Raw genomic sequence first — 57,671 nt, 5'->3', positions numbered from 1 at the left:
TAATAACGCCTGCGCCGCAACGAACATCAAGTGAACGGCCATCCTGGATTATGGAGACGAGAATATCGGCTGGCGCTGCGATGGGATTTACCTCGGCATAAATCTGGATGACTTCGCCGTTGGGCAATACGAGATCTTGTTCGGTACCAAGAGAAAAGAATCTGTCGCCGTCATAGGGTGGTATGTCAATAACAACCCGGGTGAGATCCTCCCCGCCTTCGTTGTATGAAATCACCAGGCTGGTTAAATTGGTCATGGTTGCTCCTTATTCCAGTCAATTTCCATCACCCAAAACAAAACACCCGACTTGCGTCGGGTGTTTTAGCTTACAACTTAGTCTTCCAGCAACTCTTCTACAGTGCTGACGATGTTATCGACAGTGAAGCCGAAGTATTCGAGCAGCGCTGGGCCGGGAGCTGATTCGCCGAAGGTGGTCATACCTACTACGCGGCCATCGAAGCCAACGTACTTGTACCAGTAATCTGCTGCTGCAGTTTCAACGGCAACGCGTGCGCTTACATTGCTTGGCAATACAGATTCTTTGTAGGCAGCGTCTTGGCGGTCGTACACAGAGGTTGAAGGCATAGACACAACGCGAACGTTTTTGCCTTTGGCTTTCAGGGCTTCTGCTGCTTTAACCGTTACGCCAACTTCAGAACCTGTAGCGATCAGGATTGCATCTGGCTCGCCTACTGAGTCAACCAACACGTAACCGCCTTTAGCGATATTGGCTACTTGCTCTGGAGTACGGGCAAATGTATCCAGGTTTTGACGGCTGAATACCAAAGAGGTTGGGCCAGTGCGACGTTCGATAGCCGCTTTCCAGCTCACTGCAGTTTCAGCAGCGTCAGCGGTGCGCCATGTGTCCATATTTGGAGTCAAACGCAAAGTACCGAGCACTTCGATTGGTTGGTGAGTTGGGCCGTCTTCGCCTTGACCGATTGAGTCGTGGGTGTAAACGAAGATGTTTTGCAGTTTCATCAATGCCGACATACGCACAGCGTTGGCTGCGTATTGTTGGAACATCAGGAAGGTTGCGCCGTAAGCGATGAAACCGCCGTGGGCAGAAATACCGTTCATGATGGCGCTCATACCGAATTCACGTACACCATAATAAATGTAGTTACCGCTGGCATCAGCCGCTTCAACACCTTTAGAGGCTTTTACCAAGGTCAGGTTAGAGCCAGCGAGATCCGCAGAACCGCCCAACAATTCAGGCAAGAGTTGCGCGAACAGAGCGATAGAGTTTTGTGATGCTTTACGGCTGGCAATTTTCTCACCTTTCGCTTGGCTTTCTTGAATGAAGGCTTCTGCTTTGGCAGCGAAGTCAGCAGGCAATTCGCCTTTGATTACGCGGCGCTCGAATTCAGCAGCCAATTCTGGATGAGCAGCTTTATAGGCAGCGAATTTCTCGCCCCAAGATTTTTCTGCAGCAGCGCCTTTGGCTTTTGCATCCCAAGCAGCGTAAACATCAGCTGGAATAACAAAAGGCTCGTATTCCCAACCGAGGGTTTTACGGACCAATGCAACTTCTTCCAAGCCCAGTGGTGAGCCGTGGCAGTCGTGCGATGCTTGCTTGTTCGGTGAACCGAAACCGATGATGGTTTTGGTGATGATCAAAGTCGGCTTAGCAGTTTCAGCTTTAGCGGCTTCGATTGCAGTTTTGATTGCGGCAGCATCGTGACCGTCTACTGCGCGGATTACGTGCCAGCCGTAAGCTTCAAAGCGCTTGGCTGTATCATCGGTAAACCAGCCTTCTACATGGCCATCAATAGAAATGCCGTTGTCATCGTAAAACGCAATCAGTTTGCCCAAGCCCAAGGTACCGGCCAAAGAACAAGCTTCGTGACTAACGCCTTCCATCATGCAGCCATCGCCGAGGAAAACATAGGTATTGTGGTCAACTACAGTGTGGCCTTCGCGGTTGAATTGCGCTGCGAGAATTTTCTCAGCCAACGCCATACCTACACCGTTCGCGATACCTTGGCCCAATGGACCAGTAGTGGTTTCTACACCAACGGTGTAGCCGCGCTCTGGGTGACCTGGAGTTTTAGAGTGCAATTGACGGAATTGCTTGAGCTCATCCATTGGCAAATCGTAGCCAGAAAGATGCAGCAAGGAGTAAATCAACATAGAACCGTGGCCGTTAGACAATACGAAACGGTCGCGGTCAGCCCAGTTTGGGTTGGTTGGGTTGTGCTTTAAAAAGTCGTTCCACAGAACTTCGGCGATATCGGCCATGCCCATTGGGGCGCCAGGGTGACCAGAGTTAGCTTTTTGAACAGCATCCATTGAAAGGACGCGAATGGCATCAGCCAGGTGTTTACGGGAAGGCATCGAGAGAAGCTCCTATTTATTAGCAATTGGCCAATGCTTTTGGCATTTAGCAAAAAAGGTTGATTGCGATAGCGTTTAAGGCGACCTCTGGCGGATCTTTTCGTCACCGATGCCTGTAATAAAGGTGGCACAGTGCTGCTGATTTCGTTGGATGGTTCTACTTTTCAGAGCGCGTTGCCCTGTTTTTAGAGCGCTTTGCTCTGTTTTTAGAGCGCTTTGCCCCGCAGAACACTTTGCACTTGCTGCTCAATAAGATCGCCAGCTCTTTATGGGGAAACCGCGAGCTCTATGACCGAGGAACAGGAAGGACACCCCCGCCAAATCTTGTGTGTCCGGCAAACAGGGGGTGCACATTCTCGCTCAGCCGAGGCCATGGGTAAAGCAAAGTCTGACGAAAAGTCATCATCCAAACGGGGCGCATAATATAGTTATGTAGACTATAAGGTCAATTCCAAATGCTTTCCCGCACTTTTATTTTTGTCGCAATAAAAAGCTTTACAACTATATCAAAATATTTTGATATAGATTTTTTCGCCTGCTAGACTGCACACCATGACTGAACTCCTCGACCACGACCATCTCGACCTGCCGCTGCTCACCGAGCAAGTGCATGACGCCGAACTGCCAGAGCTTTCCGAGCCCAGGGTGATTGCTCCTGCATTTGAGCCTGTCGACATCCCGTCTTTGCACGAAGTTGTAGTGCTGCCAGCGACTGATGCGCCGCCGATTTTGACGGATATAGTTGAGCCAGCCTCGCTGCCGACGGTGGATGCCCAATCGCTCCCTAATTTGCTCAAGGCTGCGGGAGATGGTTTTCGTTTAGAGATTTTGCGCGTGCTCGCGCAGGATTCCTTTGGTGTATTGGAGCTGTGCCGGATTTTCAATGCCAAGCAATCGGGTATGAGTCATCACTTAAAAGTGCTGACCAGTGCTGGATTGCTCAGTACGCGTCGCGAAGGCAATAGCATTTTTTATCGTCGGTCTTATTTAGTACCCGATAGCCCACTCGCCAGTTTGCAGCAGGCGCTCTTCGCCAGTATCGACCAATTGCCAATTACCGAATCCGTGCAAACCCAATTGCGCGAATTGGAACAGGAACGCAGTTTGGCCTCGCAACAATTCTTTGCCGAGAACGCGCATAAATTTCGCGAGCAGCAAGATCTAATTGCCAGTTATCCCGTATATGCCGAACACATGACGCAATTGCTCAACAATACTCCGTTGAAAAATTGGACTCTCGCGCTAGAAGTCGGCCCCGGCGAAGGCGAATTTTTACCCGTACTCGCGCAAAAGTTTTCGCAAGTCGTAGCGCTCGATAGCTCGGCAGAAATGTTGCAGAAATCGAAAGAGTTTTCGCAGAAACAAAACTTGCGCAGCATGGAATTTATTCACGGCGATACTCACGTTCTCGCTGAGAAAAAAGTTCTGGCAGATTGCATAGTGGTAAACATGGTGCTGCACCACACCCACTCGCCTGCTGATATTTTCCAGGATTTAAGCAAAGCCCTCGCACCAGGCGGCGCATTGTTGATTTGTGATTTATGTCGCCACGAACAAGCTTGGGCAAAAGAAGCCTGCGGCGATTTATGGCAAGGTTTTGAGCCGCAAGATTTTTCGCGCTGGGCAACCGCTGCCAATTTAAATGAAGGCCAAAGCGTTTACTTTGCACTACGCAATGGATTCCAAATTCAGTTAAGGCAATTTTTTAAACCGGCGAACTTCTAAAGAATTTAATTGTGGCACCGAGAATTCCCATGTGAGTTCCCCGAGCATCGCAAGAGAATTGCCGTAAAACGCACAGGACGTGCGTTTTAGTGACTACGCGACAAGGATGTCGCGTCGGAACGACGGCAATTATCTGAGAAGCGCAGGAAACAGGAACGAGCTGGGTGTCTTTTCTTTTGGTTACTTTTGTTCATGAAAGCCATCCGTGGCTTTCACCCTTGCGGGCAGCTTCGCTGTGTAAAACTGCTTTCATGCAGTTTTGTGGACAAGCAACGAAAAGTGACTCGCCAGCAGGCGAAATGAAATTTTCAAATTGAGTTTATTTTTAATAGGAAAAACAAAATGTCCGAATATTCAGTCTTCACCTCCGAATCAGTTTCCGAAGGTCATCCCGACAAAATGGCAGATCAGATTTCTGATGCCGTGCTCGACGCCATTATTAAAGATGATCCCAACGCGCGCGTTGCCGTAGAAACTTTAGTAAAAACCGGTATGGCAATTGTTGCCGGTGAAGTGCGCACATCGACTTATGTTGATTTGGAAGATTTAATTCGTCAGGTAATTCTGGATATCGGCTACAACTCATCCGATGTTGGTTTTGATGGCGCGAGCTGCGCCGTATTAAACGCAATCGGCAAACAATCATCCGACATCGCCATGGGTGTTGACGAAGCAACCAATAAAGATATGGGTGCAGGTGACCAGGGTTTAATGTTTGGTTATGCAACAAATGAAACCTCGGTATTAATGCCAGCGCCAATTTTTTATTCGCACCGCTTGGTAGAAAAACAAGCGCAATTGCGTAAAAACGGCGTCTTGCCCTGGTTGCGTCCTGATGCAAAAAGCCAGGTGACTTTGCGTTACGAAAACGGCAAGCCTGTTGCTGTAGATGCTGTTGTGCTTTCTACGCAACACAGCCCGGATGTAAAACAATCTGAAATTCATGAGGCGGTACGTGAATTAATTATTAACCAAGTCTTGCCAGCAGAATGGTTGCACGCGGGTACGCAATATCACATCAACCCAACTGGTCAATTTATTATCGGCGGTCCAGTGGGCGATTGCGGTTTAACAGGCCGTAAAATTATTGTGGATTCTTACGGCGGCATGGCGCGTCACGGGGGGGGTGCATTCTCTGGTAAAGATCCATCAAAAGTTGACCGCTCAGCTGCTTACGCTGGTCGTTACGTTGCAAAAAATTTAGTAGCAGCGGGCATTGCTGATCGTTTGGAAATTCAAGTGAGCTACGCTATCGGTGTTGCTGAACCAACATCTATTTCTGTGAATGCTTTTGGCACTGGCAAATTACCAGATGCAGAAATCGTGAAATTAGTGCGCGAACACTTTGATTTGCGTCCACGTGGTTTGATTGAAATGCTGGATCTTAAGCGCCCTATTTATCGTCAAACAGCAGCATACGGCCACTTTGGCCGCGAGCTTCCTGATTTCACGTGGGAAAAAACTGACAAAGCGGATGCATTGAAGAAAGCGCTTTAATTTTCAAAATTTTTCGCACAACGCATTTATATATCCGTCGTCATCCTCGCGCAGCGGGGACCCAGCAGTTCACTTTATCTTTTAAGGGCTGGATTCCCGCTACGCGAGAATGACGGAAACAAAAATCAGCGAATCATTTCGTTGAACGACAGGAAATACATCATGAGCTTCACTGACTACAAAGTTGCCGACATGTCCCTCGCCACCTGGGGCCGTAAAGAAATTGAAATTGCTGAAGGCGAAATGCCAGCATTGATGGCGTTGCGTCGTAAATACAAAAGTTCAAAACCACTAGCTGATGCAAAAATTATTGGCTGTATTCACATGACAATTCAAACGGCAGTGTTGATCGAAACTTTGGTTGAACTCGGTGCAGAAGTGCGTTGGTCATCGTGCAATATTTTCTCTACGCAAGATCACGCTGCTGCCGCAATTGCCGCTGCAAACATTCCAGTGTTTGCATGGAAAGGTGAAACCGAAGAAGAATTCTGGTGGTGCATCGAACAAACTATTTTGAAAGATGGCAAGCCATGGGCTGCGAATATGATTCTCGATGACGGCGGCGACGTAACCCAAATCGTTCACGAAAAATATCCGCACATGCTCGACTCAATTCACGGTATTTCTGAAGAGACAACCACCGGCGTGCACCGCTTGTTGGAGATGTTGAAAAAAGGTACCTTGAAAGTTCCAGCCATCAACGTAAACGATGCAGTAACCAAAAGTAAAAACGACAACAAATACGGTTGTCGTCACAGCTTGAACGATGCGATTAAACGCGGCACCGATCATTTGCTCGCAGGTAAAAAAGCATTGGTAATTGGTTACGGCGATGTGGGTAAAGGTTCTGCTGCATCACTGCGTCAAGAGGGCATGATTGTAAAAGTTACCGAGATCGATCCTATTTGTGCAATGCAAGCATGCATGGACGGTTTCGAAGTTGTGTCTCCCTATAACGACGGTATTAACACCGGCAAATACGAAGATATCAATCACGTAGTTCTTGGCACAACCGATTTAGTTGTCACCACAACCGGTAACGTAAACGTTTGCGACTCCGCAATGTTGCGTGCATTAAAGCGTAGCGCCGTTGTGTGTAACATCGGTCACTTTGATAGCGAAATCGATACCGCTTACATGCGTAAAAATTGGGAGTGGGAAGAAGTTAAACCACAAGTACATAAAGTGTATCGCGATAAAGCCACTAACGACCATTTGATTATTTTGTCAGAAGGTCGTTTGGTAAACCTCGGTAACGCAACTGGTCACCCATCACGCATTATGGATGGTTCTTTTGCAAACCAAGTGTTAGCGCAAATGTATTTGTACGAGCGCAAATTTGCTGACCTTCCTGCGGAACAAAAAGCAGAACATTTGTATGTTCGCGTTTTGCCGAAAAAATTAGACGAAGAAGTTGCAAAAGATATGGTGGAAGGTTTTGGTGGTGTGATTACCAAATTGACTGCGCAACAAGCAGAATATATTGGCTTCGCTGTTGAAGGTCCGTTTAAGCCAGAATCTTACAAGTATTAATTATTTTCCGTAGGTTGGGCCGCGCCGCACAGACATGGCGGTCCAACAGGACAAGCAAGTGTTGGGTAGTCAAACCCAACCTACAGGAATGAAAAATGAACGATTCACAACCGCGTTTAAGTTTTGAATTTTTTCCGCCGAAGACATCGGAAGGAAAAGAAAAGCTAATTAAGGTACGCGACCAGCTCAATGAATTTGAGCCAGATTTCTTCTCGGTAACCTACGGTGCCGGTGGCTCAACGCGCGATAACACCAAAGGTGTAGTCACTCAATTTAAAAATGATGGCATTAGCATTGCGCCTCATTTATCGTTTGGTAGCGATGACGAAGCAACAATTTTAAAGCTGCTGAATGAATACAAATTTTTTGGCGTAGATCGCATAGTGGCTTTGCGTGGTGATGTTCCATCCGGTATGGGCGGCCAACAGCAACTCGTTTATGCTAACGAATTGGTAGCTTTTATTCGCCAGCATTTTGGCAACACTTTTCATTTGGAAGTAGCGGCCTATCCAGAAATTCATCCGCAAGCTAAAAGTTATAGTGATGATATTAGTTTTCTGAAAGGAAAATTTGATGCGGGTGCTGATAGCGCTATTACGCAATATTTTTTCAACCCGGATTCTTATTTTTATTTTATCGAACAAACGCGCAAAGCCGGTATTACCAAACCTATTTACCCCGGCATTATGCCCATTATTAACTATCGCAATTTAACGCGCTTCTCTGATACATGCGGCGCAGAAATTCCGCGTTGGCTGCGTAAGGCGCTGGAAAATTACGGCGATGACGATGCAAGCTTGCGTGCGTTTGGTGTGGATTTAGTAACAGAGCTGTGCGAAGTTCTCTTGGAAAACGAAGCACCCGGTTTGCATTTTTATACCATGAACCAAACTGAGCCTACGGCGCAGATCGTAAAAAACTTAGGTTTGGTGCCAGCAGAATAATATTTTGTGATTGAAAAAAGCCCTGCTCTTGCGGGGCTTTTTTATGGCGGAAAATTTATTTCTGGCAGTCCACACAGTAAACCGTTGTTCGATCATTCATGCGTACTTCTTTTAAGAATTTACCGCATTCAGTGCAGGCTTCGCCGCCGCGTCCGTAAACCAGTAGCTGCTGTTTGAAGTAACCGGGCTTTCCATCACCGCCCACAAAATCTCGCAAGGTAGTTCCGCCCTGCTCAATGGATCGCGCCAGTACAAATTTGATATTCCTGACCAGATCTTCGCAATTCTGACGTGTAAGCGTGCCAGCTTTGCGGATGGGTTTTATGCGCGACATAAACAGGGATTCGTTCGCGTAAATATTCCCTACCCCCACCACCAAATGGCTATCCATAATAAATTGCTTCACGGCTTGGGTTCTTTTACGGCTGCGCTTGTACAAGTAGTCGGCCGTGAACTCCTCGGTAAGAGGTTCAGGTCCAAGTGCGGCGAGGAGTTTGTGCTCCTGGGGCTCGCCTTCTAACCACAGCAGGCAACCGAAGCGGCGCGGATCATGGTAGCGCAGGGCGATATCACCAAAAACCCAATCGAAATGGTCGTGGGCATTGGCGGGTGTGTTGGCAGAAACTATGCGCAAGCTGCCGGACATTCCCAAGTGAATCAGTGCGTAGCCTTGCGCAAACTCGAATAAAAGGTATTTGCCGCGGCGGCTGATATTGAGTAATTGTTGGCCCTCAACAAGCCCTACCAGCTCGTCAGGAATAGGCCAGCGCAAGCGTGGTTGACGGATTACAACTTTGGATATTTTGCGCTTTTGGATATGAGGCATGATGCCGCGCAGGGTGGTTTCGACTTCGGGTAACTCGGGCATAGGTCGGCAAATCCAAGGCTAAAAGTACAAGGACAGCTTGCCAGAAATAACGGCTGGCTAGAACAAAATCACTACTTATGACAAAAAATGAATTTTCTGTCGCTTAAAATATCCAAATGTCGCTTAAAAATTGGACAATGATAATTTATGTGATACAGTTCTCATTGTAAATTTGATGTAATTAAAACTATCAAGACATTTAGTTCAAATTTCGCTCTACAAACTTTGTATAATTGTCGTCTAAATTAACTTAAATTGATCTATCGGAGCTTTTTACATGAACAGGATCTTTAAATCTGTTGCGCTGGTTGTCGCCAGCCTCGTGGTTTCAGCAAGTGCTAACGCTGTCGTTATCACTGCATCTGCTGCTAACCAACTGACCAGCACTGTTGCTGGTGTTACTACTGTGACTTTTGATAGCGGTACTTGTGCCGGTTATGCATCTTGCTCTGGCGATTTTGCTATTGTTTCTGGCTTTTCCAGCGGCAAATATGCAGCTCCTTTTACCGATGCTACCAACTACTTGAGCGTACCTAATCCAAGCGCTACCAGCCTCAGTGCTACCTTGAAATTGGGTACTACCGCTGACTACTTTGGTTTGTTTTGGGGTTCAATTGATACCTACAACATCATTACCTTCCTTTTGGGTAATACTCAGGTTGCCAGCTACACCGGTGCTCAATTGCCAACTTTGACTGCTGATGGCAACCAAACTGCATGGGCTTCAAACCGCTACATCAACTTTGATTTTGGTGCTGCGAAATTTGATACCGTAAAAATCACCAGCAACGGTTTTGCTTTTGAGAGCGATAACCACGCGTTCCGCAAGACTGCTGTACCTGAGCCAATGACTCTGGTATTGATGGGCTTGGGCGTGTTTGGTTTGGTAGCTACCCGTCGTTTCAAACGCGCTTAATTCGTTAGGCTCGTAAAAAAACCCGCTTCGGCGGGTTTTTTATTGCCTGTAATCTGCTGAGATACTATCAGTGGGCAGCCTGTGCGGCGTTAACCTTGAGGATAAGGTTAAGTTGGTTAGCAATGAGTTGAAAATCTTCAAATTGGCGAGCCAGCAGCTTGTGATCCGCCCCGTCGGCATAAAGAATGGCGACTAATCGTTTATCAATTTTCAGGGGCGCAAGCATTACATCACCTTTTGGGGACAGTGCGCTCAGGGCTCCCAAGGGTTTCACGCCTTGGGCAGGCTGATACCACACGGGTTGTTGAACCCGGAGGAACTCATGCAGCAATTCGCCCTTGTGCAACTTGTCCAGTTCGATTTTGACACTCTGCCGCCAGAGATTCGTGCCCTTGCCAGCTACATAGCGGATATCCAGGGATTTGGCTTTGTAATCCAGCATCGAAATGGTTACACGAGCTATGCCTGACCCCTCATAAAGCGCGGCGACAGAGAGCTGCATAATCTTGGAGATATCTCCACCTTCAAACATGATTTTATGGATCTGGTTGATATGTTGTTGAAACTCGTAACCCGTGCGTGGTGGCGGTGCTTCTTCAGCAAGCTCTTCTGCTACCTGGGTGTCTGGCAGCGCTTGTAAAAGCACCTCAACGCCGTAGCTTTTGGCGATCACTGCCGCTTCTTCCGCCATCTGTGCGACTTGGGTTTTCGCGGCGGCTTGGGTAATGCCGCATAGTTTCGCCATATGCTGGTAAATGCGTTCCATCTCAGGCGAATTGACGCCTTTGTGGATGTACTTGCTCAATTCATTGCCTAAATTAACGGCGCTGGCCATGGTAGTTGGCCGCGCATTTTCTTCGCTGGCTTCACGGGCAAGATCACCTAGCGACCACTCTTTAATCAAGCCGCGATTGATTTGATTGATATCCACCCCTAATAGCTCGCGGGAAATGGCTGCTTCATTTTCGGGGTGGAGATTGCGTTCAATGACAAATCGCTCAGCCGCCTCACGCCCTGTGGACAGCAGCGCAAGCTCGCCTATGTTGCGTAACAGCGCCGCGATAAATACCTGTTCTTTGTGCTCGCCGTTGAGGTATGGCACCAGTGCTCGCGCTTGCACCGCGGCATGGAAAGATTTGGCCAAGCTTTCGATCAGCAGCGCCTTGGGTTTACCGCGCAAAAAGCTGTCGATCAAGCTGCTCGCCAAAGTGATGTTTTTGAGATTGTCGAAGCCCAGTTGAACTATGCCGCGGGACACAGTTTTGATAGGCATAAATGATCGATTGTAGTGAATCGAATTGGCGATTTTCAGAACTTTGGACGTCAGGTTGGCATCGCGCAAGATAATCTTGGTTAAGTCATCGGTACGGCATTCGTCGTCATCGCTGAGCTCGCAAATATCCTTAACCACCGAGTTCAGGGTGGGCATGTCCTGATCAGAGAGGGCGCGCATCCACGCATCCAGACCACGTATTTCGCTCATAGGAAGTGTCTTAAATTTATTAGAGTCTTATGAGTCTAGATCAAGAAATGTAAATCTGTCGGCGAAATCGTGTCGATGTTTTTAACAAAAGGCTGTCGCTTTTAATGTGCAAAATTAATATCTATATGATTTTTATTTCTTTTATTTTGAAGGAATAGAAATTGCTGAAGCTATTTGGCTGTATGCATAGGCGAAATTAAATATTTTTTAATTGAGGAGATGCATGATGTCAAAAAAAATCGGTTTTATTGCAAGTGTTCTTTTCAGCTGTACCGCATTAACTGCAAATGCGGCTTCAATCCCCTACAACCTTGTTGGGACTGAGGCTCCCGCCAACTCATTTATAGCAACTGCTACCGGCCAACTTACGGCGTACTTTTATGCAACTGAAGCTGCTTATAACAGTGAAATAGGAGTGCGGGTAAACGGCGTCTCTACCGGTGTTTACGGGTTATGGAATCATGGCTCAGCATACGCTGACAGCATAGTGCTCGGTAATGTTAATGCTGGTGATCTACTCGAGTTTGAACTGCGAGTGCTTACCACTTCAACATCCTGGTATTCAACTGCAACCAATAACGCAGATGGTAAAAATCACACCTATACGGCCAGCTTTGCGGGAGATGCATGGATTCCGGCAGGTAGGTATATTGCGTTTGAAGATTTGCCAAGCTTGGGCGACTTTGACTATGACGATCACCAATTTGTTGTAACAAATGTCGCATTGCCGGAGCCAACGGGCTTGGGATTACTAGGCATAGGACTGATTACCTTGGGTTTGATGCGCAGGCGTAAGTCAAACACAGCTAATTAGGTGCCAGAAAAACCGCGGAAATCGCGGTTTTTTTATGGGCGGTAAATACAGGTGTAAAAAAACCCGACCAAGGCCGGGTTTTTTCGAAGCTATCAACAATTACTTGATTTTGCCTTCTTTGTAGACCACGTGCTTACGCACAACTGGATCGTACTTTTTGATTTCCATTTTTTCTGGCATGGTGCGCTTGTTCTTGTCAGTAGTGTAGAAGTGACCAGTACCGGCGCTAGAGTTAAGACGAATTTTATCGCGCATGACGAGAGCTCCTAATTAAACTTTTTCGCCGTTTGCACGGACTTCAGCCAAAACTGCATCGATACCGCGCTTGTCGATTACGCGCATACCTTTTGCAGAAACGCGCAAAGAAACAAAGCGCTTTTCAGCCTCAACCCAGAAACGGTGAGTGTGAAGGTTTGGCAAAAAACGACGCTTGGTGTGGTTTTTTGCGTGAGAAACATTGTTACCAGTAATTGGACGCTTGCCAGTAACTTGACATACTCTAGACATTCTATTGCCTCATTAAATAAATCAGCGCGCTAAGCCGGCCGTTAAGTTGGCGGCGCTGGGAGCCGTAACACAGACTAACAACCAGCTTAGAGCATTGTTGTAAGCAGCCTATTTTCAAATTCGCGGACTGAAATTTGAATCAGTCAGGCAAACTTCACAGGGAAATTTGTGCGGGGCGTTTTCACTTTGGCACCACTTTTCAGTAGCCAAAACAACCCTGCCGCAAAGAGCCGCGTTTTATACCAAAACAGCCTTCCAATAGCAATGACTAGCTGATTTTTTAGCCAAAAAAGATGCCGAAAAAGGCTATCTTTACAGTAGACCGCGCTCGGCGAAGGAAATGACCTCTTTATCGCCGACTACCATGTGGTCGATTACCCGAACGTCCACCAGTTGCAGTGCGTCTTGCAAACGGCGAGTAATGCGCTGATCAGCTTGGCTTGGTTCCGCGACTCCTGAAGGGTGATTATGGGCCAAAATAACGGCGGCGGAATTTTTCGCCAAGGCTTTTTTGACCACTTCGCGCGGATAAACCGACGCTCCATTGATAGTTCCGTAAAACATTTCTTCATAGGAAATCAGACGATTCTGATTATCCAAAAATAATACGGCAAAGATTTCATGAGGCTGATGGCGCAGTTGTGCGCTCAAATAGTTACGGACTAAATCCGGGCTGGTGAGCAAATCGCCTTCTTTCATGGTTGCCGACAAATGCCGTCGGCCCATTTCCAGCACGGCTTGCAATTGTGCGTACTTGGCGCTGCCCAAGCCCAAACCCTTACAAAAATCGTTTTGGCTGGCTTCTAATAACGGGCGCAATCCACCGTATTCCTGCAAAAGCTCGCGGGCGAGGTCGACAGCGGATTTGCCTACGCAGCCTACGCGCAGGAAGATGGCGAGCAATTCGGCGTCGGATAAGGCCTTAGGGCCGAGTTCGAGGAGTTTTTCACGGGGGCGTTCAGCGGCGGGCCAATCGGCGATAGACATAGACGTTCCTTGTTGGTGTTAGCTAAACCTCAAGACTATGAGGATGAAATTACGAAGAATTAGTGTTGGAAAGAATGCTAAATCTTTGCTTTTGCGTCAAGTAGTAATCAGTTGGGAGGGAGTGCATAACCGGACAAACTGCGCCGGTTATGCGGTCGAGCGAGGAAAGTATCGATTAAAAGCTTACTGAATTTGTGGCTCAATCCATTCAACCACGTCTTTACTTAAGTCCTTTAAGCATTTGCGTGTTGCAGCGCAAACCGTTACACCGTTACTACCCATGTCGAGTATGTTGCTGGAAGGTGTGAATTCGTTGAGAGTCATGATGGCGCAAGTATGTTTGGCGGTGACCATATTGTTTTTACCTTTCACCAGCGCCGCCGTGACTTGTACTTTAGGCAAGTTGGAGTCTTGTTTAGTGCCGAATTGACGCCCTTCGCCACCCAGCACCAACTGTTCAACATCTATGGCAAGAACAGGAACTACACCGTTACGGATTTTATCAGCCGTTGCAACGGGCTCCAGGCGGATGCCGTCGGCACGAGCTTGTTCAACCAGATTTTCCACCAACACTTTATCGATTCCGCAGGGGAATTCTGATTGCTTGTATTTAAAGCCTTTTACATTGAAGCCAAGGTTTTGGTTAACGTAGACCAGCGGTGCTTTAGCGCTGAGAGGTTGTTGTTCTTCGGCGGCCACAGCGAAGAGAGGAGTGAGAAGAGCCACAAGGAGTAGTGAGTATTTCATAGCCTTTACCTTTAATTGAGTTGTTGTTAACAGCACTCTTAGGTCCAGCTCACCTGTAAACTCCATCTCTACAGCAGAGTGCGTGTGAATTGAATATATTGCAATTGCCGAAAAAAACACTGACCATACAAAAACCTCGCGCTTACCTTTTACTTACCAAAAAATTCATCATAAAAATCAATGAGATAGAATTTATCAACGCATAAGCTAAACTTGTGTTTAGCGGGCTGGATCTTGCAAAATTGCACTCAGGTCAGGGTTTGTTCAGTTCTTCAAAACGGCGCCCTTTAAATAAGAAAAATTGACTGGTGATTGAATGACAAAGCTGTATTCCATTTACATGGATAGGGGTTGCAAGGGCTAATGGACGTTACTAAAGAAGCTGGCTTTATGCTTGGCGATGTCCAGGTATCGCCACCGCACAATACGTTGAATGCACATGGCCAAACCTTGAAGATTCAGCCCAAAGTGATGGCGGTGTTGCACTATCTCGCCCGCAATCATGGGCGCGTGATTAGTAATGAAGAGCTGATTAAGGAATTGTGGGAAGGACGCATAGTCACCCACGGTTCGGTGCAAAAAAGTATTAATGCATTGCGCAGTGCATTGGCAGAGCTAATGGGTGAGCAAGAAGTGATTGCCCATTATTCCAAGCGCGGCTACCAACTAAAAATTGAACCGCATTTCCCGGAGTCTGGCCCGACTGACTCGCCAGTAAAACCAGCAGATGCAAAACAAACAGTAAACATTCCCAACACCTGGCATTGGCCGAGTAGGGTTTTATGGGCGGGTCTGGCTGGGTTGATTGTTATCGCGGGCTTGCTGATTTACAGCGGCCGTCCAGACATTATCCCCATCACTAAAAACCATAAAACCGTTTTTCATTCTACCCAGGGCTACACCAACGAAACCGGTCATGAGCGCAATGCGGTTCCTCACCCCGATAATAACCACGTGGCTTATATTCGGGAAAAATTCAATGCCAACCGCAAAGGTGAAACTGAAAGTGAGATTGTGATTCGCGACAACTCAGGTAAGGATTGGCGCATTGCGACCAGCCATGGTTCCTGGTTCAAAATGGCTTGGTCCCCTACCGGCCAGCATTTGGTTGCCGTAGAAGTGAAGCGCAGTGAAGGCTTGCCTTTTAGTCCTAATTTCTACGAAAAACCTAACTACCTCTATTCATTCCACATTTTTTCACTCGACCTCGCCAACAATCGCTTGCTGGAAAAACAATTGCTCAGCCAGTGGCAGGGGCGTATTTCCAGCGTGACTTGGTGGGATGATACCGCCCTGGAGTTTGTTGCCAAGCAGGGTCCTAATTCGCGCAACGCGCGCTATCGCTATTCGATTCAGGATCAGCGTTTGAGTATGTTGGAAGAGCTGGAAGGTGTATCCAATCCCATCGCCAGCGCAGTGCTCAACAAAAAAACCGCACTGGCTAGCATGCGCAAAAATACAGTGCAGATTGATTTCTTAAACGAAAACCAGTCGCGCATCAGCCGTTGGCAACTGAACGTCGCCATGGCGGATATCAGCTGGATTCCCGATGGCAGCGGCATATTGATTTACGCTGAGGACGAACGAAAACTCTTCACGCTTTACCTGGACGGCGAGCAAACCCAAATTCCGTTAACAGATATTAAAGACCGCGTATTTTCCCGCCCGCGCTTTCGGCCTGACGGCGATGCTATTTTCTACACCGAAGAAAAACGCAGCTCCAATATTCTCTTGATGGCGTTAGATGCGAAGAAAACAAAATTGACCGACAACGCCGATTTCAATTACAGCGCAAGCTTCTCGCCTGACGGTGAGCGTGTGGTCTATGCCTCTGTGCGCAACAACCAGATTCATTTGTGGTTAGTTGAGGCCGGTCAGGAGCGGCAGCTAACCAGTCAGCCAATCCCCAAAAAAGTAGGCGTTATTGTCTGGTCGCAAAATGGCGAACATTTAATTTTTAGTGCGGGTTCAAGTCTTTATCAGTACAACTTCAAAACGGCAGAGACAGCGCAGCTATTGAATGAAACTGAGCGCATGGAGCCCATCGCCTATTACCCCGAAAGCCAACGCGCGCTGGTGCTTAAAACCAATGGCGAAATCCGAAATTTGTGGCGAATCAACACCCAGAACCAACAACAAAAACAACTCACCTTTGGTTCCGTGGGTTCGGCGATTGAACACGAGGGCGATATTTACTTCCAATATGTGGGTGAGCAAGGTTTGTGGGTCTTACGCCACAAGGACGACAGCCTGGAGCAATTGGCTCCGATGATTGAGGAAAACAGCCGTTTGCTCAGGGTGGATGATGGGGGTGCTTATTTTATTCGCGGCGGCCTTTGCCGGGAGTCAGATCTCTACTATTTCAATTTTGCGGAGGCGAAGGTAAGCACGCTGCTAACGCGCGATAGCAATATAGTCTCCACCACATCCTTCCATCCCAATAAAGGTTTATTGCAAACGGATTGTTATCTCGCCGAAGCTAATATTGTCCTGCTCAAATAAATGGCAGCTCTCCATTTGCCGCCAAATAATCCTGACATTTGGCGGTTTATTCCCATATTGGCTTTTTCTCAGGTTAGTAGTCAGTTACATTGCGCTACAATTGCATAGTGATCATTCACTACAACTAATTAAGATCTTCCTATGAGTTCGCTCGCTAATAAACGCATTCTATTGGGTGTGACCGGCGGTATTGCTGCCTATAAAAGTGCCGATCTGGTGCGCCGCTTACAAGATGCGGGGGCCGAGGTGCGGGTGGTAATGACTACCGCAGCGCAGGAATTTATTACGCCGCTCACCATGCAAGCGCTCTCGGGCAATCCGGTTCACACAACCTTGCTCGACCCGGAAGCTGAAGCGGGTATGGGGCATATCCAATTGGCGCGCTGGGCCGACCTGATTCTTGTCGCCCCCGCCAGTGCGGATTTTATGGCTCGCTTGGTACAAGGTCAGGGTGATGATTTGCTAACAACATTGTGTCTGGCAACTGCGGCGCCCATCGCCATAGCACCGGCGATGAATCAGGGCATGTGGCGCAATGCCAGTACGCAAGCTAATGTTGCAATACTTATTGAGCGCAAGATTCATATTTTTGGCCCCGCTGCGGGCGAGCAAGCCTGTGGCGACGTGGGCCCGGGGCGAATGCTCGAACCTTTAGCCTTGGTTGACGCAGCGGCCAGCTTGTTTGTTACAGGTGCACTTGCCGGTAAGAAAGTGGTCATCACGGCCGGCCCAACCCGGGAAGCCATTGACCCTGTGCGATACATCAGCAATCACAGTTCTGGCAAAATGGGATACGCACTGGCTCAGGCAGCGGTTGAAGCAGGTGCGCAGACGGTGCTTATTTCCGGGCCAACCCAATTAGCGGCGCCGGATCGGCTTGAATTTATTGCTGTAACCACTGCCGAAGAAATGCTGGCCGCGAGCCTGCAACAAGCGGCTGGGTGTGATGTATTTATAGCTGCCGCCGCCGTGGCAGACTATCGCCCCGTGCAGGTAGCTGCGCAAAAAATTAAAAAAACGGGTGATGCAAACCTCACCCTGGAATTCGTAAAAAATCCAGACATAGTGGCCACAATTGCCGCCTTGGCTGAGAAACCTTTTACCGTAGGTTTTGCAGCCGAAAGTGAAAACCTGATTGCATACGCGCAACAAAAACTAGCGCGTAAAAATCTGGATTTAATTATTGCCAATAATATTGCGGTCACTGGCATAGGGTTTAATGCCGACGACAATGCCGTCACGGTAATCGACAAAACCGGGCAACAGGAAATAAGTCAACGCAGCAAACAGCAATTAGCACGCGAGTTAATCGCGCTGTTTGCGCAGAAATTTAAAGACAGTTGAACGACTTAAAATCGAATTTTTACGTTTAAATCAAAACCACTTTAATCACTGCTATCAAATAGACCACTGTAATTAGACCACTTAGGGGACAATGTGGACGATCTCGATAACAAAATAAATAAACCGGGGCTGGCACCCATTCCGCACATCGCCATTCCTTCACCTTCAAGTGCAGGGTCACGGGCAGCCGCGCGCGCGCAGGAGCAAGCCAAACGCAAAGCGGCTGCGCAGCAGCGCTTATTATTTATTATGCTGGGCGTGGCGTTGTTGTTGAATTTGATTCTGGCGTATTTTTTATATGGAGTCATGGTAGAAGATGTCACTCATGCCAACCAACAAAAATATATCCAACAGGAATTAGATTCAGGTGCAAAGGTCGTTAGCAAATATCTCAACGACAATCAAAACGCCTTAAATGAACTTACGAAAAATACTTCGCTTATCCAAGCCTTGAATGAAAAAAATAAAGAATCGTTCACTATATTATCTAAATCTTTTTCTGAGCCCATCGCAAACGCGCTGGATTTAAAAATTTTAATAGCGGGTGAGTTGGAGGTTGATCCCAACGGCGTTGTTCCCATTCGCTATGCCGAGCTGGATTTATTGCGCCGCGCTGAACGCGGAGGAAAAGCTTACGCAGAGGCCGCTTTAATTAATGAGAAATGGCAAATTCATTTTGTTGCGCCAGTAACAGCGGGCAAAGATTTACCCTTAATTGGCACATTAATGCTAACGCTGGATGGCGACCAACTTAAGAAAGTATTGCAAGGTACAGATAATGGTTATGGCGAAAAAATCCTGCAGCAAAAATTTGCCAATTCCCCCGCGCTTTCCGTATTTAAATTCGGCACAGGCGGCGCACTTCCGAGTCAGTCATTAGTCATACCCGATAGCAACTGGGAAATAAAATTTACCGCTTCTGAAGCCTTGGTTGCTAATGCAGAAGAAGCTCCAACATTATGGCTGTTGGCAATGGGTTGCTGCGTTGCCTTAAGTTTATTCCTGGCGCTAATTTTAAGTCGATTCCTCGCCAAAGTTGAGCAAGAAGCCGAACAGCAATTAGCGCCGACTGTTGCAGATGTAAATAAAACGACTACAGCTCCCTTGGTCGAGCATGCACCAAACCCCTTGTTCCAAAAGCAGGATATTTTGGATATTGCCGTTATTGACGAAGACGAAAATATTTTGGGCCTGCACGATACCAGCAACAAAAAACAAGCGATTGAAACGGCAACCAAATCTGTCGATGAGTCCAGTGTGCCTGCGCATATTTTTCGCTCCTACGATATTCGTGGCGTGGTAGGAAAAGATTTAGATGCGAGCCTCGCGGAAAAAATCGGCCAGGCTATAGGCAGTGAGGCGCTTGATAAAGGTGAAAGTGCATTAATCGTAGCGCGCGATGGTAGGGTTCACAGTCAAGAATTAACTAACGCATTGATCAAAGGTATTTTACGTTCCGGTTGCAATGTAGTGAACGTGGGTATTGTGCCTACACCTTTAATGTATTTTGCCACCTATCATTTCTCCGATGTTCGCAGTGGCGTAATGGTTACCGCCAGCCACAATCCAGCAGAATACAACGGCTTCAAAGTTGTAATTAATAATAATGCGCTGGCTGATGAAGCTATAACAGAATTGCGTTTGCGAATTTTAAGCGAGCAAGTGCATCAGGGTATTGGTGAAGAAAGTTTCCGTGAAATTATTCCGCATTATATTGAGCGCATTTTTTCCGACGTTGCTTTGGCGGGCGATGTATCTATGGTGATAGATGCGGGCAATGCAGTAACGGGTATTGTTGCACCACAATTATTTGAAGAGCTCGGTTGTCAGGTTACGCCGCTCTATTGTGATTTGGACGGCACTTTCCCTAACCATGATCCCGATCCAACGCAAGAACACAATTTATTTGCGCTGATTGAAAAAGTTAAAGAAGTGAATGCAGATATCGGTGTCGCATTTGACGGCGACGGCGACCGTTTAGTGGTAGTCACAGCTAAAGGCGATATCATCTGGCCTGATCGGTTATTGATGTTATTTGCTAAAGATATTTTGGCGCGTCATCCTGGTGCCGATGTTTTATTTGATGTGAAATGTTCACGTCAATTAAATCAGGTAATTAGTGGTTACGGCGGTCGCCCAATTATGTGGAAAACCGGTCATTCGCCAATGAAAGCAAAAATGGTTGAAACTGGCGCATTAATTGGCGGTGAATATTCCGGTCATATTTTTATCAAAGATCGCTGGTATGGTTTTGATGACGGCATTTACGCTATGGCGCGCTTGCTGGAAATTATTACGCTGCGCGACCAAAGTATTGACGACATTTTCTCCGCCTTTCCGCAACTATTGATAACACCCGAAATCAAAGTTCCGGTGCCCGACAAAACAAAGTTTGAGCTGATCAGAAAATTAGCCGAAACTGGTGACTTCCAACAAGGCAATGTCACCACTATTGATGGTATTCGTGTCGATTACAGCAAAGGCTGGGGTTTGGTACGCGCATCTAATACATCGCCAGCGCTTACCTTGCGCTTTGAAGCAGAAAGCGAAGAAGCATTGAATATTATCCAGCAAATTTTCAAACGCGAATTACTTAAAGTTGATGCCACACTGGCATTAAAATTTTAGAAATATTTTAACCTTATTGATTACAGGAAATACCTATGTCACTCAATCGTGATTCGGCGATGAACATCGCCAATGTTTTAACTGAAGCTCTGCCTTACATCCAGCGTTTCACTGGCAAAACCATCGTCGTAAAGTTTGGCGGTAATGCAATGGAAGGCGAGGCATTACAAAACAGTTTTGCGCGCGATATTGTGTTGATGAAATTGGTAGGTATGAATCCTGTAGTTGTTCACGGCGGGGGCCCACAAATTGGTAGCCTGTTAGAAAAATTAAATATTAAATCCGAATTTATAAACGGTATGCGTGTTACCGACAGCGCAACTATGGATGTAGTTGAAATGGTGCTTGGTGGTACAGTGAACAAACAAATCGTGAGCCTGATTAACCGCAATGGCGGTCAGGCAATTGGTTTGACGGGTAAAGACGGCCAATTAATTCGCGCCAAAAAATTAACCGTAACGCACAAAACACCTGAAATGACGGCGCCGGAAATTCTGGATATAGGTCACGTGGGTGAAGTATCAGGCGTAAACACTGCGGTGATTGATATGCTTATCAATAGCGATTTTATTCCTGTTATTGCACCTATAGGCGTGGGCGAAGACGGCTCTTCCTACAACATTAATGCTGACTTGGTGGCTGGAAAAATTGCAGAGTATCTGAACGCAGAAAAATTGATGCTGTTGACAAACGTTGCAGGCCTGCAAGACAAACAAGGTAAAGTTTTAACAGGTTTGAGCACCACACAAGTCGATGCGCTAATCGAAGACGGCACAATTTATGGCGGCATGTTACCAAAAATTGCGTGCGCTTTGGATGCAGTAAAAGGCGGTTGTACCAGTGCGCACATTATCGATGGTCGTGTAGATCACGCGGTCTTGTTGGAAATTTTCACCGACGCTGGCGTGGGCACCTTGATTACTAACAAGCCAAAGAATTAATTCAAGATTTAACAGGCGTTAGTTGACGCCTGTTAAATTTTTACCACGGAAGCAGGTAAACATAATGAGTAAGGCTGGAACACATCTTTCGCGTCGGGAACAAATTTTAGCAGCACTCGCTAAAATGCTTGAAGACAGCCCGGGCGAGCGTATTACCACCTCGGTTCTGGCGAAATCTGTCGGCGTGTCTGAAGCCGCTTTATATCGTCATTTCCCCAGCAAAACCAAAATGTTTGAAGGTTTAATTGAGTTCATTGAAGAGACTATTTTTTCACAAATAACTTTTGTAGTCACTGAAGAAAAATCAGCAATCAAGCGCTGCGAATCCATAGTAAATGTATTGTTGCGATTTGCAGAGCAGAATCCCGGTTTGTCACGTTTGCTAGTCGGCGATGCACTAACCGGTGAAACAGAACGGCTGCGCCAGCGGATAGTGCAAATTTTTGAGCGAATCGAGACCCAACTAAAGCAAATCTTACGCGATGCTGAATTGCGCAATCATCTACAAGCGGCCTTACCCGCTGCGGCTTTTGCGCATTTTTTAATGGCGTATGTTGATGGTGCAATAGTGCAGTTTGTGCGGAGCGAATTCCAAAAATCGCCAAGTGAACATTGGCTTGAGCAATGGCGAGTGCTTGCACCTTTATTGATGCAGATTGAATTGGTTGAAGTATAAAAACAAGACGTAAAAAAACCGGCATAGCCGGTTATTGTTTGGGTTGTCCGAAAATTTCAATAAAACGCGCTTTATCTTTTTCGTATTTTGCTGCAGCACCGTCGTACTCGGCTTGGCGCTGTTTAATTTGATTGTTAAGATCTTTTTCTTCTGCGCGCAAAGTAGAAATATTTTTCAAAATATCTTCAGACACAGTTTTTCCATTGCGCTCAATGGCGGCAGCATGTTCTTCCTGGGCTTTTAATTGCGTTTTAATACTGGAAAGATTTGCCTGCAAAATGCTGATGGTATTAACGAGCTCTTGCAAGTTGCGCGCTTTGGCCGAATCAATATCTTTAACGGAGCTGTAGGTTTGGCGCAATTCCAAATCTGTACGTGCTTGCTCCTTGGCCAGCTTGCGCTCTTTTGCCAAACGTTCAGCATCAGCTTCTGGCGGTGAAGGCGGAACCACTTTTAATATTTCGCCGCCAATGGTTAACATTTCATAACCGTTGCGAACATATTGTGGTGGTATAGTTTGCGAAACTATTTTACGGCCATCGCTGGTGGTATAGCGGAAGAAAACTTTCTTATCTTGCGCTAATGTGTTTACACTCGCGACAATAAAAAAGCCGCCTATCACGAAAAGCTTTGTGATGAATTGGAATCGTTGTTTCATAGCTACCGAAAGTTCCAAAGATTACACATCAGGTACAACAATAATATGCCATACCTGAACCTTAGCTTACTCTACACCATAGGTTGAGCGGTAAGCTTTAATTTTACTAACCATATCCTGCTGGTTGGCCTGACCTTCAAGATAATGGATTATGTGGTTTAAATTAATAATACTCACCACCGGAATGCCGAAAGATTGTTCAACCTCTTGAATGGCCGACAATTCGCCCTGACCTCTTTCCTGGCGATTGAGTCCAATCAAGACCGCAGCGGGCGAGGCGCCTGCTGATTTAATAATAGACATAACTTCGCGCACTGCGGTTCCGGCGGTAATGACATCATCAACAATGAGGACTTTTCCTACCAGCGGTGCGCCAACCAATGTGCCGCCTTCGCCGTGGTCTTTCGCTTCTTTACGGTTGTAGCAGTAGGGCAGATCTTGTTGATGATGGTCTGAAAGCGCAATCGCTGTAGTTGCAGCTAAGGGAATACCTTTGTAGGCGGGGCCAAAAACAATGTCAAAGTCGATATTGGCGTCCTTGATAGCGGCAGCGTAATAGCGGCCTAATTCGGCCAGGGCACTGCCGGTTTGAAAGCGGCCAGCGTTAAAAAAATAGGGGCTGGTACGGCCAGACTTAAGGGTGAACTCACCAAAGCAAAGGGCTTGGTGTTTAATCGCCAGCTGGATAAAGTCGTGCTGGTATTTTTGCATGCAAATTTCCTATTTATGAACTAGTTTTAAGAAAGCTAAGTATTTTAAGAAGCTAAGGTCGGCAGACCCAAGAATAAGATTTTATGGGCATGGGTACTGAACTCAATTGTCTTTTGGTTATCAGTAGTTTTCCTACTTACAATTCCCCATAAACCTTTAAAAATTGTAACAATCCGAAACATAGGTAACACATTGTGATAAACCTTGGGTATCATACACAGTCCGTAATCAAGGGGCTAACATGAGAGTTATAAGTCTTAGCGTCGATGGGATAGTTCAGTCGGCGCAGCGCGGTCTTTATGACTGGCTGGCAAACCAAGATGCAGATTTAATCTGCTTGCAAGACCTTCGCGCACGTGAGCGCGACATGGAAAAGCCTGAGTACCAACTCGAAGGTTACTTTGCCTACTTTTTTGATTCCGGAACCAAAAACTACAATGGCGTAGCCATTTATACCCGCTTCCAGCCTAAAGCATTGATTTACGGATTGGGTTTTGCCTCAGGCGTGGATATGGAAGGCCGCTACTTGCAAGTTGACTACGAGCAATTGAGCGTAGGTTCACTGCTCGCCCCTAGCGCAACATCTGAGCTGGAATCACAAGAAGTCAAAATCAAATTCTTTGACGATTTCCAAGCGCACCTCGACAAAATTACCCGCAAGCGTCGCGAATATATTTTTTGTGGCAACTGGGCCATGGCCCATACGCCGCGCGATGTTAGCAATTCTGCCGAAAACCAACACAATTCCGGTTTCTTGCCTCATGAGCGCCAATGGTTGAGCCAACTTTACAACCAATTGGGTTATGTCGATGCATTCCGTCGTGTTAACAAAGATAGCGACGAATACAGCTGGTGGCCAAAAGGTACAAAAGGCGATGGCGATGGTTGGCGCACAGACTTCCAGGTTGTCTCCAACAGCATTGGCCCTAAAGTAGAATATGCGGCAATTTATAAAACCCAGCAGTTCTCCAGTCATATGCCGGTGATTATTGATTACGATATTGAATTGCAGCCTTAGTCTTTCTCAGTTTTTTTAACCCGCCGCTTGGCGGGTTTTTTATTTTTGACGATGAATATTGGTAAATAAAGACAATATCTCTCGGTATTCACCAATATTCATCTTCCAAGTTTTACAGGAATCTCCAAGAATAAATTGCGGTAACACAATTTTCACACCGCACAACAAGGACACTCTATGAACATTGGCGAAAAAATTAAGCAGCTGCGTACCGATAAAAATCTAACTCAACCACAATTGGCTGAAGCGATTGGCATTGAACAATCCTATTTATCTAAATTAGAAAATGATAAATCCATTCCTTCGGCAGATATTTTTCAGGCAATCCTCAAGGCTTTTGCGATTGATGTGGGCAGTTTTCTTGACGGCATTGATGAAAAAATTATTCATCGCCAATTGCGGCAGATTCCGGATGTAGCTAACTATTTGAATGCTGGCGTTGCTTATAAAATTCACAATATTAAAAAATGGCTCTATGGATCAGCCGCAGCATGTGTGATTGGATTGACTTTGATTGTGGCGGGAGAAAAAAACCTGCTTTTTTCCTCCGTGCGATACAATTATGTTTCTCCGGGGGTGGTGTTGCCCAACGAGTCGGCAGATATTTTAGATAGCTTTACATTTAGGAATAGTTTGGATAGAAAGGTAAATGCAAAACTTATATCTTATGATGAAGCGGCCAAGCTACTATCAGACTTTGAAAATGAGCGCAGTAGACCCAGCTATCAATTGACAGATCGTTACCAAGGGCAAAGGTTTGTGGCGCCCGTAGAGGGAGGTTCGCGGACTTATAGGTTGACTGATACGGTCGTGGTTCAATCTCCAAACAACCGCCATCTAACATTGTTAGGTAGTGTTCTAACTTTCGCGGGGATCTTCGGCTTCTTCGTTGAATTCCGTTTACGCAAGATTTAAAGGATCTAAACATGAACAAAATTGCATTCATAAGTCTTTTGGTTGGGTTAACCCAGTTCACCTTCGCGCAGGAAGTCCCCGCAAAAAGGTCACAGAAAATAGAAGGCTGTATTTACGGTGATATTGTTTATGAAGTCGGTGCGAAACATTCAGTTCAACAAGCAGTAACAGATCCGGTTACTCATAAAACAACCATGGTTGATCTTGAGCCAAAGATTGTGCAGGAATGCATGGAAGATAAAAATGCAGATAAAACAAAGTCGCCCCGATTTTATTGGCGAACACTTCCGAATTAAATAAAAAAATCCCGCGTTATTTTAACTGCCTAGTCAAATTAACGCGGGATCTTTTTAATAGCTTAATTCATTGCCAAAGCTTCCTGCTGCAAACGATGCAATTCTGCAATTCCCTGCTTGGCCAATTTCAACATGGCTGCAAACTCTTCTTCAGTGAACGGCTCGGCTTCTGCTGTTCCTTGAATTTCAATAATCCCGCCGTCGTTGCCCATCACCACGTTCATGTCGGTGTCAGCTGCTGAGTCTTCGGGGTAATCCAAATCCAATACAGGCACACCTTGATAAATTCCTACCGACACTGATGCAATCGCACGCTTCAGTGGCTCCCCAGTGACTTTTCCAGCTGCTTTTAAATGCGCGATGGCATCGGCAAGCGCAACCCAGGCACCAGTGATGGACGCGGTGCGTGTGCCGCCGTCGGCCTGGATTACATCGCAATCGATATTAATAGTGTTTTCGCCGAGAGCTGTTAAATCCACTGCTGCGCGTAATGAACGACCAATCAAACGTTGGATTTCCACCGTGCGACCCTGTTGTTTGCCGCGCGCTGCTTCACGATCCATACGCGTTCCTGTAGAGCGCGGCAACATGCCGTATTCTGCCGTGAGCCAGCCCTGCCCTTGGCCGCGCAGAAAACTCGGTACATTATTCACCACGCTGGCCGTACAAATAACTTTGGTGTCACCAAACTCAACCAGCACCGAGCCTTCGGCATGTTTGGTATAGCGGCGAGTGATACGAATATTGCGCAGTTGGTCAGGATTTCTCCCGCTTGGGCGTTGCATGCTCTAATTCCTTACTTCTGAATGTGATATGAGGAAGGTGTGTTACCATCCACCAAATTTTGCTTGTGTCGACAAAATGGGCCGAACTTTACCAGTTCTAGCAACCTCAAGTCACCAAGCCACCGCAAACAAAAGGAACACTCTATGCCACGCAGTATGACCGGCTTCGCGCGCCGTGAAGCGAAGCTCCCTTGGGGAACGGCCGTTTGGGAAATTCGCAGTGTTAACCATCGTTATTTGGAGCCTAGTTTCCGCCTGCCAGAAGATTTTCGTGAAATTGAACCCAACCTGCGCGACGCCATGCGCAAATCCTTACAGCGCGGTAAAGTGGAAGCCAGTCTAAGCATTCATTGGGAGCAAGAAGGCGAAGCTGATCTGGGGATTAATATCAGCCGCGTCGCACAATTAACCAAAGCGGCCCAGCAAATCAATAATCTATTGGGCGCAGCTGCCGCACCTGTAAACGCGCTGGACATCCTCAAATACCCCGGTGTAATCCAAAAGCAGGAGCTTGACCGTGAAGCCATGCAAGCGGCAGTTCTTAAGCTATTTGATTCGGCGTTGGAAGGGTTAATTGAACATCGTACGCGCGAAGGTAATGAGCTGGAACAACTTATTTTGCAAAGGCTCGATTCGGTTTCCGCGCAAGTGATAAAAGTCCGCGCGCGTATGCCAGAAATCCTCGCTGCCCAGCGCGAAAAACTGCAAACCAAACTCGCTGCCTTGCAAGTTGATTTAGACCCGGAGCGTTTGGAGCAGGAAATAGTTTTGCTTGCACAAAAAGCAGATGTAGATGAGGAATTGGATCGCCTCGACACTCACGTAATTGAAGTAAAACGCAGCCTGAAACAAACCGATTCCCTTGGCCGCCGTTTGGACTTCCTGATGCAAGAGCTGAACCGCGAAGCCAATACCCTCTCCTCCAAAAGTATCGTAAGCGATACCACTCAGGCCGCCGTAGAGCTAAAAGTGTTAATCGAACAAATGCGTGAACAGGTGCAGAATATTGAGTAACGATTAAAATTTTTTTTCAGATAAAGTAAGATAGGTCAAACTTCTGCGAGATCGCATCTAGCAAGGAAATCTTATTTTCCCCAAAAGTTCTAGTGCAAAATAACTCGCGGACTGAATCAAAACCATAAATACACACAGGATTAGTTTAATAACGATAGTAAAACAAAATTGCTTGGAACAGCTAAGGTAAGCGACACATTAAGAAATGTGGATCTTATATACGGGACAACGAGTAAATGTAATTACCTATAAAACCGCATCCTACGCATCCACTAAATCGCAGCCATCTTATCCATTCGTGGTATATGGTTGATCCAGTGCGTACATTATTAGCCACCACTTAGGCTCGTATAGCTTCCTATCAAGTTCATTTACGCGTTTTTCTCATAAACTCACCATTCTGTGATTCCTGATCAATAATATCCAAAACGATTGGGGCTAAATTATTATATATTTCGCCCATACCCAAATCATCCAAGATCAAAAGCTGTGTCTTTACCAAATTTCGCCTAAGTTGATGATCCGGTGACATTCAACAATTACAAACATAAACAACAGTAATTAGACGTAGTCAAACGATTCTTGTTGCGTCAACCTACTTTATAGCAGCGCATCTTATATCCTTGATGACTTCTGGATACTCACTATAAGTATATATTAAAAGAAAGCTAACACAGCATTAGACGAATGAGACCACAGATGCGATAAATATTGGATTTCAGAAACTCTTCTCTCATCCCATCATTGACTGTAATACTTCATTACCCCGTAAAATTTATTTCTTATATTCTATGAACGTCTAGGTAACTACAACTTTTTAAACCGCTAGGTCAACATTTATATTTTAAAAAATAACCACCAATAAACACGCAATAAAATTGGGTAATTAGAATTTCATTAAAGCGTGACTTAGTTCGCAATATTTAAACGACTCTTATATTTAATTTTTTAAAAAAAAATAAATTTTAGCATTGTGTATATTTTTTTTGAATATATTGGCGCTAGAAGTTACATTTAAATAATAAAAAGAGGAAGATATAGCTTAATTTGCAGCTTTGGATTTTTTATCATGGAACAGGAATTCGCACTTAATCTCACCCAACAAATGCTAACGACTGCTGCCAAAATTGCAGCTCCATTTTTGATTGCGTGTTTAGTCGTTGGTCTGATCGTTAGCATCATCCAAGTTGCTACTCAAATCCAGGAAATGACATTAACTTTTGTCCCCAAAATAATAGCTGGGGTAATGGTGGTTATGTTTTTTGGCGGCTGGATGCTCTCCACCTTGGCTGAATATGCGAAGAACACTATTTTACAGGCAGCAGGATAGTGATCTCGAGCAATATTGCAGCAGCAACCTACGTTTTTTTTAGATTATCTCCGATTATCCTGGTCGCACCTGCCTTTCCATTCGCCTTTATCCCCGTCGTCGTCAGATTGGTTCTGGTGATAGTTTTTTCTTCGGTGATAGTGGCGAGTTTGGAAGAGCAACATTTAAAGCTAATACCAACAACTTTATCTGTATCTTTGTTAGTAAGCGAAATTTTTTTAGGGATTATTTTATCGTTGAGTCTTCATGCTGCGAATGCAGCTGTACACATGATGGGGCAGTTAATAGATATTCAAACCGGGTTGGCAGTCGCCTCTACATTTGATCCTGCGAGTTATCAACCAAATAGTCCAATAGGAACTCTCTTTTCCCTAGTTTTGATTATTTGTTTTTTTTCCTTGGGGTTGGATTACGATCTTTTAAATTCTTTTGCTGAGTTGTTTAGAGTTGCACCTCCAGGTGTAAGCTATGGATTAAACGATAATTATTTTCATGCGATTTCTGAAATTTTTATATTGGGATTTGTGGTAGCAAGCCCAATAATTATCACCCTGTGGTTACTCGATATTGCATTATCTTTTATATCTAAATCTTTACCGCAAGCTCAAATATATTTTGTTGCTATGCCATTAAAAATATTTTTAAGTTTATTGTTGCTCGGAATAACTTTAGAGAACTCAACAGATACTATTTACGCTCTATTAAAGAATAGCTTATCAACATGGATAAATGTGGTGCGCACTTAAAAAATGGAAAATCAGGCAGATAAATCACAGGATGCAACACCTTATAAACTCGAAGAAGCAAAAAAGAAGGGGCAAGTTGGCAAAAGCCACGAGTTTGTTTCAGCGTGTAGCTTATGCGTAATGAGTTTTGGTATTTGCATATCCATTCCGAAGCTAGTCAATATATTGAGCATTCAAACTACAAGCTGGATAAAAAACACCAATGAAATAGTTAAGTCTCCGATATTAGTTATTGCGCAACTAAAAAGTTTTGCTGGCGACGCTTTTGAAATTATTGGTTCGATAATGGCGTTAGGTGTTTTAGCAGCCGTTTTATCTTCTCTTTTACATATTGGTTCAGTATTTTCTTTATATCCGCTTAAATTTGATCTTGAAAAATTGAATCCTGTAAACGGGATCAAAAAAATTATTTCAATTAGAGGGCTTGTTGAGTTATTTAAACTGGTCTTGAAAGTTATTTTCTTTGCAATAGCAACTTTCTTCGTTTGGCGCCAATTTAAAGTTCAAATACTGCATCCAGGAACATTATCTCCGTATGCCATTTTAAATAGTTGGAAAACGGCATTAGTGGCAATGACGGTATCAATTCTTATTGTATTTATTCTTTTTGCAATTTTTGATTTATGGTATAGCAAAAGAGAATTCGCTAAGAAAATGAGAATGAGTACTCGAGATATAAAAGATGAGTATCGTAAAAGAGAAGGGGATCCTGAGCTAAAAAATAAAAGGAAGAAAAATTTAGTTGAATTGTTACGCAATCTTGGCGGTGCATCAAAAATAAGAAATGCCGATGTGATTATCACAAATCCCACGCACGTTGCAGTTGCCCTCCAATACAGATCAAAAACTATGGCTTTACCGATAGTACTAACTAAAGGTAGGGGATTTTTTGCGAAATTTATTATCAAAAGGGCAAAAATGCATGGCATTCCTGTTTATCGCCGCCCATCTTTGGCAAGAAAACTCTATGCCGAGGTTGCAGTGAATAATGTTATACCAACATCCGAACAGCAAATTATTGCCGATATTTACAAAGAAATAATAAAGTCTCCAAATAGTAAGGTGTTTTTATAATGCAGGCGCGGTTTGCAAGTATTTTTTTAGGTGCAAAGGATTTAATCCTGATCATCGGCATGATAGGAATCTTAATGATCCTATTTGTTCCTATATCCAAAGGCGTTTTAAGCTTTCTTTTGCTGACAAATTTTTCGGTAGCACTGTTAATTTTATTAGTAACTTTTTACACGGAAAAGCCATTAGAGTTTTCTACATTTCCATCTCTACTATTAATGACGACTTTGTTTAGATTATCGTTGAATATATCGACAACTAGATTAATTTTGCAAAATGGCGATGCAGGTGAAGTAATCGACGCAGTAGGAGCCCATGTTGTTGCAGGAAACTATGTTATTGGATTGGTAATATTTTTTATTCTTATTGTTGTTCAATATATCGTTGTTACCAATGGAGCCCAACGTGTTGCCGAGGTAGCTGCGCGGTTTACCCTCGATTCCCTTCCGGGTAAACAGATGAGTATTGATGCAGATTTAAATATGGGAATTATTGATACCGATGAAGCAAAAAGACGACGCTCACAGCTGGAAAAGGAATCGAATTTTTATGGCGCAATGGATGGTGCATCAAAATTTGTTAAAGGCGATGCTGTAGCAGGAATCGTCATTATCATCATCAATATTATTGGTGGGCTTTCAATTGGTATTGCGCAAAGAGGTATGTCGTGGGGCGATGCTTTACATAGATATACATTATTAACAGTTGGAGACGGAATTGTAACGCAAATACCATCGTTAATAATTGCGGTGGCGTCTGGAATTATCATTACCAGAGCCGCAACCGATGCTCGCTTGGGAGTTGAAGTCTTCAAACAATTTTCTGCTCATCCCAAGACGATAGCGATTTTATTAGTGGCATTAGTCGTCGAAGCATTTATTCCAGGGTTGCCAAAATTGCCGATAATTATTTTGATTGCTATTTTCGGTGGCATTGCATGGTTGATCTATCAAGGTAAAAAGAAGCAACAAACAGCTCAAAGTACAAAAGAGGAGCCTAAGCGGCTCATAGAAAATGAGCAGTTCTATGAAGACATGATCACGGAACCATTTGAAATAAAAATAGGCAGTGTTCTGCATGATTTCTTTGCAAAAGAAGAATACGACATAGAGCGTAGAATCTCAATTTTGAGAAAAAATATTGCAAACGAATTGGGTCTTGTATTGCCAACACTAACGTTTAAAAAAGATGTTAAACAGCGACCAAATGAATACAAAATTTATATTGCGGGCGAGAGCTTCGCTTCTGGATTACTGAAGTTTGACTGCTTGTTAGCAATTAATCCGCGAGGTGATTGCACAGAAATTGAAGGTGAAAGCACTAGAGAGCCTACCTATGGTCTCCCAGCCAAATGGATTAATCCTGAATTAAGAACAGCTGCACAAAACCTCGGATACACTTTGATTGAACCCGAGACAGTGTTGCTAACTCATCTACAGGAAATTTCCAAGCGATACGCAGGTCATTTTTTAACGAGAGCAGAAGTAGAGAAGATAATAGATTTGCGTAGATCTGAATTAGGCAATGTGGTTGATGATGTAATACCTGCAATGTTTACTTATTCGGATATACAAAAAATTTTACAAGGACTTTTGGCTGAACAAGTACCTATAAAAAATATAACAGCAATTTTTGAAGTAATTGCCGATTTGGGGCGCACTGTAAAAGATCCTGAAGAACTGGTAGAAAGCTGCCGGCAAAAACTTAAGGCCAGTATTTGCGAATCAGTTTGCGATAGTGAGGGAAAAATTCATGCAATTACATTTTATCCCAATATAGAAAGAAAATTATTGGCTTCCGCTGGATACACAGACATCAATGCTTCACCACTATCACCAAAAGAAATAGACACATTAATTAATAAAATATCGAAAGAAACTGAAAAATTATTAAAAGCAAATGTCAGCCCGGTAATTTTGTGCGCAGCGCCGGTGAGAAAATTTGTTAAAAAAGTGATGCGTAGAGCATTACCCCTATTAAAAGTAATATCAATTAATGAGATTGATGAACGTGTCAGCGTTGTGTCGTCAGGCATAATTGAATTTGAGCAAATGGCAGAGAGTATATGACAGATCCGATAATGGCTTATGCCGGAGTTATGAGGGTTGAAATCGAGCGAATGAACTCGATTGCGCACAATTCAAGCAATGTTAATAGCGATGGATTTCTTCAAGAGAAAACTTATCTTGATGGTAATCAGTTTAAAAAAATTTTGCTAAATCAAAAAATTGATAACTCCTACAGTGTTGCACCAGATAAAAAATTGGGCGCGTTGCGTTTAACTCAAAGTTCAAATGATATAGGAATAAATTCTGGTGATTGGTTTCAAGTTGAATCTGACGAGGGAACTTTTCTCACGCGCAACGGGCATTTCAATTTAGATGAAGCAGGTACGCTGTGCTTGGGAAAATACAAAGTTGTAGGCACTAATGGATACATCACCGCTTTGAAACCTGGCTTTACCGTTCATTCTGATGGCAGTGTGTTCTCGGGCGGTGAGTATGTTGATAAATTAAAAATGATTTCATTACCAGAAAACTTTACGTTAAGTCCGGCTGGCAATGGAGTTTACTTATCCCCGAGTGATGCCAAAGAAGCAACGGATCCCAAAGTTGTTCAGGGAGCTTTAGTAGCCTCAAATGTCGATATACAAAGTGATATGACGAAAATTATAGAAATCTCTCGCCATATTGAAATGTTACAAAGAGCTATGACTGCCTACAGCAGTGTGCTTGATGTCGGAATAAACCAAATAGGAAAATAGGTAATTGGAATGCTAGAGATACTACATATTTCTGAGAATGGATTGAAAGCAAATCAAGAGTGGATTAACTCAATTTCTCACAACGTTGCCAACATGCAGACTCCAGGGTTTAAAAAAGCATCTGTTGGATTTAGTGAGCTTATTAGTGCAGGAAATATTCAGCATGAGCCAGTTCAAAAATCAAACTTTGAAGGCATGGGAGTCAGTATTGCGAATAAAGCGACTGATTTTTCCAAAGGCGATATTAAGCAAACGGGAAAATATTTAGATGTGGCTGTTATTGGCGACGGCTTTATTGAACTTGAAACCGAGAATGGTGATTTGGTTTATACAAAACTTGGTCATCTCGGCGTAAATGCTGACGGAAGACTAGTTGCTCATGATGGCTCATTACTTAGCTCGGACATCAATATTCCTACAGGCAATAAAGGTGTGAGAATTGCACCAAATGGCTTGGTGTCAGCTGACATGGGCGATGGAAATTTTTTAGACGTAGGTAGCATCAATATTGTTCGATTTAATAATCCTGAATATTTGCAATCGATTGGAAATCAAATATTTCAGCCTACGAAACAAAGTGGTGAGGCTGAATTGGAATCAACGAGCACTAGCAAAACTACTCTCGCACAAGGTTTTCTTGAAATGTCTAATGTAAATTTAGTCGATGAGATGAGTGATTTATTATTAGCTCAACGAGCTTATCAATTAAATGCGCGATTGATTCAAACGGCTGATCAGATACTAGAAACAATTAATAATTTACGGCGCTAATTAAATGCTACGCACGTTAGGGGCAGTTATCATTGGTGGAATAATTGATTGTTCTGGTGTGATATCACATATGAATAGCTCTAACCGTGTGCAAACTTGGGAAGTCGCTGCATGCAAAAATCTTCCAAGAGATTACAAAAAAGCATCAATTTCTCCATTGAAATTAACAGAAACAGATGCACCTGATAGCTCTGATGTCACTCAGATAATAGTAAGTTCGCCGTTGCAAGGAAGGTTTAAGGTTGTGTGGGTGGAGGCTCGTGAAAATAAACAAAAGGTTAAGTCAACAGTAAATGTAGCCTTTGAATTGTATAAAGATGTTTGGACGTTCGCGAAAGATCAGAATGCAGGTGCAATAATTACCTCAGACGCTGTAATTTTAAAAACTGTAAATGTTGCGCCATTTTTTGGTGTTAGGAATTTTAGTGAAAGTAATATTGTTGGTAAACGTTTGACGAAGCGCAGTAGTAAGGGACAAATAATATTTAGCGAGCATTTATCTTCTCCTTTATTGTTAGAAAGAAATACCAATGTTAAAGCTGTTTTAATTGACAGTGGATTAAAAATTGAAATGGATGCTATTAGTTTGGAAGATGTTTCTGCTCCAGATCAAAAAATAAAAATACGCATATTGACCAGTGGCGTAATACTCACTGGTACGCTAAGAGAAAAAGATACGATATATGTTGAAAATTAAATATTTACTATTAGGAATTATTTGTTCATCTGCTTTTGCCGCAGATATTGATAAATACCAACCGCTTGTTAGTGATGCAAAATCCTATAGCCTTGGTGAGCCTATAGTCGTGTATGTTGTAGAGACTACATCAGCGGAGGCATCGGCAGGCACAGGTGTTGAAAAGAAAACTGACATAAGTGCAAGAGCACACAACACTAGCAATGAGGTTAGTGCGGGTGTTGGTATTGGTGCTAGCGACGAAGGAAATGGTAAAACCAGTCGAAAAGGAAAAGTTTCTACGCAATTAAGTGCGACAGTGGTAGAAATATTGCCAGAGGGAATGCTTAGAATTAATGGAGCTCAAACTATAACTATAAACGGTGAAAAGCAGAGTATTACTGTTACCGGTTTAATTAGAGCAAAAGACGTATCTAAAAATAATAGTATATTTTCATATCAGATATCAGAAGCAAAACTAGAGATATCTGGTATTGGCGATATTAGTCGTTCGCAAAAGCAAAATATCTTATATCGCTTCTTTAATTCGCTAGGTGTTCTGTGAAATATAAAATATTTTTTTTATTCATCGGATTATTATTTCTTGACGTTGCTCATGCAAATTCAGTGAGATTAAAAGAGCTTGCCAGAGTTCAAGACGTTAAAGATGAATCACTTATAGGATATGGCATCGTAATAGGGCTAAGTGGTTCAGGCGACTCTGCCAAAAATAAAATGACAATTCAGTCATTAAAAAATACGCTGAGCCATTTTGGTTTGTCTTTGGAAGACAGAGATATTCAAAGTCGAAATGTGGCAGCGGTAATGATAACTGCAAAAATTTCAAGTTTTTCAGAGATTGGAGATCAATTTGATATAGCCGTTTCATCAATTGGTGATGCAAGAAGCTTAACTGGTGGAACATTAGTGTTAACGCCAATGTATGGGCTTGATGAGAAAATTTACGCTTTTGCTCAAGGTCCATTGACGGTCGGTGGTTATGAGTACGAGCAAGATAAAAACTCAATGACAAAAAACCATCCTACAGTGGGCAAAATTGTACATGGTGCGACATTGGAACGCACATTGGCAGACACTCCGCAGGGCAATGAAATAAATATTGTATTGGCTAATCCCGATTACACCACCTCTTCCAAAATAGCCAATGCAATTAAAGTGAGTGGGCTATCGAATTCCGTAAAGTCAGTGCATCCAGGAAAAATCAAATTAATTATGCCGGAAGGAAGTGACAGGGTTGATTTTCTTTCAAGACTCGAGGGACTTGAAATAACACCTGATACTCATGGAAAAGTTGTTATCAATGAACGTTCCGGAACAATTGTTGCGGGAAGTAATGTAGTGATAAGTGCAGTGAGTATTGCACATGGCAATTTAAAAATTGAAGTTAGTACTAAATACACAGCCTCTCAACCTAATAGTGCCCTTGTTAATGGTGATGGTGTGCAAAGCTTGTTGGTGCCTAATGTCAATTTAAAAGTGTCAGAAGAGTCAGGCACTCCTGTGAGTCTTCCGGAGGGAACCACTGTTGCAAATCTGGTAGTTGCGCTCAATAGAATCCATCTAACCACCAGAGACATCATTACCATTTTGCAATCAATTAAAACAGCTGGTGCATTGCACGCAGAATTAATTATAGAGTAAGAACATGACTTCAATTTATTCCATTATTGATTCTGCCCAATACGGATTATCTGTAGAAAGTGTTAAGGCCTATGTTGCAACGCAGAATATTGCAAATGCAAATAGTCATGGATATGTAGCAAAATCAGCACATTTTGATTCGCTAGTTAAAGCAGATCTTGGTAGCTCAGGAACAAGTACACTGGATGACGAAATTTCTGAGCATGTTGTAGATGCTACAGCAAAGAAAATTTCATTGGATTCTGAAGTTGTTGCAGCTTCAGATGCAGGCTTAAGATATCAAGTTATAGCAGACGTTATTCAGAAAAAATTTGGGCTACTTGAGTTGGTTTATGGAGGCAAAAAATGAGTGAATTATCAATAAATAATATTGCAGGAATGGGCATGGATTATGAACGCACAAGAATTGAAATGGCGATGTTACGTCTTTCACTTGTCGATGTTTCTTTTTCATCTTCAGCAGAAGCAAGTTCCTTTTTGAGTAATGCCCAATCAAAATTTTCAAATCAATTATCATCGAGTGAGTTATCGAATAAAAATATTACAACGAAATCAATTAGTGATCCTACAAATCCGAACGCTGACATTCATGGTAATGCCTATTATTTAAATATCGACCCAACAAAAGAAATGGCGACTTTGGTTGCTGCAACCAGAGCGTATGAGGCTAATGTCAAAGCTTACAATATTAATGCGCAAATGGTACGTAGTGCGCTTGAGCTGGGGGCTAAGTAATGACTATTGAAGCCCTACCCAAAATATTAGCAGCCGAAGCCAACATAAATGTTAGCGATGCATTTTTAAGCGCAAATTTAAATCAATTAGAATCGTCTAGATCCGTCGATAACAATCCATTTTTAAATGCAATTCTAAGTGCAGACAATCAAATTAAATATGCAGATGGTTTAGTTGAAAAATATATAAGTGGCGAAAATATACCGGTACATGACATGGTTATAGCAATGAACAAAGCTAAGACGGAAGTACAGTTTCTGGTAGAGGTAAGGAACAAAGTATTTGAAGCTTACCAAGAAATTTCTAAATTGCAGATATAAAAAATCAATATGAACAATAAACAAGTTACAATTGTTGGCGTAGTTGCCATATTAATGATAATTCTATCGATAGTATGGTGGATGATATCTCCAACTTGGGTATCGCTTTTTCCGGTAGAAATAACTGATTTGGAAAAAACGAGTGTTACTAATACTTTGACGAGTGCTGCAATAGATTACAAATATGATGAATCCTCAAAAAAAATTCTTATTAAAAGTGAGGACGTGCTGAAAGCACATGCGGTGCTTGAGACCAAAGGAATCCCGCAAAAAAATGGGGTAGGTTTGGAAATGTTTAGTAATAGTGAGTATGGACTTTCAGAGTTTGTACAAGGGATTAATTATCAAAGAGCAATGGAAGAAGAGCTTGTTAGATCTATTCGGTTAATAAAAGGCATTAAAGATGCAAGAGTTCATTTAGCCATTAAAAAACAATCAATCTTTGAAGAGAAAAAAGAAGATTCAAAAGCTTCTGTCATATTAACATTTAAAGAAAATACGGTAGTTGATTCTGGAATGGTTCGAGGCGTCCAGCAAATCATTGCTGCTGCTATCCCCTCTCTTTCAGCTGGTTCAATAGTAATCTTATCGGACGATGGCATAATTCTCACTCGTGACTCAGATGAGACCTATAGTGCAGAAACAAATACCCTGGAACAAAAATATACCAATTCAATTTCAAAATTATTATCCAGCTACTTTGATCATACCGCTTACAGCGTTACTGTTGATGTGAAGTTTGATAAAAAGAAAAAAGTCACCGTAGAGGAAAATTATGTACCTGATTCTCGCACAGGAAAAGGATACTTATTGAAATCGAGACAATCAGAAAAAAAATCTGATGTCGATGAAGCTCAAGGTACAGGTCAAAACCAAAATCTTAAAGAGGAAGAGTTTGCGTATTCAAAAGAACGTTCAGAAATTGTTTATCCAGTCGGCAGTATCGAAAAAATATCTGCAGCAGTGGTAATTCAAGGCGAGCTAGCTAAATCTGAAAAAGATGCGCTACAGGATTTGATATTCAACTCCATCGGTATGGATGCTGCTCGAGGCGACACAATTTCTATTATTGCTGCCAGCCGAAATTCTAAGCATGTGACTTCAAATGATTTGTCTCAAGAAGATCCGGATGTTGCTAAGAGCGCTGTAGCGAATAATAGTAATCAAGACTATACCAGCATCACTAAACCAAATCTTATTGCATTGGTTGTTTCATTGGTGATGCTGATATCCGCCATAACCTTTTTCATGCGAGCATTAAACAAGTCTCGAGATAACCAAAGAGAAATATCTTCAGCCGAACGTGAAAAGCTAATTGCTGATCTACAAGAGTGGATGAAGTGAATTATGTTTAACCCTACGCAAAAGAAATTGGCGCTTTCATTTTCATTGCTGAGCAATAAAGATCAAGCTCATGTACTAAAAGCTTTGCCACAAGAAAAAATAGAAGTGTTGGAGAAATTGCTGGAAGAGCTTGCGCAGCGCGGAATTAAATCAAGCTCTTTGAAATACTTAAAAGATAGTTTGAATTTGGTTACGTCTGACTTTATACATGGGACTAATGTCTTAAATAATCAGTCCAAAGAATTTGCTTTTGTTTCTGATTATGCAATGAAAAATAATCATGAAATACCGAAAAAACTGTTTGAATACATTCGAACAATTAAAAACTAACTTAATAGAGTTTATATCTTTAAATGCGAAAAATTCGTTTATTTGAACTGTCCCCATCAAGTATCTTTGATGGTGAAGATTTACCTAGAGACAGTGAATTTGCCAACGTGAGCGCGAAGCTTATCTCCGCCGATGAGGATAAGATTAAAGCTCTTGTTGCTGAAGAGATCAATAAACAAAAAGCCATAATGGTTACTAATTTTGAGCGTGAATTGGAAAAGGAAAGAAGTAAATTACTCATGCGCTCTAACGCTGAAATCGATAAACAAAAAGCTATTACAGAAACCTTGGAGGGTTTGGTTTCGGGCATTGGTTCTGAATTGAGTGCAAAGCTGGTCAATGAGGTTTCAGATTTAAAAGAAATAGTTGTATCACTGGTCATGGAGTCATTATTTAAGATTTCTAGCAAGGAGCTAATAAAGCAAGCAATCGCAAAAGATATCGCAGAGCTTTTAATTGAAAAAATAACTGCCGAAGGTGTGGTTTCATTAAATGTTTCGGCGTCGGATCATAAATTACTGGAAGCTTTACCATCGTATAGCAGTATTAAGCCATTTTTGCATATTGATAAAAATTTATCGGCTGGTCAGGTATTACTTGAGGATTGCGGATCTTTCTACAAGGTCGGAATATCAGATCGATTAGACGCTTTACGTAAAGCATTTACTATCGCGCTGGATAATAAAAATGAATTATAGCTTTCTCTCCAAGGCTATAGATTCAGCAGTGGTCTTTAAACAATTTGGTACGCTTTTATCAATTAATGGTCCGGTAATTGAAGCAACTGGCTGCAAAGTTCAACATGGAGAACTGGTTAAAATTGTGCAACCATCATCTGGAAATTCTATTTTTGCAGAAGTTATTGGGTTGCGTGAGCACAAAATTTTATTAATGCCATACAACGGTATAGATGGCCTGTGTCTCGAAAGTATTGTAGAACCATTGGGTGATTTTTTCTCAGTACCTGTTGGTCACAAATTGTTGGGAAGAGTTATAGATCCTTTGGGTAATGCATTGGACGATAAGGGGGACATTGATGTATCGCAACGCCGTTCATCTCATGGATCTTCGATAAATCCGTTAAACCGTAAACCCATAACAGAAATGTTATCAACCGGAATTAAAGCGATAGATATTTTCACCCCAATAGGTAAAGGGCAACGGGTTGGAATATTTGCAGGTAGCGGTGTTGGGAAAAGTACTCTTCTGGGCATGATCGCTAAATTTAGCGTCGCAGAAGTTATCGTCATTGCTCTCATTGGTGAACGCGGTAGAGAGGTAGGTGATTTCATTCGCGATAACTTAGGCGATGAAGGTTTACGTAAAACGGTTTTAGTTGTTGCTACCGCTGCGGAGCCCGCGGTGCTGAGAAGGCAAGCTGCATACACTGCGACTGCTATCGCGGAATGGTTTAGGTCAGAGGGACAAGATGTTTTATTGATTATGGATTCAATTACCAGGTTCGCAATGGCACAACGGGAAATAGGTTTGGCAGCTGGTGAGCCTTTAGGTGCTAGAGGATACCCGCCATCGGCACTGTCACTATTACCTCCGTTGGTAGAGCGAGCTGGAAATATTTATGAACAAGGTTCGCTGAGCGCAGTTTATACCGTTTTGGTTGAGGGCGATGACTTCAATGAACCAATTTCTGATCATATGCGATCAGTACTTGATGGTCACATTATATTGGATCGTGCGATTGCGGCCAGAGGTCAATATCCTGCAATCGATATTTTAAATAGCATTAGCCGTTTAGCTAAATTCATTAGCGATAAAGATGAAATTTCAGATGCAGCTTTTTTAAGAACGCTGATAAGTAATTATCAAGAAGCAAAAGATTTAATAGATTTAGGCTTGCACAAAGAAGGACACAACAAGGTTACCGATCTTGCTGTAAAAATGAAGCAATCTATAGATCAACTTTTGCAGCAAACTGAATATACTATATGTGATCGTAAAGAACTAAGGAAATTGGTAATAGAAATTATTAAAAAGGCGAAGGAGTTTGAAAGTGCAAATAAATAATCTTATTAAAAAGCAAAATGCGTTGACGCTCCTGTCAAAAATAAAAAAATATGAATATGAACAAGACGCATATAATCATTCATTGGCTATAGAGTGTGAAAAAGCACACGAACATAGGTTGGCTGTAATAATACAGCAACTATCGGATATAGATACCTATCTAGCCTTTAATATATTCCCTTCTCATCAGAAGGCCATTGATCAATATTCGACATACATAGCTGAAAAACAGCGCGAAGAGTTGATTTCCGTTGCTGAAACAAAAAATGAAATAGCATTACTTTTAGATAATATTTTAAAAAATACTAAAGCAAAAAAAATCATTGGTGAAAAATCATTAAAGTGCAGCAAAGAATTAGCAACACTTATTGAATTTAAACATAATCAAGAATAATTTTATGAATAATATTGATTCTCAATCTTTCATTGCCGGTCAGCCGAATAATAACCCTGAGCCGTTCAACGAAAATGCATCGAAAGATACAAAAAATTTTCACAGCTCTTTAAAAAATAAAATTTTTACACATAACAAGCAGCAATTTATAAATTTGGTTTTGGGGTCAGCATCTAAAACGGATGATGTGAAACACTCTGGAAAGTTTTCTGAGTCTGTAAAACAAAGCGGATCGGCGACAATAATTTCTGCGCAAGCTTCAAAAAGAACTATTGTTACGCTGGGCAAAAATAATTTATCAGCCCCTGGATGCTTTGCAGAGGAACTTCCTTTAGTTAAAAAGGGCGTCGTAAATAGCGCTAAACAAGCTGTGGGAAGCAAGGAAAAAAAGTTAGATGTTGAGTTGAGCGCTTTTGCTACTTACAAACTTTCTTATATAGATCGCCTGCCTGATAAAATGTTGACTTCAAAAATTCTAAATTCAGAAAAAATTCACAATACCGACGCACACATAAACGATTTCAAAATGCTCACACCTTATATTTCCACGAATAATGGCGTTAAGTTTGGAGTGGCGACTCAAGAGTTAGCCACCAAGTATTTAGAGAATGTTGATCTTGTAGAGAATCCTACAAAAGCAGTTAGCGCTGAACACTTAATGCAATATGAAAAATATAAAATATCTCTTATTGGTGAAGAACAAAAAATTTTATTGATCAGAGATTATGGCAATAATTTAGAGCTAGATAGTGGTGATATTAAAAAGCTGTTTGTGAGTCATCTGGAAAAACTTAGCACGATAATATTAAACGGTAAGGAGATTTAAATGGACGCTATCGGTAGTGTGTTATCTAGTACTGAAGCACAAACTAGCACCAAAACCATTAATCAAGATGATTTTATTAAATTGTTTTTAACTCAATTAAATTTTCAAGATCCGATGGAGCCGGTTGATAACAGAGAGTTTCTTGCACAAATTGCACAGTTTTCTTCTTTAGAGCAATCAAGAAAAATCGGCGAAAGTATTAGTGATTTGGTGTTATTAAATTCAACATCTCAATCGTTGTCTTTATTGAGCAAATTCGTTGAATTAAATCAAGATGGTATTAGATCAACCGGAACGGTAAGTGCAGTTAATTTTACTGCTGACGGTCCAATGCTCACCATTACATTAAGTACGGGCGGGATCATTCGTGATGCTCGTTTGTCACAAGTAAGTTTAGCTAGATAACTACTCAAATTTTATTAGGAACAAAATCATGCAATCATTTTATAACGGCTTAGGTGGAATGCTAAACTTTTCTAAAAGCCTGGATAACGTAAGTAATAATATCGGAAATATGAACACACCTGGGTTTCGCGGAAATGATTTATTCATGCGTGGTTTAGGTGGTGATATGCAAGGTGATGGAGCAACAATAGGAGTTAAAGTTGCTCGGGATCAAGCTGGTGATTTAAAACAAACCGGCGTAGCTACAGACCTTGCCATTAATGGTGACGGTTTATTTATTTTAAAAAATGATAGTGGCGATATATTTTATAGCCGAGCGGGCCAATTCAAATTCAATGAAAAAAATGTTCTTGTTGATGGCGCTACTGGAATGCAAGTGATGGCTATTAATTCTGCCGGCGCGCTTTCAAAAATTGATATATCTACTAGTAAAACGTTGTCTCCTGAAGCGACTACGGCGATCGATTTATTGGGAAACTTAAGTTCCACCGACACTTCTTACTCACTTACCAATGTCACAGTCTACAACTCGGTTGGTGATAAGTTTCAGTTAAAGCTTGATTTTGCTAAAGCAGCTGCACCAGCAACTAACACCTGGAATGTTACTGTTAAATCTGCATCAGATGCGGTTTTAGGAACTTTTACTACCCAGTTTGGTGCTGACGCTACGCCACTGACTGGTTTTAATTCTATCAACCAAACACTGGTATTGGGCACTTCATCCCAGACGATAGCGTTTAATTTTGGCGCCTCCGGTTCTTTATCGGGTGCCACGCAGTTAAGTGGAACTTCAAATCTTGGCGCGATGAGTAAAGATGGTCATGCAATTTTAGGTTTGAGTTCGTTGTCTGTAGATACAGATGGTGTAATTCAATTTAAATATACAAACGGCACTACTAAATCTGGTCAGCAAGTTGGTATTGCATTGTTTAATGATCCTTCAACTCTTGCAGCCACTCATAACGGAATGCTGAAAGCTAATAACAATACAGGATTGAAATACGGTAAGCCCAGCAATGCTCTATTTGGCAGCATCCAAAGTAAAAGTATTGAAATGTCTAACGTTGATCTTACTCAAGAGTTCGCAGACATTCTAATCATTCAAAGAGGTTATCAGGCAAGCTCAAGAATTATGAGCGTCTCAAATGATCTTTTGGATCAATTATACAACAGCACACGATCTAAATAATATGTTACCTCTGGCTTTATTAAATCAAGATGCGCTTTCAGATTTGGAATTATATCTTACTAACAATGTAAAGAACTGGATGAGTGATTGGTGTTTTTCACAAATCATTCCAAGAGTATCCATTACTTCTTGTGAGAAAATTGATTTTGATGCTTGTACTGGCATAAATATATGTAAAAAAAATAGTAGATTTTTTTTTACAGTTGAAGATAAAAATATGAATTGGAGAAAAATAATTTTCTCTAATGCTAATACACTTGATGGGTCAGCCATTAAAAAACTTACGCAAGCTGCTACCACGGATTTATTTGCAGAGCTGTTTGGGTCGCATGAAATTAGCAATTTATCCTCATTGAGCTTTCCGAAGCATATAAAAACATATATGAGAGTCACTGTTTCTTTTGAGGAAGCTGGATCATTAAATTTCTTTTGTCCTCATTGGATGTGGTCACATCAGGCCAAAAAAGTTCAGCTTAAAGCACTTAATAAAAAGATTAAGCGCGACCATTTCATAGCATCATCTATTGCAAGTTTATCAGTGTCATTACAAGGAGGTAATGTATCTGTAGAGGATTTAAAAAATGCGGGTGTAGGTACTATTATTAAATTGCAAAGTCCGGTAGAAAATAAATTTTCTATAAGTATTGGATCAAAAAAAATAGCCAGCGTCGCACTTGGGAAGCTAGATATACATAAAGCGTTTATTACGTTAAAAGAGTAAAAAATTATGATTGAAGATTTGGAGCTTTCGGAACTTTCTGAAAAAAGCAATGTTACGGGTGATTCGCTGGTAAAGATAGATCCAGTAATTTATGGCCATCTTAAAACAACGCTTGAGGTGGTTGTTGGTTCTGTTGAAATGACAGTGAATCAATTACTTCAATTAAAAGCTGGCAGTGTGGTAAAGATGCTTGAAGAGGTAAATTCACCCATGATATTAAAAATGGATGGAAAAATAGTTGCATCAGGATCACTGGTGATTATTGATGATAATTTTGGTTTTGAAATCTCTGAAATCATTGATTGATTAAGAAGCTAATTTAATTATGGATTATTTTGTAAGAATAATGATCAGTCTAACAGCACTTCTGGCAGGTGCTTTCTGTTTACTATATTTTCTTCGTCCCTGGCTGAATAAGCATCTTAAAATTACTAATCAATCTATAGCAATCGTTGAACAAAAAGTTATCCCTAAAGCAGGTATTGCCAGTTTATTATCAATTTCTGGTCGTAAGTATTTGGTTGTTTCCAATGCTAATGCAATAGCAATATCGATTGTTGACGACGTTAATCAACTTCCTACTTTGACGCCAGAAAACAAAAATGTCTGATATAAATTCCATCTTTGAAATGAAAGGTATGTCAGGTGAGCTAAATATATTAGCGTTAGTGACGCTTTTATCTTTGCTGCCAATCATTATCATTTCGATGACCACTTTTACGCGCAATTTAATTGTTTTTTCATTTGTGCGTCATGCTCTGGGGTTGCAACAAAGTCCTCCTAATATCGTCATAATTGTATTGTCTTTAATTGTAATGTTTTTCACAATGCAACCCATTTTTAAGAGATGTTATATGGAAGGCGTGGTTCCATATCAACAAAAACAAATTAATATTGAAGATGCTGTTAATAAAACATGGCAGCCAATGCGTAGCTTTATATTTCTCCAGGCCCAAGAAAAGGATATACAGTTTCTCTATAAAATCTCCAAGAAAGAAACGCCTAAGAGAATGGAAGATGTAGAGTTTCAATATCTTGTTCCAGCGTTCATGCTCAGTGAATTGAAGCTCGCATTCAAAATTGGATTTATCATATTTTTGCCGTTTTTATTAATTGATCTTGTAATTGCAGCAATACTGACATCGTTAGGGATGATTATGGTGCCTCCTACAACCATATCGCTTCCATTAAAAATCATGCTCTTTGTGGTTATTGATGGTTGGGAATTGATCACCCAGGTATTGGTCACAAGTGTAGCCACTTAATAATGCAGTTAGATAATTGTATAAGTAATAGATCAAATGATTCGATTAGCGAATTGTGGATGCTATATTTAGAGACAACTTCTATCGAGGCTAGGAATAGCTTATTTCTTTATTATTTGCCATGGATGAAAAAAATATCTACATCCATGTACTCAAAATATTCTAGTCGAACAACAGAATGGCGTGATTGTGTTCAAATTGGATCAGTTGCGTTGTTAGAAGCAATTAGTCGGTATGATCCAAGCGTAGGGGTCCCATTCGAAGGTTTTGCATATTCTAGGTTAAAGGGCGCCATTCTTAATATTGCATATAGAGAAAGTACATTTACCAAAAATACTCAAAATGAAAGTGATATGAATTTTGAGCCATTTGAATCATTAGAAGATGAAAGCGCACCGCATTTTGACACATTTCTTGACTCTGTAATCAACGCAGCATTTTCAATATTGCTCGATTCTTCAGCAGCGCAAGCACCTGTGTTTTCATCGAACCCAATGGATATATACAGCTCTCACTCACAGGAAGAGAAATTGATGGATGCCATTTCCAAACTGGATAAAGCATCAAAATTTATCATTGAAGCGCACTATATGAGTTATTTGAAATTTAAAGATATTGCTACTTCTTTAAATGTATCAACCTCACGTGTCTCGCAATTGCATACAGAAGCATTAAAAAAATTACGCATTATTTATGAAAAATATTAATCACAGGAAATTGATCAATCCCTTGCGATTCGATCACTATGTATTCACTTCGCTAATAAACTTTCAATAACTGCACTCTTGTTGTAGGACTACTTAATGAATCCAAGTATAGAAGTTGCCGAGTTGTCATCAGTATTGGTAGAACAACGAAACAAACTCGAAAGATATATAGAATTTCTTGCGCGTGATGCGAACAATGAAAAATTGTTTTTGGATACACTTGCATTAGCGTTAGAAATAGGTGAATTGAACTTTGCTTCTCAGCTTATAGCTCGTACAAATGAAACCGTGATGCAAAGTGATGTGTTCGATGCGCATGCCGGATATTTATTTCTTGCACTGGGTGATTATAAAAAGGCATTAGCATACCTGTCTAGCGCAGTAAGTAAGGGACTTGAAAACTCCGTTATTATTTACAATATGGCGAATTGTTATTTTCATTTGCAAGATTTTGAAAAAGCCCTGAATTTACTCGGTGCAATTCCTCAAGTTGGGAATCCTTTACCCATTGAACACATGATACTTAAAGCACGATTACTTCATTATAATGATGATCTGGTTGAGGCAATTCAACACTTGCAAGAGTTAATACAAATACATGGATTTCAGGCTGAAGCTGCTGGATTGCTGTCATTAATTATGTTTGAAAGTAACAGCAATTATACTGTTGCCTTAGATTTAGCAGATAAAGCGTTACAAGATAATCCGTTGTTGATTGAAGCGCTTTTGGCAAGGATATCGCTAAATTTAGAACGTGGTAATTATGTGCAGGCAGAGTCTGATGCATTCACTGCAACACAACATTACCCTGAAGTTGGTCGAGCATGGGCCTCGCTCGCACAAGTCCACTTTAATAATTTGCAATTTGATTTGTGTAAAGAATCTGCACAAAATGCCGTTCATTTTATGACTAATCATATTGGAAGTTGGCATTTGCTGGCGTGGGCAAATATCATGCTTGGTGATTTTGATAATGGATTAAAAGTATTCAAAGAATCTTATGCGCTGGACCAGCGTTTTGCTGAAACACATGGCGGTCTTGCTGCAAGTTATGCGCACTTGAAACAAACTCATTTAGCCGAGAAACACATCAAAATTGCTCAGAAATTAAATCCTCAAGGGTTTGCGGCCATCTATGCTCAAATGATACTTTTAAACAATGATAATAATACTGTTGCGGCTCAAGCTTTGTTTGAAAAGTCGATTAATCAATCGAATGCGCAAATAGGGGCAACCCCAAAATCATTAATTGAAAAACGTTTATTTGAATTATCAGGTAATTTGTCGAAAAAAGAAAAGCTTCATTAATTTATTAGGGATAAAACCATGCTGGATTTTGAGGAATATTTACACTTAGCAATACATGCAACGCAACATAATAAACATCATTCTGCGCTGGAGTATCTTCATAGAGCATTGTCATTATCGCCGGATGATGCCCGTGCCATTTTCCTTTTAGCTGCAGTACATGCAGAGTTAGGTTTATATAACCGAGCCATTGAAGGGATGGAGCGATGCATTAGTTTAGATCCTAACATTGAAATGGCTTATTATCAGTTGGGGTTACTTTATCTGCAAATCGGTAGAAAAAATGATAGCAATACTATGTGGGTATCTTTGAGCACTTCCTTAAATGTTTCGCCCTTAAAATCCTTTGCAAATGCCATGTTAATGATAGAATCTGATGAACCAGAAGGACTGAGATTGTTAAATCAAGCTGCGGAAATGCAAAGCGATAATCCTGCATTACAGGGAAGTATTCATACAGTGATAAAATTACTCTCTAATGAGCCAAGCTTAGCTATTAAAAATGGAGCAAAATCAGAAGAAGCTTACAATGCGCTTTTTCTAAATGCTTATAAAGAATCGAAATTTGATGATGAAAATTAATGTCTATTATTGACCCTACACGCATCACGGCTATATTTAAAACGCTTTCAGTAACAAGTTCTGATGGCGCCAATACTCATAAATCAACTATCGAAAAGAAAGCTGGCGCTGCTGCATCACTTAAAATTGACAATAGCCAAGAAAGAGATAAAGAAAAGCTTAAAAAAAATCTACAAACAATATTAAAGAAATTAAAAGAGCAAGATAACTTTGAAGAAAAAGCTCCTAAAGCTGTCATTAAAGAAATATTGCTTTGGGAGTTTGGAGATGAATTTTTCAACCATCCCCAGTTCAATCGAATATCACAAACTGTATCTGAGCAAATGCTGACAAAAAAACACTCTAAGGATTACTTTTTCAGAATTGTGGCCGAATTGACTACACCTGACTAATGAGCGGTCTAGGTATTGCGAAGCTGTTCTGAATATAATAAGGGAGTTTCCTGTCGGCATGTAGAAGCTCACAAAATCCAATTGGTAAATTTGCGAGCGCCCAAACAAAAAGCCAGATCGGAATTATCCGACCTGGCTTTTTGGTTCCATGCATTTGAACTCATGCATGACTTAACACTTAGAACTTATAACGTGCACCCAAAGTATATTCACGACCTGTGTGAGTATATTTGTTGGTAGCCATTACGCTGGAGTCACCGTACACATCATCAAACTGGTCGGTCAGGTTGATCGCTGCGAAAGTCAGGGTGATTTGGTCGTTCAAGTTGTACGACATGTTGAAGTCCACGTTGGTCGTCGCTTGCTTACCAGTTACGTCAGCCGTGTAGACAGTCGCACCCCCAGCGGAAGCCAAATACACACCGGCTTCCGGAATCAAAATAGCGGTCAGGTAGCGATCTCTAAAGGCAGCCGAAATACGCGCGCTGAATTTGCCATCGTCATAGTAAAAAGTTGCGTTGTAGGACGAGGGCGACATGTTCACCAAATTGTTTTTGGAGTAAGTAGTGGTGACCTCACGAGTTGTGCTGTTCACCGAACTTGCCTGCACATAATCAATTTGCGATTCCACATGGGTGTAGTTCGCCTGAATACCAAAGTGCTGCCAAATGCCGGGTAAAAACTTGAATGGCTGTTGGAAGCTCAACTCGTAACCCTTGAGCGGGCCGCCGGGTGTGTTGTAGTAACTTTGGATGTTAAAGGTTTCATTGCCATCAAAGCCGGTGGGCAATAAGTTCGTTGGCCAGCCGGTTTGATCCCAGGTTTGCACCTGACGCACGCGCTGGATGTAGCTCTTGATGTCTTTGTAGAAGACCGCCGCAGAGACCATTGCACCTTCGTCGAAATACCATTCAGCACCCAGGTCGTAGGTATCTGCGCGGTAAGGTTCAACTTTTGGGTTACCCGCGTTGATGCCATAGAGCGCATCGTCATTGGTATAACCGGTTGGTACGCCGCTGATGGTGGGCGACAAGGTGTTCAGGTTTGGACGCGCCATGGTTTTAGCCGCAGCGAAACGCAATACCACATCGTCGGTTAGATCCCACGCGAGGTTCAGCGATGGCAACCAATCGTCGTATTCGTTAGTGGCTTCGACCGGTACGTAGAAACGTGCACCGGGAGTCGCGCTGGCGCTGGCAACACCGTAAAACTCTTCACTGCCTGCGCAGTTGTTGTCACCCGCAACCTTGGCAGGAATGGCCGGGCTTGTCCCGGTAGCAGGAACCGCGGCGGTTGCTGCACATGGGGTGTAACCTTTGGAGATAATATCGGTTTTGGTGTAACGGGTACCGAAGTTACCGCGCAAATCACGGCCTAACACAGGCACGGTGAAATCGACTTGCAAGTAAGCACTGGTGGATTTTTCTTCCACGCTGTAGTTGTTCGCAGAAGCACCAAAGTGACCAACATCTGCCAATGCGTAGTTGCCACCGGGAACGCCAGTGTCTTTGTTACCATAAATGCCCATGAGCTCGGCAACTTTGTCAAAGTTGGGTACCAACCAAGACTCAGGTGCGCCGCTCAAACCTTTGCCATAACCTTCCAGCATTTGGCTAACATCAGCAACCGTGGTGCCGCTTGGGAGGGCAGAAGCCGCTAAGCCGTAGTTGATGTGACGCCACTCTTGCGATTCCATCAAATAATCTTTGTGAGCAAAGCCGCCGCTGATTTTTACGCTGTCGTTCAGTGTGTAGGTCAGGTCAATTTTGCCCGTATCGAAGCTGTTATCTACCGCTTGCGGGTTGATACGAATCTCGCTGATATTCACACCTTTGGGGTTGCCGTTGGTGTTGAGCGGCACCGAGCCATAACCCAGCCATTTCCAGTCAGCAGTGCTGGTCAAATCAAAGGGGTAGGTCATTTTTGGGGACTTGATGCTATCGCGTGCATCCCAAACAAAGCCGTCGAGGTTGGTGTTATCAAAGCTCACCAATGAGTTCTTGGGCATTTCAAACTTGGAGCTTGAGGTACCCACGCTCGCATCTATATGCCAGCTGTCATTAAAGTCGTGTGCGAGGCTCAGGCTGTATTGCGCAAACTCGGTTTGCTCTTCAATTTGGGCAGATTCGGTACGGAAATCGACGTTATCCAATTCCGCATAAATCAAACGTTGCTTGTCATCAACTTCAGCTTTCTTAACCACGATTTGGGCTCTGCCGCCGATGTTAACCGCACGGTGCAAGTTAGCGCCGAGGGTGTCTTCGCGAGAATCCTTGTGATACTTGGAGTAAAGCAAATCGAAATTAATAAGTGTCGCATCGGTTGGCCTGAACTGTAGTGATCCGGTCACGCCAACACGTTCCAAATCGTGGGTGGTGCTGCGCCAGCCAGGGTAACGGGGCATCCACGAATTCGTTGCCGTTTCATAAGCGGCGATATTTGCCGCCGTGTTGGCCGGGCGCGGAACACCAGTCGCACAATTGTTGGCATCAATACCAAAGGTGCCGTAACCGTTGTTGCGGGCGAGGTTAGTCGCACTGCCTAATTCAGCGGCAAGCGGATTACGCGGAACTTGCACGCCGGTATAGCCCACCGGCGTACAGAAGCCGTACATGGCGTTGGGGTTAGCAGTGGACGTCACCGTCCCGCCAGTGTTGGCTTGGCCAGCAGTACCGGAGCCGTTGCCCCAGTCGAAACGAATCGGGTTAAAGCCTTGTTCAACAATATTGCGTTGGCTGTAAGACGCGGACAATAAACCACCAAAAGTGCCATCTTCGTTTTGGTCAGTGATCAAGGCAGAAATTCTGGGATTCGACTTTTCAGTTAATTCATTGTATGTGCCTTGCACGCTCGCAGTCGCAGCAAAGCCTTTGTAATCAAAGGGGCGACCCGCACGTAAATCCACGGTAGAGCCCAATGAACCTTCGTCCATAGCCGCATTTTGGGTTTTGCTTACTTTTACTTCGCTGAAGAGTTCTGAGGCGAAGGTTTGGAAATCGAAACCGCGGGTACGGTTCGGCCCGCTCGAGCCTTGGCCAGCGGTGGAAAGAGCTTCCATTCCGTTCAAGCGAACGCGGGTGAAATCTGAACCCAGGCCGCGCACAGAAATTTGGCGGCCTTCACCGCCGCTGCGGTCAATGGATACACCCGACACACGCTGCAGCGATTCTGCCAGGTTCATATCAGGGAACTTACCTATGTCTTCCGCCACAATGGCATCAACCTGGGTGGTGTCTTTGCGTTTGATATCCAGCGCTTTCGCCAAACTCTCGCGGTAACCCGATACCACAACTTCCTCGACAGCGTCAGTTTGCGCAAAGGCCAACTCGGCGCCGCCTGCGGCAACCAGCGAAATCATCAACGGCATTAATTTTTTCTGAAAGGTCAGATTTGTACGACTCATTTTGCTACTCCCCATATTTTATTATGTTCTTCTGCGCCCGGGTTCTCACATCACTTGTCTGACAAATAATGTGAAATGGTCCCTTTGACTACAGACTGATGACAGTAATAACTGAGCCCTGAAAGCCTTGTCAATCGACTGAAAATGCAGCAATAAAGTCGCCTATGCATAGGATAAAAACTCAATTAATAGATATTTTTAAATAAAAAATCACAGAAAATACTTTATATAAATAACATCAATCCTAAATATAATCACTTATTGAGATAAATTGAAAATCGCTAAAAACAACTCTCGAGACTTGTTTAACAAACCGACAGAAAACGGTTACATTCATCGGATAATTGAAAGGTAAACGGTTACATTATGACTGATTCGCCGCGTCATGCGGTTTATCTACTCTCACAAACTGGAGAATCCTCTCTCCAGAACCAAAAGCCAGGGTGATTTCACATATAAACGAAGATTTCCCGCCAAAAAACAGAAGTGAAAAAATTTTTATGTAAACGATTACAATTTTAGAGTGAAAGATAAATGTGTTACCAAAAGTGAAGGCATGCTGAGTCGAAGAATCGGAACGCCCGGAAAAGATTGGGCTATAAGGCCACAGTCGGGTTTAGCTTTTGAGTGCTGGACAAGTGTAGAGACGAGTAAATTCACGAATGAAGACGCGCCCGGGAGCTATCGAACTTGCGCTAAAGAAAACGCGCAACTAATTCTTGTATTCGTCGTTTTGGCTGGCATATAGTGCCTATGACTTTATAAAAAGATATGAGCCCCTGAGCTGGTTTTTGCGCTCTCAGGGAGACTTGTTACAGACTCATCGGCAACTAGTAGCGGCTTTTTCTCAATGAAAAAGCTGTTTGTGTTTATAAAAACTATGTTTATGCCACAGGTAGACCGATGAACATCCGAATTCTCAGCCTCGCTATTTGTCTTATTCCCGGCCTGACCAGCTGCACTACACCTTCAACTCACGAAAAATCTACGTCTGTAAAAGCGGCCTGGCAGCCCGATTTGGGCAATGGCTTTTATAAAAATGCCATCATCCACGCCGATTATTCTGACCCCGACGCGATTCGCGTAGACGATATGTTTTACATGACCTCATCCAGCTTCAACAGCGCCCCCGGCCTGCCGCTGTTGCAATCCAAAGATATGGTGAACTGGGAGTTGGTTGGTCATGCGCTGCCGCAACAGGTACCGCTGGATGTGTTCGCCAAACCCCAACACGGCAAAGGCGTATGGGCACCTTGCCTGCGCTATCACGACGGCAAGTTCTGGATTTTCTACCCCGATCCCGACTTTGGCATTTACGTAATGACCGCCGAGAAATTTACCGGCCCTTGGAGCGCGCCGCATTTGTTGCTGGCAGGAAAAGGCATTATCGATCCAACCCCGCTTTGGGACGACGATGGCAAAGCTTACTTACTCCACGCCTGGGCCAAGAGCCGAGCGGGTATCAACAATATGCTGACCTTGCGCAAGATGTCGCCAGATGCGCGCACAATGCTCGATGATAAAGCGAAAGTCGTTATAGATGGCAACAAAATCGCCAACTACAAAACCCTTGAAGGCCCCAAGTTTTACAAGCACAACGGCTATTACTATGTATTTGCACCGGCGGGCGGCGTAGAGACAGGTTGGCAATCCGTTTTCCGCTCAAAAACGATTGAAGGGCCTTACGAAGACAAGATCGTCATGGAGCAGGGCAAGTCGCCCACTAATGGCCCGCATCAGGGCGCCTGGGTTCGCGCACAAGATGGTAGTGACTGGTTTTTCCATTTTCAGGACAAACGTGCCTACGGGCGTATCGTTCACCTGCAACCTATGCATTGGCTCAACGATTGGCCGGTAATCGGTGAGGACAAAACCAATAGTGGTACCGGCGAGCCAGTCACAGAGCACAAAAAACCTATAGCCGGGCGCTTTGCGATTAAAAATCCTGCCACTACCGACGAATTTTCATCGCCCAAACTCGGTTACCAATGGCAATGGAACGCTAACTGGAAAGCTGACTGGTATTCATTGAGCGCCCAGAAAGGCAAGCTGCGCCTGTTTGCGGTGAAGGATGATAGCTATCAAAAAACGGGCAACCTTTGGGATACGCCCTCACTGCTACTGCAAAAATTACCGGCCGAAAACTTTGTGGTTACCACTCAGCTGGACACATCACATTTACAATCTGGAGATAGTGCAGGCCTGATTATGTACGGCTTTGACTATCAATGGCTGGGTATTAAAGCGACCGCAACAGGGCAACAGCTTGTGTTGGTGCGATGTGAAAAAGCCGAAGCCAATTGCAAAGAGCAAACTTTGGCAAGCCTCCCTTTGTCACAACAGCAATTGAGCCTGCAAATGAACGTGAGCGCCGGTGGCAAAACCCAATTTGCCTATAGCCTGGATAACAAAAACTTTACCGCGATTGGCGATTTATTTACCGCCGCCATGGGGCGCTGGGTAGGGGCGCAAATGGGAGTGTTTAGCTTGGGAGAGAATGGCAAATCCTTTGTGGACTTGGATTACTTCAGGGTAACGCCTGAATAATCCTCGCCCATAAAAAAACCCGGCCTGAGCCGGGTTTTTCAAAACATTACCAATTACTTGGTTTGTTTCTTTTTCACGTCAGTAGAAACAGCACCTACTACGCGACGGTTTTCTTCACGGCCAGCAGCAGTTTTGTTGTCGCCCACTGGTTGTGCTTCACCGAAGCCTTTAGCAGTTACGCGGTCAGCTGCAATACCAAACTTGGTGATCAATACTTGCTTAACCGCTTCAGCGCGTTGTTGTGACAACTTCTCGTTGTACGCATCAGCGCCTTGGCTATCAGTGTGACCTTCAACAGTCACAACGGTGTTAGCGTATTGGTTCATGAACTTGGCCAGGTTACCAATATCATCAACGTATTCGTCTTTAACGATAGATTTAGCGGTATCGAACTTAACAGCCAATTTCACTGCAACAGTTTCAGTCAATTCCATTGGGCAACCAACAGCGTCAACTTTGTATTGCTTTGGAGTATCTGGACATTGGTCTTTGGAATCGAACACGCCATCGCCATCGGTATCAACTTCTGGTTTTGGAGCAGGAGCAGCAACTACAGCTGGAACAGCTTTCACTGGTGCAGCGCCGAACAGGTAGCTGATACCAGCATTTACCGCCAAATCAGTGTATTCGCGGTCAAGACTGTTGAAAGCGCGGATGTCACTGCGGAATTCCCAGTTGCCACCCAAAGAGTGTTTCAAACCGGCACCCAGGTTAACCAAAGTGTCGCGGTCATTTTTGAAGCCTTTGGCTTTCAAAGATTGGTCGCCTACACCGAAGGCAACGTATGGACGCCACAAGCTGGTGGTGTCGATGTTATACAAAGCGTCTAAACGGTACTGACGACCGTCAATATCAACACCGCTAACAGATTCTTCAGTGTTGAAATCGCTAGCAATGGCTTCCAGGGTCCAGTTTTTGTTTACAACATAACCAAAACCCAAGCTACCTACAGTGGCGTCATCTCTTGATTCTTCAAAAAATTCGCGACCTACGCCTACTTGTACTTCAAATTTGTGGTTGTCTGCCAACACACCTGAAGAGATCAGGGTGGCTACTACGGCTGATAATAATTTTACGCGTGTGTGTGTGTGTGCCATTTTGAGTCTCCATAAAATAGCTATCTAACGATTTGATCAACCGGTAACTGCTTCAGCTGATCCTGTTTCCTAATCCTGACTTTTATTACCGTTTCTAATTAGCTGGCTTTTTTGCCCATTTTACTAATTAAATTAGTTTCAAAATCCGTTTCATCGTTATTCTTAGGGGCAATACCTTAACAAATTATGAATGATGTTGAAACAATAAATCCCAGACGCCATGCCCCAGACGCTCGCCACGCTTCTCAAATTTGGTGATTGGGCGATAATCAGGGCGTGGACTATAAGCGCCTTCTGACGACAAGTTAGCATAGTTTTCGGCGACATTCATAACTTCTAGCATATGTTCTGCGTAAGCTTGCCAATCGGTAGCCATGTGAAAAACGCCGCCTTGTTTTAATTTTGGGCGCAATTTTTGTACAAAAGCGGGTTGGACAATACGCCGTTTATTGTGCTTTTTTTTGTGCCAGGGATCAGGAAAATACAGTTGTAGACGGTCAATTGATGCGTCTGGAATACAATCTTCAAGAACATCCATGGCGTCGGCCATATAAACGCGCAGATTTTTTATCCCCGCTTTGCCGGCCTCATTGATCAGTTTCCCCACACCCGGTGGATGAACTTCGATGCCGATAAAATTTTTCTCCGGCTCGTTTTTCGCCATCTCTAACAGCGAATCACCCATACCAAAACCGATTTCCAGCACCAAAGGTGCATCACGGCCAAAAACATCGGCAGGATTGATTGAACCTTTGTAAAGGCTTAAACCGTAAGTTGGCCACCAGCTATCAAAAGCCGCTTTTTGGCCGCTGGTAATACGCCCGGCGCGAATCACAAAGCTGCGAATGGATTTGGGTTTGAACTCGGGCTTGATTAAAAAGCCTTCCTCACCGTCGGCAACGGGAGCGATAAACTCTAGGGAATCGGACATAAATACCAAACTGTAAGAATCGGGAAACTAGCGGCGTACAGCGTGAACAAAAAGCGCTAGCCAACCCGCCAAAAAGCTCAAGCCACCCATAGGAGTGATAATTCCGAGCATCTTTGGCGCGCCAAGCGCGATTGCGTACAAGCTGCCGCTAAACAAAAAGCTGCCCAGTATAAAGGCTAAACCGCTCAGCTTTAAGGCTTTTGATGCTGGGGATTGATAAAGCAGGCCGACAAGAAGAAGGGCGAGGGCGTGATACATCTGATACTGCACCCCGGTTTGCCAAA

General features: G+C 43.2%; 59 protein-coding genes (2 of these 59 cut by a window edge). 44 read left to right on the top strand and 15 right to left on the bottom strand.

What is annotated here, in order from left to right; all coding sequences use genetic code 11:
• Together IE104_RS16655 and tkt are read right to left on the bottom strand one after the other, a co-directional pair.
• On the bottom strand, positions 1 to 256 hold the 5' portion of the coding sequence (locus tag IE104_RS16655; protein ID WP_189420566.1) for a hypothetical protein. 65 nt of this gene lie to the left of the window's left edge; only the first 256 of its 321 coding nucleotides appear in the window; its start codon is at positions 254 to 256; its stop codon lies off the left edge, out of view.
• Positions 257 to 333: 77 nt separating this feature from the next.
• Positions 334 to 2,337 (bottom strand): transketolase, encoded by a 2,004-nt coding sequence (gene tkt, locus IE104_RS16650; RefSeq protein ID WP_189420564.1) that lies wholly within the window; start codon positions 2,335 to 2,337, stop codon positions 334 to 336.
• 552 nt (positions 2,338 to 2,889) lie between these two features.
• On the opposite strand from tkt, the gene IE104_RS16645 reads away from it, so the two are divergent.
• The 4 genes from IE104_RS16645 (at position 2,890) to metF (ending at position 8,036) form a co-directional block, all read left to right on the top strand.
• A complete protein-coding gene (locus IE104_RS16645) occupies positions 2,890 to 4,062 on the top strand; it encodes a metalloregulator ArsR/SmtB family transcription factor (RefSeq protein ID WP_189420562.1) in 1,173 nt (390 codons plus the stop codon).
• A gap of 342 nt (positions 4,063 to 4,404) precedes the next feature.
• Complete coding sequence (gene metK, locus IE104_RS16640; protein ID WP_189420560.1) at positions 4,405 to 5,559, top strand: methionine adenosyltransferase; 1,155 nt, start codon at positions 4,405 to 4,407, stop codon at positions 5,557 to 5,559.
• A 162-nt stretch (positions 5,560 to 5,721) separates the two neighbouring features.
• Complete coding sequence (gene ahcY / locus IE104_RS16635) at positions 5,722 to 7,092, top strand: adenosylhomocysteinase (RefSeq protein WP_189420558.1); 1,371 nt, start codon at positions 5,722 to 5,724, stop codon at positions 7,090 to 7,092.
• Between the two features lie 95 nt (positions 7,093 to 7,187).
• Positions 7,188 to 8,036: a methylenetetrahydrofolate reductase [NAD(P)H] gene (gene metF / locus IE104_RS16630; protein WP_189420556.1), complete on the top strand. Its 849-nt coding sequence runs from the start codon at positions 7,188 to 7,190 to the stop codon at positions 8,034 to 8,036.
• A 55-nt stretch (positions 8,037 to 8,091) separates the two neighbouring features.
• Here metF and mutM read toward each other — a convergent pair whose 3' ends face one another.
• Positions 8,092 to 8,904, bottom strand: coding sequence for a bifunctional DNA-formamidopyrimidine glycosylase/DNA-(apurinic or apyrimidinic site) lyase (mutM, locus tag IE104_RS16625; protein WP_189420554.1), 813 nt, complete (start codon positions 8,902 to 8,904; stop codon positions 8,092 to 8,094).
• Between the two features lie 277 nt (positions 8,905 to 9,181).
• Here mutM and IE104_RS16620 point away from each other — a divergent pair, with 277 nt between their 5' ends.
• The gene (locus tag IE104_RS16620) at positions 9,182 to 9,820 is read left to right on the top strand and encodes an Npun_F0296 family exosortase-dependent surface protein (protein ID WP_189420553.1); all 639 of its coding nucleotides are present in this window, start codon (positions 9,182 to 9,184) and stop codon (positions 9,818 to 9,820) included.
• A 67-nt stretch (positions 9,821 to 9,887) separates the two neighbouring features.
• Here the strand turns inward: IE104_RS16620 and IE104_RS16615 are convergent, their stop codons facing one another.
• Entirely contained in the window at positions 9,888 to 11,303 is a 1,416-nt protein-coding gene (locus tag IE104_RS16615) for an HDOD domain-containing protein (RefSeq protein ID WP_189420551.1), read from the bottom strand.
• Between the two features lie 223 nt (positions 11,304 to 11,526).
• Between IE104_RS16615 and IE104_RS16610 the strand changes: the two genes are divergently transcribed.
• Positions 11,527 to 12,117, top strand: coding sequence for a DUF4114 domain-containing protein (locus tag IE104_RS16610; RefSeq protein WP_189420549.1), 591 nt, complete (start codon positions 11,527 to 11,529; stop codon positions 12,115 to 12,117).
• Between the two features lie 99 nt (positions 12,118 to 12,216).
• Here the strand turns inward: IE104_RS16610 and rpmG are convergent, their stop codons facing one another.
• From rpmG to IE104_RS16590, 4 genes are all read right to left on the bottom strand, one after another.
• Positions 12,217 to 12,372, bottom strand: a complete 156-nt coding sequence (gene rpmG / locus IE104_RS16605; protein WP_189420547.1) for a 50S ribosomal protein L33 — start codon at positions 12,370 to 12,372, stop codon at positions 12,217 to 12,219.
• A 15-nt stretch (positions 12,373 to 12,387) separates the two neighbouring features.
• Positions 12,388 to 12,624, bottom strand: coding sequence for a 50S ribosomal protein L28 (gene rpmB, locus IE104_RS16600; protein ID WP_189420544.1), 237 nt, complete (start codon positions 12,622 to 12,624; stop codon positions 12,388 to 12,390).
• A gap of 312 nt (positions 12,625 to 12,936) precedes the next feature.
• Positions 12,937 to 13,611: a RadC family protein gene (radC, locus tag IE104_RS16595; RefSeq protein ID WP_189420542.1), complete on the bottom strand. Its 675-nt coding sequence runs from the start codon at positions 13,609 to 13,611 to the stop codon at positions 12,937 to 12,939.
• A 183-nt stretch (positions 13,612 to 13,794) separates the two neighbouring features.
• A complete protein-coding gene (locus IE104_RS16590) occupies positions 13,795 to 14,358 on the bottom strand; it encodes a hypothetical protein (RefSeq protein WP_189420540.1) in 564 nt (187 codons plus the stop codon).
• A gap of 363 nt (positions 14,359 to 14,721) precedes the next feature.
• On the opposite strand from IE104_RS16590, the gene IE104_RS16585 reads away from it, so the two are divergent.
• From IE104_RS16585 to slmA, 5 genes are all read left to right on the top strand, one after another.
• Complete coding sequence (locus tag IE104_RS16585; protein WP_189420538.1) at positions 14,722 to 16,860, top strand: winged helix-turn-helix domain-containing protein; 2,139 nt, start codon at positions 14,722 to 14,724, stop codon at positions 16,858 to 16,860.
• 141 nt (positions 16,861 to 17,001) lie between these two features.
• Positions 17,002 to 18,204 (top strand): bifunctional phosphopantothenoylcysteine decarboxylase/phosphopantothenate--cysteine ligase CoaBC, encoded by a 1,203-nt coding sequence (gene coaBC / locus IE104_RS16580; RefSeq protein WP_189420536.1) that lies wholly within the window; start codon positions 17,002 to 17,004, stop codon positions 18,202 to 18,204.
• 93 nt (positions 18,205 to 18,297) lie between these two features.
• Complete coding sequence (locus IE104_RS16575) at positions 18,298 to 20,832, top strand: phosphomannomutase/phosphoglucomutase (RefSeq protein WP_229838037.1); 2,535 nt, start codon at positions 18,298 to 18,300, stop codon at positions 20,830 to 20,832.
• 35 nt (positions 20,833 to 20,867) lie between these two features.
• Positions 20,868 to 21,773, top strand: a complete 906-nt coding sequence (gene argB / locus IE104_RS16570; protein ID WP_189420534.1) for an acetylglutamate kinase — start codon at positions 20,868 to 20,870, stop codon at positions 21,771 to 21,773.
• 64 nt (positions 21,774 to 21,837) lie between these two features.
• On the top strand, positions 21,838 to 22,449 hold the full coding sequence (gene slmA / locus IE104_RS16565; protein WP_189420533.1) for a nucleoid occlusion factor SlmA: 612 nt from the start codon (positions 21,838 to 21,840) through the stop codon (positions 22,447 to 22,449).
• A gap of 31 nt (positions 22,450 to 22,480) precedes the next feature.
• Here the strand turns inward: slmA and IE104_RS16560 are convergent, their stop codons facing one another.
• Entirely contained in the window at positions 22,481 to 23,107 is a 627-nt protein-coding gene (locus IE104_RS16560; RefSeq protein WP_189420531.1) for a hypothetical protein, read from the bottom strand.
• A 66-nt stretch (positions 23,108 to 23,173) separates the two neighbouring features.
• On the bottom strand, positions 23,174 to 23,818 hold the full coding sequence (gene pyrE, locus IE104_RS16555) for an orotate phosphoribosyltransferase (RefSeq protein WP_189420529.1): 645 nt from the start codon (positions 23,816 to 23,818) through the stop codon (positions 23,174 to 23,176).
• A 241-nt stretch (positions 23,819 to 24,059) separates the two neighbouring features.
• Here pyrE and IE104_RS16550 point away from each other — a divergent pair, with 241 nt between their 5' ends.
• The 3 genes from IE104_RS16550 (at position 24,060) to IE104_RS16540 (ending at position 26,047) form a co-directional block, all read left to right on the top strand.
• Positions 24,060 to 24,836, top strand: coding sequence for an exodeoxyribonuclease III (locus IE104_RS16550; RefSeq protein ID WP_189420527.1), 777 nt, complete (start codon positions 24,060 to 24,062; stop codon positions 24,834 to 24,836).
• 177 nt (positions 24,837 to 25,013) lie between these two features.
• Entirely contained in the window at positions 25,014 to 25,751 is a 738-nt protein-coding gene (locus IE104_RS16545; RefSeq protein WP_189420525.1) for a helix-turn-helix domain-containing protein, read from the top strand.
• 11 nt (positions 25,752 to 25,762) lie between these two features.
• Positions 25,763 to 26,047 (top strand): hypothetical protein, encoded by a 285-nt coding sequence (locus IE104_RS16540; RefSeq protein ID WP_189420523.1) that lies wholly within the window; start codon positions 25,763 to 25,765, stop codon positions 26,045 to 26,047.
• Between the two features lie 62 nt (positions 26,048 to 26,109).
• Here the strand turns inward: IE104_RS16540 and rph are convergent, their stop codons facing one another.
• Positions 26,110 to 26,832 carry a ribonuclease PH gene (rph, locus tag IE104_RS16535; RefSeq protein WP_189420521.1) on the bottom strand — a complete coding sequence of 241 codons (723 nt, stop codon included), beginning with the start codon at positions 26,830 to 26,832 and terminating at the stop codon, positions 26,110 to 26,112.
• Positions 26,833 to 26,976: 144 nt separating this feature from the next.
• Here rph and IE104_RS16530 point away from each other — a divergent pair, with 144 nt between their 5' ends.
• The 29 genes from IE104_RS16530 (at position 26,977) to IE104_RS16395 (ending at position 49,409) form a co-directional block, all read left to right on the top strand.
• The gene (locus tag IE104_RS16530) at positions 26,977 to 27,846 is read left to right on the top strand and encodes a YicC/YloC family endoribonuclease (RefSeq protein WP_189420519.1); all 870 of its coding nucleotides are present in this window, start codon (positions 26,977 to 26,979) and stop codon (positions 27,844 to 27,846) included.
• A 1,069-nt stretch (positions 27,847 to 28,915) separates the two neighbouring features.
• Positions 28,916 to 29,176 carry a flagellar biosynthesis protein FliQ gene (gene fliQ / locus IE104_RS16525; protein WP_189420517.1) on the top strand — a complete coding sequence of 87 codons (261 nt, stop codon included), beginning with the start codon at positions 28,916 to 28,918 and terminating at the stop codon, positions 29,174 to 29,176.
• Positions 29,176 to 29,922 (top strand): flagellar biosynthetic protein FliR, encoded by a 747-nt coding sequence (locus IE104_RS16520; protein ID WP_189420515.1) that lies wholly within the window; start codon positions 29,176 to 29,178, stop codon positions 29,920 to 29,922. The genes fliQ and IE104_RS16520 overlap by 1 nt, the downstream gene beginning before the upstream one ends.
• Before the next feature lie 3 nt (positions 29,923 to 29,925).
• Positions 29,926 to 30,996 carry an EscU/YscU/HrcU family type III secretion system export apparatus switch protein gene (locus tag IE104_RS16515; RefSeq protein WP_189420513.1) on the top strand — a complete coding sequence of 357 codons (1,071 nt, stop codon included), beginning with the start codon at positions 29,926 to 29,928 and terminating at the stop codon, positions 30,994 to 30,996.
• Positions 30,996 to 33,062: a flagellar biosynthesis protein FlhA gene (locus tag IE104_RS16510; protein WP_189420511.1), complete on the top strand. Its 2,067-nt coding sequence runs from the start codon at positions 30,996 to 30,998 to the stop codon at positions 33,060 to 33,062. Before IE104_RS16515 ends, IE104_RS16510 begins: the two co-directional genes overlap by 1 nt.
• Positions 33,059 to 33,757, top strand: coding sequence for a flagellar basal body rod C-terminal domain-containing protein (locus tag IE104_RS16505; protein ID WP_189420509.1), 699 nt, complete (start codon positions 33,059 to 33,061; stop codon positions 33,755 to 33,757). The genes IE104_RS16510 and IE104_RS16505 overlap by 4 nt, the downstream gene beginning before the upstream one ends.
• A gap of 9 nt (positions 33,758 to 33,766) precedes the next feature.
• Positions 33,767 to 34,528 carry a flagellar hook-basal body protein gene (locus IE104_RS16500; protein WP_189420507.1) on the top strand — a complete coding sequence of 254 codons (762 nt, stop codon included), beginning with the start codon at positions 33,767 to 33,769 and terminating at the stop codon, positions 34,526 to 34,528.
• A gap of 4 nt (positions 34,529 to 34,532) precedes the next feature.
• Positions 34,533 to 35,225, top strand: a complete 693-nt coding sequence (flgA, locus tag IE104_RS16495; protein WP_189420505.1) for a flagellar basal body P-ring formation chaperone FlgA — start codon at positions 34,533 to 34,535, stop codon at positions 35,223 to 35,225.
• The gene (locus IE104_RS16490) at positions 35,212 to 35,769 is read left to right on the top strand and encodes a flagellar basal body L-ring protein FlgH (protein ID WP_189420503.1); all 558 of its coding nucleotides are present in this window, start codon (positions 35,212 to 35,214) and stop codon (positions 35,767 to 35,769) included. Before flgA ends, IE104_RS16490 begins: the two co-directional genes overlap by 14 nt.
• Complete coding sequence (locus IE104_RS16485) at positions 35,766 to 36,866, top strand: flagellar basal body P-ring protein FlgI (RefSeq protein ID WP_229838035.1); 1,101 nt, start codon at positions 35,766 to 35,768, stop codon at positions 36,864 to 36,866. Before IE104_RS16490 ends, IE104_RS16485 begins: the two co-directional genes overlap by 4 nt.
• Before the next feature lie 4 nt (positions 36,867 to 36,870).
• Complete coding sequence (locus IE104_RS16480) at positions 36,871 to 37,215, top strand: hypothetical protein (RefSeq protein ID WP_189420501.1); 345 nt, start codon at positions 36,871 to 36,873, stop codon at positions 37,213 to 37,215.
• Positions 37,212 to 37,601 (top strand): flagellar basal body rod C-terminal domain-containing protein, encoded by a 390-nt coding sequence (locus tag IE104_RS16475; RefSeq protein ID WP_189420499.1) that lies wholly within the window; start codon positions 37,212 to 37,214, stop codon positions 37,599 to 37,601. Before IE104_RS16480 ends, IE104_RS16475 begins: the two co-directional genes overlap by 4 nt.
• Complete coding sequence (fliE, locus tag IE104_RS16470) at positions 37,601 to 37,921, top strand: flagellar hook-basal body complex protein FliE (RefSeq protein WP_189420497.1); 321 nt, start codon at positions 37,601 to 37,603, stop codon at positions 37,919 to 37,921. Before IE104_RS16475 ends, fliE begins: the two co-directional genes overlap by 1 nt.
• Before the next feature lie 9 nt (positions 37,922 to 37,930).
• The gene (fliF, locus tag IE104_RS16465; protein ID WP_189420495.1) at positions 37,931 to 39,265 is read left to right on the top strand and encodes a flagellar basal-body MS-ring/collar protein FliF; all 1,335 of its coding nucleotides are present in this window, start codon (positions 37,931 to 37,933) and stop codon (positions 39,263 to 39,265) included.
• A gap of 3 nt (positions 39,266 to 39,268) precedes the next feature.
• Positions 39,269 to 39,595 (top strand): hypothetical protein, encoded by a 327-nt coding sequence (locus IE104_RS16460; RefSeq protein WP_189420493.1) that lies wholly within the window; start codon positions 39,269 to 39,271, stop codon positions 39,593 to 39,595.
• Between the two features lie 23 nt (positions 39,596 to 39,618).
• Positions 39,619 to 40,293, top strand: coding sequence for a hypothetical protein (locus tag IE104_RS16455; protein ID WP_189420491.1), 675 nt, complete (start codon positions 39,619 to 39,621; stop codon positions 40,291 to 40,293).
• Positions 40,283 to 41,620 carry a FliI/YscN family ATPase gene (locus tag IE104_RS16450; protein WP_189420490.1) on the top strand — a complete coding sequence of 446 codons (1,338 nt, stop codon included), beginning with the start codon at positions 40,283 to 40,285 and terminating at the stop codon, positions 41,618 to 41,620. Before IE104_RS16455 ends, IE104_RS16450 begins: the two co-directional genes overlap by 11 nt.
• Complete coding sequence (locus IE104_RS16445; RefSeq protein ID WP_189420488.1) at positions 41,607 to 42,014, top strand: hypothetical protein; 408 nt, start codon at positions 41,607 to 41,609, stop codon at positions 42,012 to 42,014. Before IE104_RS16450 ends, IE104_RS16445 begins: the two co-directional genes overlap by 14 nt.
• A gap of 4 nt (positions 42,015 to 42,018) precedes the next feature.
• Positions 42,019 to 42,840, top strand: a complete 822-nt coding sequence (locus IE104_RS19060) for a hypothetical protein (protein ID WP_229838033.1) — start codon at positions 42,019 to 42,021, stop codon at positions 42,838 to 42,840.
• Positions 42,841 to 43,245: a flagellar hook assembly protein FlgD gene (locus IE104_RS16440; RefSeq protein ID WP_229838031.1), complete on the top strand. Its 405-nt coding sequence runs from the start codon at positions 42,841 to 42,843 to the stop codon at positions 43,243 to 43,245. It abuts the gene before it with no gap.
• A gap of 28 nt (positions 43,246 to 43,273) precedes the next feature.
• Positions 43,274 to 44,434 (top strand): flagellar hook-basal body complex protein, encoded by a 1,161-nt coding sequence (locus tag IE104_RS16435; protein WP_189420486.1) that lies wholly within the window; start codon positions 43,274 to 43,276, stop codon positions 44,432 to 44,434.
• Positions 44,391 to 45,155, top strand: a complete 765-nt coding sequence (locus IE104_RS16430) for a FliM/FliN family flagellar motor switch protein (protein WP_189420484.1) — start codon at positions 44,391 to 44,393, stop codon at positions 45,153 to 45,155. The genes IE104_RS16435 and IE104_RS16430 overlap by 44 nt, the downstream gene beginning before the upstream one ends.
• A 6-nt stretch (positions 45,156 to 45,161) precedes the next feature.
• A complete protein-coding gene (locus tag IE104_RS16425; RefSeq protein ID WP_189420483.1) occupies positions 45,162 to 45,461 on the top strand; it encodes a FliM/FliN family flagellar motor switch protein in 300 nt (99 codons plus the stop codon).
• A 19-nt stretch (positions 45,462 to 45,480) separates the two neighbouring features.
• Positions 45,481 to 45,765, top strand: a complete 285-nt coding sequence (locus IE104_RS16420; RefSeq protein ID WP_189420481.1) for a hypothetical protein — start codon at positions 45,481 to 45,483, stop codon at positions 45,763 to 45,765.
• Complete coding sequence (gene fliP / locus IE104_RS16415; RefSeq protein ID WP_189420479.1) at positions 45,758 to 46,420, top strand: flagellar type III secretion system pore protein FliP; 663 nt, start codon at positions 45,758 to 45,760, stop codon at positions 46,418 to 46,420. Before IE104_RS16420 ends, fliP begins: the two co-directional genes overlap by 8 nt.
• Before the next feature lie 2 nt (positions 46,421 to 46,422).
• Entirely contained in the window at positions 46,423 to 47,127 is a 705-nt protein-coding gene (locus tag IE104_RS16410; protein WP_189420477.1) for a sigma-70 family RNA polymerase sigma factor, read from the top strand.
• Between the two features lie 96 nt (positions 47,128 to 47,223).
• On the top strand, positions 47,224 to 48,435 hold the full coding sequence (locus IE104_RS16405; RefSeq protein WP_189420475.1) for a tetratricopeptide repeat protein: 1,212 nt from the start codon (positions 47,224 to 47,226) through the stop codon (positions 48,433 to 48,435).
• Between the two features lie 18 nt (positions 48,436 to 48,453).
• Entirely contained in the window at positions 48,454 to 49,017 is a 564-nt protein-coding gene (locus tag IE104_RS16400) for a tetratricopeptide repeat protein (RefSeq protein ID WP_189420473.1), read from the top strand.
• Positions 49,017 to 49,409 (top strand): hypothetical protein, encoded by a 393-nt coding sequence (locus tag IE104_RS16395; protein ID WP_189420472.1) that lies wholly within the window; start codon positions 49,017 to 49,019, stop codon positions 49,407 to 49,409. The genes IE104_RS16400 and IE104_RS16395 overlap by 1 nt, the downstream gene beginning before the upstream one ends.
• Positions 49,410 to 49,587: 178 nt before the next feature.
• Here IE104_RS16395 and IE104_RS16390 read toward each other — a convergent pair whose 3' ends face one another.
• The gene (locus tag IE104_RS16390) at positions 49,588 to 52,812 is read right to left on the bottom strand and encodes a TonB-dependent receptor (protein ID WP_189420470.1); all 3,225 of its coding nucleotides are present in this window, start codon (positions 52,810 to 52,812) and stop codon (positions 49,588 to 49,590) included.
• 903 nt (positions 52,813 to 53,715) lie between these two features.
• Between IE104_RS16390 and IE104_RS16385 the strand changes: the two genes are divergently transcribed.
• On the top strand, positions 53,716 to 55,359 hold the full coding sequence (locus IE104_RS16385; protein ID WP_189420468.1) for a glycoside hydrolase family 43 protein: 1,644 nt from the start codon (positions 53,716 to 53,718) through the stop codon (positions 55,357 to 55,359).
• Positions 55,360 to 55,412: 53 nt separating this feature from the next.
• Here the strand turns inward: IE104_RS16385 and IE104_RS16380 are convergent, their stop codons facing one another.
• From IE104_RS16380 to IE104_RS16370, 3 genes are all read right to left on the bottom strand, one after another.
• Entirely contained in the window at positions 55,413 to 56,456 is a 1,044-nt protein-coding gene (locus tag IE104_RS16380) for an OmpA family protein (protein WP_189420466.1), read from the bottom strand.
• Between the two features lie 184 nt (positions 56,457 to 56,640).
• Positions 56,641 to 57,387 (bottom strand): tRNA (guanosine(46)-N7)-methyltransferase TrmB, encoded by a 747-nt coding sequence (gene trmB, locus IE104_RS16375; protein ID WP_373298517.1) that lies wholly within the window; start codon positions 57,385 to 57,387, stop codon positions 56,641 to 56,643.
• Positions 57,388 to 57,414: 27 nt separating this feature from the next.
• On the bottom strand, positions 57,415 to 57,671 hold the 3' portion of the coding sequence (locus tag IE104_RS16370; protein ID WP_189420464.1) for a DUF423 domain-containing protein. It continues 112 nt past the right edge of the window; 257 of the gene's 369 nt are visible here — the last part of the coding sequence; its start codon lies off the right edge, out of view; the stop codon is at positions 57,415 to 57,417.

Origin of the sequence: Cellvibrio zantedeschiae (genome assembly GCF_014652535.1) — a bacterium.
GTDB classification, from domain to species: Bacteria; Pseudomonadota; Gammaproteobacteria; order Pseudomonadales; family Cellvibrionaceae; genus Cellvibrio; species Cellvibrio zantedeschiae.
The sequence above is the reverse complement of the archived record's forward strand: the minus strand, read 5'-3'. Positions and strand labels throughout refer to the sequence as shown.

Bases quoted from the DNA above. Each gene is read 5' to 3' on its own strand.
- IE104_RS16440 (WP_229838031.1), top strand. From the start codon at position 42,841: ATGGACGCTATCGGTAGTGTGTTATCTAGTACTGAAGCACAAACTAGC.
- IE104_RS16620 (WP_189420553.1), top strand. From the start codon at position 9,182: ATGAACAGGATCTTTAAATCTGTTGCGCTGGTTGTCGCCAGCCTCGTG.
- IE104_RS16390 (WP_189420470.1), bottom strand. From the start codon at position 52,812: ATGAGTCGTACAAATCTGACCTTTCAGAAAAAATTAATGCCGTTGATG.
- IE104_RS16545 (WP_189420525.1), top strand. From the start codon at position 25,014: ATGAACATTGGCGAAAAAATTAAGCAGCTGCGTACCGATAAAAATCTA.
- metK (WP_189420560.1), top strand. From the start codon at position 4,405: ATGTCCGAATATTCAGTCTTCACCTCCGAATCAGTTTCCGAAGGTCAT.
- rph (WP_189420521.1), bottom strand. From the start codon at position 26,832: ATGCAACGCCCAAGCGGGAGAAATCCTGACCAACTGCGCAATATTCGT.
- fliP (WP_189420479.1), top strand. From the start codon at position 45,758: ATGTCTGATATAAATTCCATCTTTGAAATGAAAGGTATGTCAGGTGAG.
- IE104_RS16455 (WP_189420491.1), top strand. From the start codon at position 39,619: ATGCGAAAAATTCGTTTATTTGAACTGTCCCCATCAAGTATCTTTGAT.
- pyrE (WP_189420529.1), bottom strand. From the start codon at position 23,818: ATGCAAAAATACCAGCACGACTTTATCCAGCTGGCGATTAAACACCAA.
- coaBC (WP_189420536.1), top strand. From the start codon at position 17,002: ATGAGTTCGCTCGCTAATAAACGCATTCTATTGGGTGTGACCGGCGGT.
- IE104_RS16645 (WP_189420562.1), top strand. From the start codon at position 2,890: ATGACTGAACTCCTCGACCACGACCATCTCGACCTGCCGCTGCTCACC.
- IE104_RS16410 (WP_189420477.1), top strand. From the start codon at position 46,423: ATGCAGTTAGATAATTGTATAAGTAATAGATCAAATGATTCGATTAGC.
- IE104_RS16460 (WP_189420493.1), top strand. From the start codon at position 39,269: ATGTTTAACCCTACGCAAAAGAAATTGGCGCTTTCATTTTCATTGCTG.
- IE104_RS16530 (WP_189420519.1), top strand. From the start codon at position 26,977: ATGCCACGCAGTATGACCGGCTTCGCGCGCCGTGAAGCGAAGCTCCCT.
- argB (WP_189420534.1), top strand. From the start codon at position 20,868: ATGTCACTCAATCGTGATTCGGCGATGAACATCGCCAATGTTTTAACT.
- IE104_RS16505 (WP_189420509.1), top strand. From the start codon at position 33,059: ATGACAGATCCGATAATGGCTTATGCCGGAGTTATGAGGGTTGAAATC.
- radC (WP_189420542.1), bottom strand. From the start codon at position 13,611: ATGTCTATCGCCGATTGGCCCGCCGCTGAACGCCCCCGTGAAAAACTC.
- IE104_RS16585 (WP_189420538.1), top strand. From the start codon at position 14,722: ATGGACGTTACTAAAGAAGCTGGCTTTATGCTTGGCGATGTCCAGGTA.
- IE104_RS16550 (WP_189420527.1), top strand. From the start codon at position 24,060: ATGAGAGTTATAAGTCTTAGCGTCGATGGGATAGTTCAGTCGGCGCAG.
- IE104_RS16400 (WP_189420473.1), top strand. From the start codon at position 48,454: ATGCTGGATTTTGAGGAATATTTACACTTAGCAATACATGCAACGCAA.
- flgA (WP_189420505.1), top strand. From the start codon at position 34,533: ATGCTACGCACGTTAGGGGCAGTTATCATTGGTGGAATAATTGATTGT.
- ahcY (WP_189420558.1), top strand. From the start codon at position 5,722: ATGAGCTTCACTGACTACAAAGTTGCCGACATGTCCCTCGCCACCTGG.
- IE104_RS16480 (WP_189420501.1), top strand. From the start codon at position 36,871: ATGACTTCAATTTATTCCATTATTGATTCTGCCCAATACGGATTATCT.
- IE104_RS16590 (WP_189420540.1), bottom strand. From the start codon at position 14,358: ATGAAATACTCACTACTCCTTGTGGCTCTTCTCACTCCTCTCTTCGCT.
- IE104_RS16385 (WP_189420468.1), top strand. From the start codon at position 53,716: ATGAACATCCGAATTCTCAGCCTCGCTATTTGTCTTATTCCCGGCCTG.
- IE104_RS16380 (WP_189420466.1), bottom strand. From the start codon at position 56,456: ATGGCACACACACACACACGCGTAAAATTATTATCAGCCGTAGTAGCC.
- IE104_RS16515 (WP_189420513.1), top strand. From the start codon at position 29,926: ATGGAAAATCAGGCAGATAAATCACAGGATGCAACACCTTATAAACTC.
- IE104_RS16540 (WP_189420523.1), top strand. From the start codon at position 25,763: ATGAACAAAATTGCATTCATAAGTCTTTTGGTTGGGTTAACCCAGTTC.
- IE104_RS16435 (WP_189420486.1), top strand. From the start codon at position 43,274: ATGCAATCATTTTATAACGGCTTAGGTGGAATGCTAAACTTTTCTAAA.
- IE104_RS19060 (WP_229838033.1), top strand. From the start codon at position 42,019: ATGAATAATATTGATTCTCAATCTTTCATTGCCGGTCAGCCGAATAAT.
- IE104_RS16500 (WP_189420507.1), top strand. From the start codon at position 33,767: ATGCTAGAGATACTACATATTTCTGAGAATGGATTGAAAGCAAATCAA.
- IE104_RS16510 (WP_189420511.1), top strand. From the start codon at position 30,996: ATGCAGGCGCGGTTTGCAAGTATTTTTTTAGGTGCAAAGGATTTAATC.
- IE104_RS16450 (WP_189420490.1), top strand. From the start codon at position 40,283: ATGAATTATAGCTTTCTCTCCAAGGCTATAGATTCAGCAGTGGTCTTT.
- IE104_RS16610 (WP_189420549.1), top strand. From the start codon at position 11,527: ATGATGTCAAAAAAAATCGGTTTTATTGCAAGTGTTCTTTTCAGCTGT.
- fliE (WP_189420497.1), top strand. From the start codon at position 37,601: ATGACTATTGAAGCCCTACCCAAAATATTAGCAGCCGAAGCCAACATA.
- IE104_RS16560 (WP_189420531.1), bottom strand. From the start codon at position 23,107: ATGAAACAACGATTCCAATTCATCACAAAGCTTTTCGTGATAGGCGGC.
- rpmB (WP_189420544.1), bottom strand. From the start codon at position 12,624: ATGTCTAGAGTATGTCAAGTTACTGGCAAGCGTCCAATTACTGGTAAC.
- IE104_RS16420 (WP_189420481.1), top strand. From the start codon at position 45,481: ATGGATTATTTTGTAAGAATAATGATCAGTCTAACAGCACTTCTGGCA.
- IE104_RS16425 (WP_189420483.1), top strand. From the start codon at position 45,162: ATGATTGAAGATTTGGAGCTTTCGGAACTTTCTGAAAAAAGCAATGTT.
- IE104_RS16405 (WP_189420475.1), top strand. From the start codon at position 47,224: ATGAATCCAAGTATAGAAGTTGCCGAGTTGTCATCAGTATTGGTAGAA.
- rpmG (WP_189420547.1), bottom strand. From the start codon at position 12,372: ATGCGCGATAAAATTCGTCTTAACTCTAGCGCCGGTACTGGTCACTTC.
- IE104_RS16430 (WP_189420484.1), top strand. From the start codon at position 44,391: ATGATCTTTTGGATCAATTATACAACAGCACACGATCTAAATAATATG.
- IE104_RS16475 (WP_189420499.1), top strand. From the start codon at position 37,212: ATGAGTGAATTATCAATAAATAATATTGCAGGAATGGGCATGGATTAT.
- slmA (WP_189420533.1), top strand. From the start codon at position 21,838: ATGAGTAAGGCTGGAACACATCTTTCGCGTCGGGAACAAATTTTAGCA.
- metF (WP_189420556.1), top strand. From the start codon at position 7,188: ATGAACGATTCACAACCGCGTTTAAGTTTTGAATTTTTTCCGCCGAAG.
- trmB (WP_373298517.1), bottom strand. From the start codon at position 57,387: ATGTCCGATTCCCTAGAGTTTATCGCTCCCGTTGCCGACGGTGAGGAA.
- tkt (WP_189420564.1), bottom strand. From the start codon at position 2,337: ATGCCTTCCCGTAAACACCTGGCTGATGCCATTCGCGTCCTTTCAATG.
- IE104_RS16615 (WP_189420551.1), bottom strand. From the start codon at position 11,303: ATGAGCGAAATACGTGGTCTGGATGCGTGGATGCGCGCCCTCTCTGAT.
- mutM (WP_189420554.1), bottom strand. From the start codon at position 8,904: ATGCCCGAGTTACCCGAAGTCGAAACCACCCTGCGCGGCATCATGCCT.
- IE104_RS16395 (WP_189420472.1), top strand. From the start codon at position 49,017: ATGTCTATTATTGACCCTACACGCATCACGGCTATATTTAAAACGCTT.
- fliF (WP_189420495.1), top strand. From the start codon at position 37,931: ATGAACAATAAACAAGTTACAATTGTTGGCGTAGTTGCCATATTAATG.
- fliQ (WP_189420517.1), top strand. From the start codon at position 28,916: ATGGAACAGGAATTCGCACTTAATCTCACCCAACAAATGCTAACGACT.
- IE104_RS16490 (WP_189420503.1), top strand. From the start codon at position 35,212: ATGTTGAAAATTAAATATTTACTATTAGGAATTATTTGTTCATCTGCT.